The organism is Tenacibaculum halocynthiae, from assembly GCF_964512825.1.
GTDB lineage: Bacteria > Bacteroidota > Bacteroidia > Flavobacteriales > Flavobacteriaceae > Polaribacter > Polaribacter halocynthiae.
The window spans coordinates 57,672-115,342 of the sequence record NZ_CAZELG010000042.1 but is presented as its reverse complement, the minus strand read 5'-3'; the positions used below and the strand labels follow the sequence as shown (position 1 = coordinate 115,342).

Here is a 57,671-nt window from a genome sequence, read left to right as displayed (position 1 = left end):
TTTACTCTGGACAAATACATGTTGTTCTCATCAACGAGATGGAGAAACTAATATTGAAGCAGGTAAGCGTCGTTTACAAGAAGAAATGGGGTTTGTTTGTGATTTAGAAGAGGTTTTTAGTTTTATATATAAAGCCCCTTTTGATAATGGTTTAACTGAGCATGAATTAGATCATGTACTTGTTGGTAAGTTTAATGATGTTCCATTAATCAATAAAGCAGAGGTGGAAGCTTATAAATGGATGCCATTGCAAGAGGTGAAAAATGATATTGATAAGAAACCAGAAATTTATACTGAATGGTTTAAGATAATTTTTAAAGAATCTTACGAAAAAATTTATAAATTTATATAAATTATGCCAAAAGTTACTGTACATAGAAAAGCTCATTTTAATGCTGCCCATAGATTATATAACAAAGAATGGTCAGATGAAAAGAATGTTGAAATTTTCGGAAAATGTAACAACCCTAATTATCATGGACATAATTATGAGTTAATTGTATCTTTATCTGGTGAGATTGATAAAGAAACTGGGTATGTTTATGACTTAGGAAAATTAAAAGAATTAATTAAAACAGAAATAGAGGATGTTTTTGATCATAAAAACTTAAATTTAGATGTTAAAGAATTTATGAATATAAACCCTTCAGCTGAAAATATAGCTGTTGTAATTTATAATAAGTTGCGATTGAAAATAGAAAATGAATTTGATTTAAAAATTACATTATACGAAACCCCTAGAAATTACGTAACCTATAGCGGTGAATAAAATTATATGATAGACCAATTACTTAGATTTAAACCTATATTAAAACAAAAAATATGGGGAGGAGAGAAATTAAAAACTGTTTTAAATAAGATAACGGAAGAAGATTCTGTTGGAGAAAGTTGGGAGATTTCAGATGTAAGAGGAGATGAATCGGTAGTAAGTAATGGTGAGTTTATAGGTAAAACTTTAAAAGAACTTTTAAAAAACTATAAAAGTAGTTTAGTTGGAGAAAGTGTTTATAAAGATTTTAAAGATGATTTTCCTTTATTGATTAAATATATTGATGCCAAAGAAGTATTGAGTGTACAATTGCATCCAAATGATAATATGGCTAAACAAAGGCATGATTCTTTTGGTAAAACAGAAATGTGGTATGTAATGCAAGCGGATGAGAAATCTAATATTATTGTTGGTTTTCAAAAAGATTCAAACGAAGAGGAATATCTTCATCATTTAAAAAATAAATCATTACTAGAAATTTTAAATATAGATGAAGTTTCTAAAGGAGATGTATATTTTATTCCACCAGGTAGAGTCCATGCGATTGGTGGTGGAGTTTTAATTGCAGAGATACAACAAACATCAGATATAACGTATAGAATTTTTGATTGGGATAGAAAAGATAAAGATGGTAGTTATAGAGAGTTGCATACAGATAAAGCTTTAGAAGTTATAAATTACAAATCACAAGTTTCTTATAAAACTGATTATGTGAAAAAACAAAATGAAACAACTAAAGTTGTTTCATGTGTTTATTTTACCACTAATGTATTACCTGTAAAAGGTAAATTATCTATAAATCACTACGAAAAAGATAGCTTTGTTATTTATATGTGTGTAGCTGGTAATGTAACCTTTACTTATAAAAATCAAATTGAAAAACTAACAATGGGACAAACAATTATGATTCCTGCTTGTTTAAAAGATTTTGTTATTAGTTCACCAGAAGAATCAGAATTATTAGAGGTTTTTATGCCAAAACATTAATTTTTTTTCCTTTTATTATGATGTAGCTTTTTCATTATTTTCCATTTAAACTCGTGTTCAGCAACTTCAAGTGTTAGTGCTTTTTTATACGATAAGAATGATGATAGTTTATCAAAGAATAAATTTTTTAAAACGGTTTTCTTTTTATTTATTGATTTTATTTTTAATAATATTTTTTTAGCATCTTCTTCGGAAATGCTTTCAAAATCACCGTTTTTAGAAATTCTCTTTTTTATTTTGTAGCGCTCTTCTTTATGAAGTTGTCTCATTTTTTTACTATAGTCATTATATATAGGCCAAAATTTTTGAGCTTCATTTTCAGTTAAGTTAAGTTTTTCTGTTATGTAAGCTATTTTATAAGCTTGTATCTTACTTTGTTTTTTTCTTTTAAATTGAGCTTGCGAATAGAAGCTAGAAAAAAGAAAAAATATAGCGATAAGTAGTGTTTGTTTTTTCATTTTTATTCTATTTCATTAAAAATTGTACTGTTTTCAATAGTATTTAAATATTCTTCTATGTTATCGTTATTTAATTCAATAGAAGTAATTATGTCTTCTTCAAGGTTCAAATTCGTTGAGTTAATAGCTAATGACAAATCTTCTTCTGTAGTATTTATATAACCATTTTCATACCAATCTTCAATATCAGCTGTAGTTATATTATTAAAATCGATAATTTCATTATCAGTATTAAAAGTAAAATAAGTATAACTTAAAAAAACAAGAACACAAGCAGCTACTGCTGTAGGTATAAGTTGTATCGTTTTTTTATACAATGAAATTACTTTACTCTTTGGTTGTTTTTCAATGTCAGTTATTTTATTTATGATTGAATCCTCTAGATTATCAAAGTAATTTTCAGGTGTTTTAAAAGGAATCTTTTTACTTAAATATAAATTACTTTCAATGGATACTTTTTCTTCAAATTTTTCAAAATAATTTTCAGGAACAGTAAAGCCATTAACCTTATTGGTTTGGTCAGTTATGTATTTTATGCTATCCTTTATATTATTGTTCATATTTATTTGACTTGCTTTTTTGAAAAAGGTTTAATTACTGCTTTTAATATACATCTCAATTTTTTTAACAGCATGATGATATGATGCTTTAAGACCTCCAACACTTAAGTTCAAAATTTCTGAAATTTGATTGTATTTCATGTTGTCAAAATACTTCATATTAAAAACTAATTGTTGTTGTTGAGGGAGAGTAGCTATAGCTTTTTGAAGAATTATTTGAATTTCATCTCCATTAAACCAATAATCACCATTTAAGTTAGAAGTTAATTCTTGTTGATAATCATTTATATCAACACTTTTACTTTTTGCTTTTTTGTTTATAAAGGTAATAGCTTCATTAGTAGCTATTCTGTACATCCAAGAAAATAGTTTACTATCTCCTTTGAATGAATCAATGTTTTTAAATACTTTGATAAAAGTATTTTGTAAAACATCATCAGCATCAGCATGTATTAAAACAATCTTTCTGATATGCCAATACAACCGTTCTTTGTATTCGGATATTAGAATTTTAAACGCTATTTCTTTTGTAGAAGCGTCTTGCAGTTGATTAATAAATGTTATTTCGTCTGTCAACCAATTTAGTTTAGCTGTTAGACCATAAATTTATTAAAAGGTTTAATTTAAATACGAAATTTTATTTTCTTTTTTTGAAGAAACCAAACAAGCGTTTTTCTTTAATGGTTTCAGAAACTCCTTTCGGAAGCATTTCTTGCCAACCTTCTTCGTCTTCTTTTATCATTTTTAAAACTTTACGAGAAAAGATACTTAGAATTTCAGGGTTAAACCCTTTAATGTCTACTAGTTTACCATTTGATTTGAAGAACTTATAAAGTTCTTTTACACGTGGGTGAACTTTTAAGTTTTCACTTGTTATATATTCACCTGATTCTTCTTCTTTATAAGGATACATATAAACTTTTAAATCTCTATAAAAAAGTTTACCAAATGCTTCAAGAATTCCACCACTTAAACTTCGGTAGTACTTCTCGTCAAAAATTTGAATAAGGTTGTTTACTCCCATAGCTAAAGCCATACGTTCTTTGGTAAATTCACTAAAATATTCAACCAACTTGAAATATTCTTGATAATCGGTAATCATTACGTTTTGACCAAGTGAACATAATAATTCAGCTCTGTCTAAAAAGTCACGCTCATTAATTTTCCCTTCAGCTTTAAGGTTACTTAAGGTAATTTCAAAAATTATTTGAGTTTTCTCAGGATCTACTTTCTTTTCGGCTAAAAATAATTCTTTAGACTTTTGGAACATATCCATATTTACTTTAGTTACAGGTCTAAAGCTACCACGTAGAGCAAGTATGTTACGTTTGTATAATACTTGAGCAGGTAATAAATTGTTACCATCAGAGTCAAACATTACGGCGTTAGTCATACCGTTTTTAACTAATTGTAAACTCATTAATCGATTATCAACATACATAAACCTTGGTCCAGAAAAGTTGATCATATCAATTTCTAAACGATCTTTATCTATATTGTCATAAAAAGATTTAAGTAGTTCTTTAGGGTTGTCATTTAAGTAAAAAGCTCCATAAACTAAGTTTACACCTAAAACACCTAGAGTTTCTTGTTGTAATCTTGCATCAGTTTCTTTAAAACGTAAATGCAAAACGATTTCGTTATAGTCTTCTAAAGGATCAAGTTGAAAACGGATACCAACCCAGCCATGTCCTTTAAATTTTTTAGAAAAGTTTATAGTAGCTACGGTATTTGCATAACTAAAAAAAAGTTTATCTGGATGTTTTTGACGATCTAAACGTTCTTCAATTAAATCCATCTCATGCCTAAGCATTTTTTTTAATCTAGCTTCCGTAACATATCGATTATCTTTTTCAATACCATAAATAGCATCAGAGAAATCTTTATCATAAGCACTCATTGCTTTTGCAATTGTACCAGAAGCACCACCAGCTCTGAAAAAATTACGAACAGTTTCTTGTCCTGCTCCAATTTCGGCAAAAGTACCATAAATATGAGCATTTAAATTGATTTTTAAAGCTTTAGTTTTGGTAGTTTGAACCGTGTTTATTTTTTGATCTCCCTTTAACGTAATTGCCATTTTGTTATTTTTTGTTACGTGAAGCAAATGTACTGAAAATTGAAACTATCAGTCAATTTTTATCGTATTTTTGTGTTAACCATGAGTAAAAAAAAACAAATAAAAGTAACTTTTTTAGGAACAGGCACTTCAACAGGTGTTCCAATGATTACAAGTAACCACCCTGTAGCGTTTTCAAAAGATTTTAGAGATAAAAGGTTGAGGTCATCAATAATGATTTCTTGGGATAATGTTAACTATGTTATTGATTGTGGACCAGATTTCCGACAACAAATGATTCGTGAAAATGTTCAATCAATAAATGGAATATTATTTACTCATGAACATTCTGATCATATTGCTGGATTTGATGATATAAGACCTTTTGGATTTCGAATGGGAAAAGTACCTATATATGTAACAGATAGAGTGCTTAAAGCATTGCAAAAAAGGTACGATTATGTTTTTGTTACTGAAAATAAATATCCAAGTGCACCAACGGTTGAGGTAATTCCTGTTTCTCATAAAAAAGTATTTGAATTAAATGAGGTTACGGTTACACCTGTAGAAGTTTTACATGGAAGTTTACCTATTTTAGGGTATCGTTTTGATAATATAGCTTATATCACAGATATTAAAACTATTTCTATTGAAGAAAAAATAAAACTACAAAACTTAGATGTTTTAATAGTAACTGGATTAAGAAAAGAACCACATGCAACACATTTCAATATAGAAGAGGCATTAGCTTTTATTAAAGAATTGAAACCTAAAAAAGCATATTTAACTCATATAAGCGAGCTGTTAGGGTTTCATGAAGAAGTAGAGAAAGAATTACCTAATAATGTGTTCTTAGCATATGATGGATTAAATGTTAGTGAATAGATAGATTTTAATGATAAAGGAATAAAATTTAATTAGTACAAAAACAACATTTAGTTTGTAAACATTTATACCTTTAAGAACTGTAAAAAGATAGTTACCAATGAAAATTATAATATCACCTGCTAAATCGTTAGACTTTGAAACAAAAGCAACAACAAGCTTATATTCAGAGCCTAGATTTTTAGATAAATCAGAAAAATTAAATAAAAAACTAAGAACATTATCAAAGAAAAAAATATCAGAATTAATGAAAATATCTGATGATTTGGCAATGTTAAATTATGAAAGAAACCAAGAATGGGAGCTTCCTTTTACATTAGAAAATGCTAAACAGGCTATTTATGCTTTTACAGGTGAAGTTTTTAGAGGGGTAGATGTTGTTACTTTACCAGAAATAAAAGTGCCTATTTTACAAGATAAACTAAGAGTTTTGTCTGGATTATATGGTTTACTAAAACCTCTTGATTTAATTCAGCCGTATAGGTTAGAAATGGGAACTAGATTAAAAGTAGGAAGAGCAGATAATTTATATAAATTTTGGGATGACCAATTAGCAAATTCACTAAATGAAGAATTAGATAATGATGAGTTATTAATAAATTTGGCAAGTTCTGAATATTTTAAAGCAGTGCCTAAAAAAGTATTGAAAGTACCTATGATAACTCCAGTTTTTAAAGATTTTAAAAATGGTCAATATAAAACTATCATGACATACGCAAAAAAAGCTAGAGGACTAATGGTGCGCTATATAATAGAGAATGATGTTGAAACATTAGAAGAGTTGAAAGGGTTTAATGTAGATGGATATGGTTTTTCTGAAGAAATGTCTACAAAAACAGATTTAGTTTTTACAAGGTAGAAAAAAGCACTCTTTCTAAGAGTGCTTTTTTATTTTTAACAATCAGCTAAACCAACAGTAATAGCCAAACCTCCTTCAGAAGTTTCTTTGTAATTTCTATTCATGTCTTTAGCGGTTTCCCACATGGTGTCTATAACTTTATCTAAAGGAACTAAAGAGTCTTCAGGATTAGTTTCTAAAGCTAATTCAGCGGCATTTATTGCTTTTATAGCTCCCATAGCATTACGTTCAATACAAGGAATTTGAACTAAACCACCAATAGGATCACAAGTTAAACCAAGGTGATGTTCCATAGCTATTTCTGCGGCTACTAAACATTGAGATGGAGTACCTCCTAAAAGCTCAGTAAGGGCTCCAGCAGCCATTGCAGATGAAACTCCAATTTCAGCCTGACAGCCTCCCATTGCTGCAGATATAGTAGCGTTTTTCTTAAATACACTTCCAATTTCACCAGCAACTAGTAAGAATTTTTTGATGTGTTCAAAGTCAGCATTATGATTTTCTATAACTAAGTAATACATTAAAACTGAAGGTATAACTCCAGCGCTTCCATTTGTTGGAGCAGTAACAACTCTTCCTAGAGAGGCATTTACTTCATTAACAGCCAATGCACAACAACTAACCCATTTTAAAATTTCTCTAAACTTAACTTCTGTACTTCTTATAGCAGTAATCCATTCATTTTTATTTGTATAAGCAGCCTCCTTAATTAACTTTTTATGAGTTTCAAACGCTCTTCTTTTTACATTTAAACCTCCAGGTAATGTACCCTTAGTGTGGCAACCAATATACATACACTCAAGCATTGTGTTCCAAATACGTAATAATTCAGAGTCAATTTCTTCTTCAGTTTTTAAAACTAATTCGTTTTGTAAAACAATTTCAGAGATTTTTTTGTTTTTTGAATTACAATAATCTTCTAGCTCAGAGGCTCTGTTTATAGGGAAAGGGAAGTTTTGTTTGTTAATCTCAGTAGTGGTTGAAGTTTTAACTTCTTCTTGAATAACAAAGCCACCACCTATAGAATAATAAGTCTCACTAGATATTTCATTTTTTTCTTTAGAAAAAGCTCTGAAAGTTAAACCATTAGAGTGAAAAGGTAAAAAGTCTTTGTTGAAAATGACTTGGTTAATTGAGAAATTTAAAACTTTTTCAGCGTTGAAATTAAGGGTGTTAGTTTGCTTTATTTCAGAGATAATATGTTCTATATTATCAATAGGGATATATTCAGGATCAGTTCCACTTAAACCTAATAGAACAGCTAAATCAGTAGCATGTCCTTTTCCTGTTAAAGATAAAGACCCGTAAAGATCAACTTTTATAGAGGAAACGGTTTCTATAAGTTCGTCTTTTTTTAGTTTTTGAATCCATTGTTGAGCAGCTCTCCATGGACCTAAGGTGTGCGAGCTTGAAGGCCCTACACCAATTTTTAACATATCAAAAACGCTAATAAATTGTGACATAGTAATTAGTTGTTTGTAACGGGCTAAAATAAAAAAATCCTGCATTAATACTAACGCAGGATCTATTTTTTAAAAAAGAAAAAATATTACATTCCGTAAACAGATTCTTTGTCAAATTTCTTTGTTAGCATGTAGTATACTACAGCACGGTATTTATTTCTTTCAGATTTTCCAATTCGTTCCATAACTTCATTGATTGCTTCGTCTAATTTTGGACCATCAGCTAAACCTAATTTTTTTATCAAAAAGTTCTTTTTTACTGTTTCTAATTCTTTTGCATCAGAACCAGATACAGTTTCTGCATCTTTTTTATAAATAGAAGGACCTAATCCTTTTGTAACTGCTTTTAATAAATCAGTATTTGAACGAATGTCTCTGTCGTCCATAAATTTTTTATACAATTCTACTTTTTCGTCAAATTTACTCATGATTTTTTGTTTGAAAATTAAATTTTTATTCTGTTTGAATTTTTAATCCATTCAAATATAGAAAAATAATTTATTGTTTCAAATTAGTTTAGGGTATTATGTTTAGCAGTTATAATTGTTAATTATTTTGTTAACAATAAAAGTAAACAAACGTTTTTAGGCATTGTTGTTGTTGTAAATTTATATATAATTCAAATCAAAAGCCTATGCCTGTATCAAAATTTGAATCCATGTTAAAAACAAATAGCGTTTATTTTTTCGATGCTACAGAGTTTGAGTATATTATAGAACATTATTTAAACATTGGTAAACACTCATTGGCAAAAAAAGCAGTGAAGTTAGGTTTAGAACAGCACCCTAGTTCAATCCAATTAAAACTAATGCAAGTAGAATTGTTGATTTTTGATGGAGAACTACCGTCAGCAATTCAACTATTAGGAGAGATTGAAGCTGTTGAGCCTCACAATGATGAAGTATTTATACAAAAAGCCACGATTTTATCTAAAAAAAATAAACACAAAGAAGCAATAGAGGTTTTAAAAGAGTCTTTAGAATATGTTGAAGGCCCTGAAGATATTTGGTCTATGATGGGGATGGAGTATCTATATTTAGATGATTATGAAAATGCTCGTTTAAATTTTGCTAAGTGTATTGATGTTGACTATGAAGATTATTCATCACTTTATAATATTGTTTATTGTTTTGAAATGGAACAAAATAGTGAAGAAGCAATAAAGTTTTTAAATAGTTATATAGATAAAAACCCATACAGTGAAGTTGCTTGGCATCAATTAGGAAGGCAATATTTTGAAATTAAGATGTATAATAAAGCTTTAGAGTCTTTTGATTATGCTGTTATTATTGATGAAGCTTTTATAGGTGGGTATTTAGAAAAAGCTAAAACGCTTGAAAAGCTTGAGAAATATGAAGATGCAATCGATAATTATTTAATAACATTAGAGTTAGATGATCCAACTGCATACGCATATATAAGAATTGGTGAATGTTATGAGAAATTAGGGAACGTTTCTACAGCAATTCATTTTTATAAAAAGGCTGTTCATGAAGACCCTTTATTAGATAGAGGATGGATGATGTTAACTAATGCATGTTATACTAATAAAAATTATCCTAAATCTTTATATTATGTAAATAAAGCAATTCAAATAGATGAAGAAAATGCACTTTATTGGAGGAAATATGGAGATATAAATTTGAAACTAAATTTTTATGAAGAAGCAGTAAAAGCTTTTTACAAATGTATAGATTTAGGTGATAAAGAAATTGAAATATATGTAGCTCTAGCAGATATTTTATTGTTTTTAGGTGATTTTAATGATGCATTGGTTGTGTTGATTAAAGCTAAAAAAATATATAAAGAATTTGCTGAAATAGAATATCGTTTATGTGGTTTGTTTATGATTCTAGATAAAGAAGAGTACAGTTTAACACATTTAAAAAACGCGTTAGCTATAGATTATGAATATAATTTTATAATCAAAGAATTGTACCCGACAGTTTTTCAAAACATAAAGGTAAAAGAAATAATAAATAATTTTAAAAGAGTAGTTAAGTAGTTTCATTCTTTTAAATAGTAAAGTTTAATATTCCCTTTTTCGTAAATAGATAAAGGGTTTTTTTGTGCCTTTTTTTATTTCAATTAGAATATGAAGATAAAATACTTTATTTAATAGTTTAAAAAATAAACTAAAGCTAAAAAGGGACTATTAAAAATGATCAGTAACTATTATAATTTATTTTAACAGATTAATAAGAAGAAAAATTAATTTTTCTTTTTTAAATTTATACTTAAATATTTAATATAAAATAGTGTGTTTTTAACAACTAAAACCGAAAACGGTTTCGTTTTTTTTTGTTGAACCGCTCTAAAAAACAACTAGATTTGATACTATAATTTTATGGCAAAAAGAATAAAAAAAATAGCAGTAATGACTTCTGGAGGAGATTCTCCAGGAATGAACGCAGCAATAAGGTCAGTAGTTAGGGCTTGTGCTTATTACAGAACGGAATGTGTAGGAGTTTATAGAGGTTATCAAGGAATGATTGAAGGAGACTTTACATTAATGACAGCTAGAAGCGTGAATAATATAATTCATAAAGGAGGAACTATTTTGAAATCAGCTCGGTCAAAAGAATTTATGACTGTTGACGGTAGGAAAAAGGCTCATGAAAACTTATTAGAGCATAATATTGATGCATTAGTGGTGATAGGTGGAGATGGTTCCTTTACAGGAGGAGTTGTTTTTAATAAGGAGTATAATTTCCCTGTAATTGGTATACCAGGAACAATTGATAACGATATTCATGGAACATCACACACGTTGGGATATGATACAGCTTTAAATACAGCAATGGATGCTATTGATAAAATAAGAGATACAGCATCATCTCATGATCGATTATTTTTTGTAGAGGTAATGGGAAGAGATGCTGGGTTTATTGCTTTAAATGCTGGAGTTGGAGCTGGAGCAGAAGAAATATTAATTCCAGAAGAAGATTTAGGACTAGATAGAATGCTTGAGTCTCTTAAGAAGAGTAAAAGATCTGGAAAGTCATCAAGCATTGTGGTTGTAGCTGAAGGAGATAAATCTGGTAAAAACGTATATGAATTAGCTAATTATGTTGAAGAGAACTTACCAGAATATGAAGTAAGAGTTTCTGTGCTTGGTCATATGCAACGAGGAGGGTCTCCAACTTGTTTTGATAGAGTTTTAGCAAGTAGGTTAGGAGTAAAGGCAGTGGAGCTCTTAATAGATGGTAATTCAAACTTAATGGTTGGTTTAAAAAACAATGAAGTAATAGCAACTGATTTAGAAAAAGCAATAAAAGGGATACAAAATATAGATATGGAACTCCTGCGAGTTTCTGATATTATGACGACTTAAATAAATATTATGATAAAAATAGGGATTAACGGATTCGGTAGAATAGGTAGATTAGCATTTAGATCTGCAGTAAAACGGACAAATGTACAAGTAGTGGCTATAAATGATTTAATTGAAGATGTAAATTATTTAGCATACATGCTTAAACATGATTCAGTTCATGGAGATTTTGACGGTACTGTAGAGGTTGTTGACAATAAATTAATTGTTAATGGAAATCATATTAGAACAACTGCTGAACGTAATCCTGAAAATTTAAAATGGAATGAAGTCGATGCAGAATATGTTATTGAAAGTACAGGTTTCTTTACATTAAAAGAAAAAGCAAAAATGCACATTACAGGAGGTGCTAAAAAAGTAGTTATTTCTGCACCATCTCCAGATGCTCCAATGTTTGTAATGGGGGTGAATAATAAAGAATTAAAAAAAACTGATACTATTTTTTCAAATGCATCATGTACTACAAATTGTTTGTCTCCAGTAGCTAAGGTATTAAATGATAATTTTGGAATAGAAGAAGGGTTAATGACTACGGTACATGCTTCAACTGCTACACAAAGAACAGTTGATGGACCTTCTTTAAAAGATTGGAGAGGTGGAAGAGCTGCAATGCATAATATAATACCTTCGTCTACAGGTGCTGCAAAAGCAGTAGGGAAGGTGATACCAGAACTGTCAGGGAAACTTACAGGAATGGCTTTTAGAGTTCCTACAATGGATGTTTCAGTGGTAGATTTAACTGTTAGGTTAAAAAAAGAAGCAAGTTATAATGATATTAAAAAAACAATGTTAAAGGCATCTGAAAATGAAATGAAAGGTGTTTTAGGGTACACAGAAGAAATGGTGGTTTCTCAAGATTTTGTAGGTGATACTAGAACTTCTATTTTTGACGCAAATGCAGGGATAGCTTTATCAGATAATTTTGTAAAAATAATCTCTTGGTATGATAATGAGATAGGATATTCAACTAAAATAGTTGATTTAGTAGAGTATTCTGCATCTTTATAAAGTATTATTAAATCTTTTATTAAAAACTGATAGGAATTTAACTCCTATCAGTTTTTTTATTTTTATAAGCTTTATATTTGTAATAGTTAAAAGCAAAAGAATTTTAAAAAAACTTTTCACTTTGTTTTTAAGTGAATAGATAAATAAAGTAGAATGATAAAAATTGGAATTAATGGATTCGGAAGAATAGGAAGGTTAGCGTTCCGTTCTGCCGTTCAAAGAGATAATATTCAAGTAGTGGCAATAAATGATTTATTAGATATAGATTATTTAGCATATTTGTTAAAATATGATTCAGTTCATGGTCGTTTTAATGGAACTGTTGAGGTTAAAGACGGTAATTTAATAGTTAATAATAAAGTTATTCGTGTAACAGCTGATAGAAACCCTGAAAATTTAAAATGGGATGAAGTAGAGGCTGATTATGTAATTGAATCAACAGGTTTTTTTACAGATAAAGATAAAGCAATGTTGCATATTAAAGGAGGAGCAAAAAAGGTTATTATATCAGCGCCATCCAAAGATGCTAATATGTATGTTATGGGAGTAAATCATGCTGATTTAACCAATGATGAAATTGTTTTTTCAAATGCCTCATGCACTACAAATTGTTTAGCTCCTTTAACAAAAGTAATTAATGATAATTTTGGGTTAAAAGAAGGTTTAATGACTACCGTTCATGCTGCAACTTCAACTCAGAATGTTGTTGATGGACCTAATAAAAAATGGCGTAGAGGTAGGTCAGTTGTTAATAATATAATACCAACAACTACTGGAGCAGCAAAAGCAGTAACTAAAGTAATACCAGAATTAAAGGGAAAGTTAACAGGAATGGCAGTAAGAGTTCCTGTAGCTGATGTATCTTTAGTAGATTTAACTTTTAGAACAGAAAAAGCAACCTCATTAAAAGATATTTTAAAAGCTTTAAAAGAAGCTTCTGAAGGAGATTTTAAAGGAATTATCGGTTATACCGAAGATGAAGTAGTTTCTCAAGATTTTGTTTCTGAACCTAGAACTTCTGTTATTGATGCTGATGCATGCTTAGAGTTAAATGAAAACTTTTTTAAAGTGATATCATGGTATGATAATGAATTTGGATACGCTACTAAAATAGTAGATTTATTAGAGTATTCTGCATTACTATAAGTTTTAAAGAAAGTATTAAAATAAAAAAAAACTCCCTTATTTGAAGGGAGTTTTTTTATTTTAACTGTAATTATTTTATAGCAATCATACTGATTTCTACATTTACAAATTTAGGTAAATTAGCTACTTCTACTGTTTCTCTTGCAGGTGCAGTTTCTTCATTGAAATAAGTAGCATACACTTCGTTAATTTTAGAGAAATTGTTCATGTCTGAAATAAAAATTGATGTTTTTACAACATTTTCAAAAGTCATTTCAGCAGCAGTTAACACTTCTCTCATATTTTCCATTACTTGTTTAGTTTCTAGTTCAATAGAATCTAAAACTAGTTCGCCAGTTTCTGGATTGAAAGCTATTTGACCTGATGTATATAAGGTGTTTCCACTTAATACTGCTTGATTGTATGGGCCAATAGGAGCTGGGGCTTTACTTGTTGTTATTATTTTTTTCATGAAATTATATGTGTGTTTGTTTAGTTTTAAAATAATACCCTATCTGGTGGTTTGTTTTTGTCCCATTTTAAGTCTCTTAATACAGATGACTTAACACCAATAAAAAAGTTGTAAGAAGCAAATTGACCGAAAGGAGTCCAAGAAAAATTAAAATTCCAACTATCTAAATCTCTAGCAAATCTTAATGTGGTATTAGTAAAGGCATTTCTTTTTATGTCATAACCAGAATTGATTCCTACTTTCCATTTAGGAGATAATTCCACATTACCGCTAAACATTAATGAATTATTCCCAATACCACTAACTATACCATTATTACTGTAATTAACGGCATATACTATATTAAGATTCCAAGGAATGTTTGCTTTATATAAGTTAGCTTTTTTTGTAGTATTTTCAGAATTTAAATTGTTTTGAGTATTGCTAGGGTTAGAACTGAAATCATTTGTAGCGGGAAGGTTTTCTCCAAAAACATCAGGAGTGTTTTGAGCACCATTTCCAGATTTATTTTCACCTTTTTTTTCTTCTTTTTTGTCAAAATCTCTACTAGAAATAGAATAGTTTGCACTAATTCCAACATTTGTAATTCTAAATATATCAGAATTAAATTTGTCAATTAAATTCCCCTTGCTGTCTACTTGATATGGGTTTAGAGTAGCGTTAAGGTTTACTGCTAATTTATCTTTAAAAAGACGAGTACCTGCACTAGCTTGTACTGGGCTCCAGCGTAAACTATCGGCGGCAATATTATAGCTACTACTAAAATTCAAGTTATTTAAAATAGTAATTTTTTGGTCTTCTTCATCACTGTCAGGATCTTTGGGGGCTACTTTAGCTTCTAATACATTGTTTAAAGAAATACCTATTGAATTTGATACACCGCTTGCTGGAGTTCCATAAATCCCTCCCTCAAAAGGAGAGTAAGTTAATAAGTCGTTAGGGTTGCTACTTTGTTGTACTTGTAAGTTATGATTTCTAGCAAAATCTGGTCGGTAACCATAAGAAATTGAAGGTCTAAACGTATGTCTAATAGCTTTTAATCTTCCTTTTTTAAAGTTAAAAGTACCATATACATTAGTAGAAAGTGAAACTCCAAAATTATAATCATTAAAACGATTAAATCCACTTATAGTATCATTAACAACTGCACCTTGATTACCATTTGAGTTACGTATATTAGGGTCAAAACGTTTATTAATTTTTCTAAAATACCAAACATCTTTATAATTTACACTTGGTGATAAAGTAAAATATTTAAAAGCTTTTATATTAGTATTTGCACTTGTGTTATGTTGAATTCCGGCATTTGCTTTTTTAAACATCATAGGTTTAAAAAACTCTGCATCTGTAGTGTTAATTCTATATTCTCCACTCATACTATAACCAATTCCCATTTTTTGAATTGGGTTATCTTTTAAACCACCTTTACCAGTAAAAGGATAAATTCTATCCATGTTTACTTGTAGTGAAGGAAGTGTCATAGTAATAGAATTATTGTTGGTGTTTTGAGAATGTGTAGCTGTAACATTCATATTAAAAGGAGTACCAACAAAGTTTTTAAAATATGATATAGAAGAACTTAAAGTGTTTGTTAATCGTTGAGAGTTATTTAACTCGTTAATAGATTGATTGTAATATTGACTACTACCAACATTAACAGAAGCTGAAAATCGAGAATTTGGACTCGATTTTGAATCTTGACTATGGTTCCATCTAATATTGAAATTAGATCGTTTACTATAGCCAGTTAAACCTCTAACTCCTTCAATAATATTTTCAAATCTAACACTGAAATTACCACTGAATTTGTAGCGTACGTAATAATCAGAGTCACTGCTAAGTCCCCAACTACCATTAGTATATATATCACCTAAAAGAGTTAAGTCAAAATAATCACTTAAAGCAAAATAATATCCTCCATTAGATAAAAAGAACCCTTGGTTAGAACGTTCACCATAAGATGGAATAATAAATCCTGAAGAACGTTTATCTGCTAAAGGGAAATATGCAAAAGGTAAAAATAAAGGAGTTGGAACGTCTGCTATTACTAAATGACTTCCTCCAACTATAATTTTTTTACCAGGTACTAGCTTTGCTTTATTTGTAGCAATATAAAAATCAGGATTTTTCTTTTTAGAAGTTGTAAAGCGAAGTTTACGCATAAAAACCGTTGAATCATTAACCCGTTTGGTTTTTTCACCATAAGTAATTATACCACTTTGAACAGTTTTAACTCCATAAACTAATGCCTTTTTTGTTTTAAAATTAAAAAGGATAGAGTCTTGTTCACTTTCTTGATCTCCTTGTTTAAAAACAGGTCTTTGATGGTAGCCTAAACTATCTTTTATACCTTTAGCGTACAAAGTGTTTTTCTTGTAATCTAAAATAATAATACCAGCTTTTAAATCTATATCGGTGTATGTAACTCTAGCTTTATTGTATAAAGTTACAGTTCTGTTTTTTGCATTTTGTATTGTGTAATCTTCAGCGTCATGGGTAATAATACCATCAATAACCTCTTTGGGTTTTATTGAATCAGTAACGGTTGAGTCTTTGATTTTTTTTAATTTACTTTCTTTTTTGACATTAAAAAGAGTGTCTTTAGAAATTTTTAACTCCTTTTTTTGTTGAGGTTTCTGAGAGCTAATCCCTTTTTTACCAAATTCTTGAGCGTTACTTAATTGAAAACAAAAAAGGTAGAAAGCTAAAAGTATGTAAGTTAGATTTGTTTTCAATATATTAAATACTATTTTTGTGTTTAATTAAATATATGGCTTACTATTTGCGTTAACAAATTTTAAATGTCAAAATTACTTAAAATTTATTGATGAAAATCTTAAAATTCACCAAAAATAATATCAAAAATTTAACTTTTATATTTTTTATAGGAATTACTTTTTTTACGTGCGTTACATCGGTAAACGCTCAAAAGAAGTATGTTGTTGTTCTTGATGCTGGGCATGGAGGGAAAGATCCAGGTAATCTAGGTAACGGATATAGAGAAAAAAATATAGCACTACGTGTTGCGTTAGATGTAGGTAAAGAATTACTAACATCTAGAGATATAAAAGTTGTTTTTACCCGAAAAAAAGACGTTTTTGTAGAGTTACATAACAGGGCGAAAATAGCAAATAACAAAAAAGCAGATTTATTTGTTTCTATTCATTGTGATTCATATTCTAAAGATAGAGCACATGGAGCAGGAACTTTTGTTTTAGGATTAAGAGGTAATAGCGGAAATTTAGAAATAGCAAAAAGAGAAAATGCTTCTATTTTATACGAAGATAATTACGAACAAAATTATGACTATAATCCAAACTCTCCTGAATCACTAATCGGTTTATCAGTGTTACAAGAAAAAAACTTAGATAATAGTTTAGCGATAGCTGGTCATATTCAATCTAATTTTTCTAATTTAAAAAGGTTTGACAGGAAAGTAAAACAAGATAACTTTTTAGTATTAAGAGAAACGATTATGCCTAGTGTTTTGGTAGAACTTGGTTTTTTAACTAATAAAGCTGAAGGCCGTTTTTTAAATACTAGAAGAGGTCAAATAAAAATGGCAAAAGCCATTGCTGATGCAATAAAGAAGTACGTTAATCAATTAAAAATTAATACAGTTGGGGGTAGTCTACCTGTAATTGTTGAAAAAACTAAAAAAGAAATTGTAGCTAAAAAGAAGCCAGCACCAAAAGAAATAGTTACTAAAAAAATAGTTACACCAAAAAAGAAAGTTAAAAAAGATAAAAAGAAAACTCAAAATATTGTTGTAAAAAAGCAAAAGATAAATAAATCTTTAATAGAGTTTAAAGTTCAAATTGCAGCTTCTAAAAGAAGTCTAACAAAAAATAATTTTAATTTAAAAGGATTGAGAAACGTAAAATCATTATTTATTGATGGGTATTATAAATATTATTATGGTAATACTGTTGTTTTTCAAGAGATTAAAAAGTTTTTGTCTGAAGCAAGAAAGGCAGGACATAAAGATGCTTTTGTTGTAGCCTTCAAAGGAGGAAAAAAGATTTCAATAAAAGAAGCATTAAAAACAAAGTAAATTAAATACTAACTGCCCAATAACTCCAAAATAATTGTTATTTTCGCTTGTAATAATTTTTTTAGATGTCTAAGGAGTTAAAAACAGGAATTGTAGCAGTTGTAATCATAGCATTATTTGTATGGGGGTATAATTTTTTAAAAGGACAAGATCTTTTTAGCCCAAATGCAAGACATTTTTATGTTGAATATGATAATATAAATGGACTAAATCAAGCTAGTTTAGTAACCATAAATGGATTAAAAGTAGGTAAAGTTGCAGAAATAAACTTTAGCTCTAATCCTGAAAGAAAAGGAAAAATAGTTGTTAAAATTTTTCTTGAAAATAAATTTAAATTTTCTAAAAATAGTATCGCCAAGATTTATTCAGCTGGTTTAATGGGGGGGCAAAATTTAGCTATTGTACCATTTTATGATGGCGAAGAAGCAAAAACTGGAGATTTTCTAAAAGGAAAAGTAGAGTCAGACCTTATAGCTTCTTTAAGTGAAAAGTTAAGCCCTAAAATAGAAAGTACATTGGTTGGTGTTGATACCTTGGTAAATGCTTTAAATCAAGTTCTTAATACTAAGTCAAGAGAAAGTTTAAATAGAAGTATTTTAGGACTTGAAGGAACTATTTCTGATGTTCGAAAAACTTTAGCTTCAGTAAATCACTTAGTAACTAGTAATAGATCAAATTTAGATTCTACTCTAAATAATGCTAAAAAAATAACAGATAATTTTTCTAAAGTGTCTGAAGAATTAGCTAAAGCTAATCTTTCACAAACGGTAAAGAAGCTTGAAACGGTATTAGCCAGTGCTAATGTTATTTTATCAAATGTTAAAAGTGGTAAAGGAACTCTTGGTAAATTAATGACAGATGAAAAAATGTATACTAACTTAACAAACGCTTCTAAAGAAATGGAAGAGTTGTTACGTGAGTTAAAATTAAATCCAAAACGATTTGTACATTTTTCATTATTTGGAAAAAAAGCTAAGCCATTTAATAAAGAAAAAAATAAGAAAAATATAAGTAATACTAAATAAATATTATCTTTTTAATGAGTTGGATTAAAATAATTTCGTTTAATGAAGCGCAAGGAAAATTAAAAAGGTTATATTCAAAAGTAACAGGACCTAATAATAATGTAGACAACATTATGTTAATTCATGGCTTAAGACCACATACAATGGTAGGTCATATGTCATTGTATAAAAACGTACTACATAATAGTAATAATACACTTCCTAAATGGTATTTAGAAACACTAGGAGTTTATGTTAGTATATTAAATAAGTGTGATTACTGTATTGAGCATCATTTTTTAGGATTGAAAAAGTTATTAAAGGACGACGAAAAATCTGACTCTATAAGAAAACAACTTGAGTTAAATAATTATGAGTCTATTCTAGATCATAAGTATATTGAAGGATTAAAATATGCTGAGAAATTGACTTTAGAACCTAATAAGTTAATAGAAGAACATATAGAAAAACTGAGAAAGAAAGGATTAACTGATGGAGAAATTCTTGAAATAAATCAAGTGGTTAGCTATTTTAATTATGCTAATAGAACGGTTTTAGGACTAGGAGTTTCTACAAAAGGAGATGTTTTAGGTTTATCACCTAACAGCTCTGAAGACGATAATTGGAATCATCAATAAAACTAACAAATAATACATGGAAAATTACGTACCAAACATCTTTTTTGCAATTATTTTAATAGCAGGTATAGGATATTTTGTAATGAATGTTCGAAAGCTGATCAGAAATATTAAATTAGGTAAAGATATTGACAGAACTGATAGAAAACCAGAGCGATGGAAAAATATGGCTAAAATAGCTTTAGGTCAATATAAAATGGTTCGCCGACCTGTATCAGGAATTTTACACGTAGTAGTTTATGTAGGGTTTATTCTGATTAACATTGAAATGCTTGAAATAGTTATCGATGGATTATTTGGAACGCATCGTGTTTTTCAACCAATATTGGGTGATACTGTATATGGTTTTTTAATTGGGAATTTTGAGGTTTTAGCACTTTTAGTTTTTGTTGCTGTTATTGTTTTTTGGTTCCGTAGAAATATTGAAAAGGTAAAGCGTTTCTGGAGTAAGGAAATGAAAGGATGGCCAAAGAATGATGGGAATATCATTCTATATTTTGAAATGGTTTTAATGTCATTATTTTTAATAATGAACGCAACTGATGTTGCTTTTCAAGAAGCAGGAACTGGAAATGTTATTTCACAATTTATAGCACCTTGGTTTAATGGTTTTTCACATGAAGAATTACACACTATAGAAAAAGTTTCATGGTGGTTGCATATTGTAGGGATTTTAATATTCTTAAACTACTTGTACTATTCAAAGCACTTGCACATATTATTAGCATTTCCAAATACATTTTTTGCTAATTTAAAACCTAAAGGACAGTTTACAAATGTAGAATCTGTTACTAAAGAGGTTAAAATGATGATGGATCCTGATGCAGACCCTTATGCAATGCCTGAAGAAGGAGAAGAAGAAGGTGAGCCTGAAAAGTTTGGAGCATCAGATGTTACTGATTTAAATTGGGTACAATTAATGAATGCTTATACTTGTACCGAATGTGGTAGATGTACTTCGTCTTGTCCAGCTAACTTAACAGGAAAAGAATTATCTCCTCGTAAAATAATGATGGATACTCGTGATCGATTAGAAGAGGTTGGAAAAAACATAGATGCGAATGGAGGTACATTCAAAGATGATGGAAAACAATTATTAAACGATTATATTTCCCCTGAAGAATTATGGGCTTGTACAAGTTGTAATGCATGTGTACAAGAATGTCCTATAGGAATTGATCCATTGTCAATTATTATGGAAATGCGTCGTTATTTAGTTATGGAAGAGTCAGCGGCTCCTCAAGAGTTGAATATGATGATGACCAATATTGAGAATAATGGAGCACCTTGGCAGTATAGTCAAATGGATAGACTTAATTGGAAAGATGAGTAAAGTTTTAACTTAATTAAAAACTTTATAATAATGAAAAGGAGCATTTAAAATTAATAATAAAAACTAATAATTTACAATATGAACGTACCAACAATGGCAGATATGATGGCTAAAGGGAAACAACCAGAAGTGTTGTTTTGGGTAGGAGCAGCTGGAAGTTACGATGATAGAGCAAAGAAAATAACAAAAGCTTTTGTAAAAATATTACACCAAGCTAATGTTGATTTTGCAGTATTAGGTACAGAAGAAAGTTCAACTGGTGACGCAGCTAAACGAGCTGGAAATGAGTTTTTGTTTCAAATGCAAGCAATGACTAATATAGAAGTGTTGAATGCTTATGAAGTTAAAACTATTGTAACATGTGATCCTCATTCATTTAATACCTTAAAAAATGAATATACAAGCTTAGGAGGCAATTATGAGGTTTTTCATCATACTCAATATATAAGTAAATTAATAAAAGATGGTCGCTTATCAATAGAAGATGAGATTTTAAAAAATAAACGTTTAACATATCATGATCCTTGTTATTTAGGAAGAGCAAATGATGTTTATGAAAGCCCTCGTGAATTAATTCGTCGTTTAGGAGTTAAAATGACTGAAATGAAGCGTCATAAATCTACAGCATTATGTTGTGGTGCAGGTGGAGCACAAATGTTTAAAGAGCCAGAAAAAGGTGATAAAGACATTAATATTCTAAGAACAGAAGACGCATTAGAAACTAAACCACAAATAATAGCTACTGGATGTCCTTATTGTAACACAATGATGACTGATGGAGTTAAGTTTAAGGAAAAAGAAAACCAAATAGAGGTTAAAGACATTGCAGAGTTAATTGCTGAAGCAAATAAATTATAAAAATATATAACCGTTAATATAAAAAAGGCTGTCTTATAAATGAAGACAGCCTTTTTTCTTGGGGGACTTTTAGAAATTTAATAGCTATAAACTTTTGAATCTTGTAATATTAAAAAATCAGATAAGTTTGATTTAATAAAATTTTTAAGTTTATTAGAAAATTCATAAGTAGGAACAATATCAAACTTCTTGAGTTTTGTGATATAACAAAAAGTAAGTGCAATATCTTTATCTTTTAATAAGGTGTTACTTCTTGATCTAAAAACTTTAATTAGCATGTCATCTATGCTCCCTTTTTTAATAATACTATCTTGATTAATTGTAATGTTTGCCATATAATAAAATTTGGTTAATACTTATGTTAAAAAAATACATATCTAATTTACTGATAATTAAGTATTTGTGAAATAGGTGTATGCCCCTTAATTCATTTAAGGGGTTTCCCGTAGATTTTTAAGGGGAATCCATTAAGTGTCTGTTAATCTAGTGTTTACCTTTTTTTGTTTTTTTATAAATCAGTAAAACTTAAAACAAAATATTCTTGAAAAGAATATTTTGTGAGTATTCTTAAGTTACAAACTTATGTATGTTTTTGAAATACTATTTAAATAGATTTGGTAGCTTGAAAATTTATAGAGTTTAACTTTCCTATTAAAAATAACTCTTTTTTTTGTTAAAGAATAAGTTCTACGATACTAATATTTAGTGTGAGAATAATTGTAAATAAATTGATTTTTAAATAATTAGCACAATATTTTTTTGCTAATTACTTTATTTTAAGTATATTCATAATATTAAAGTTATATATTTTATGTTTAGAATAATTGATTTATAGGGGGACGTTCGGTTTGTTTTATTATTAACCAAATGCTTATAAATAATTTATGAAACTAGCAATTATAACTGCTTATCCACCAAGTAAGGTAACTTTAAATGAATATGGTTACTATTTGGTGAAAAATTTTAGAGTAAAAAAAGAAATAACGGAGCTTATTTTGCTAACAGATGTTACCAAAGAAGCTAAGATTATTGATTTTAAAGAAAAAGGATGTAAGATATCTGTAGTAGAATGTTGGAAGTTTAATAAAATTTCTAATTTTTTAACTATATCTAAAGCTATTGAAAAAACTAAACCAGATGCTATACTGCTTAATTTGCAGTTCATGAAATTTGGTGATAAAAAAATACCTGCTGCATTAGGCTTAACGCTACCCTATATTTTTAAATTAAAAAAAATACCTACTATAGTATTATTACATAATATTTTAGAAAAGGTTGACTTGAATAAAGCCGGTTTTACTGGTAATAAAACACTTGCTTCTATATATAATTATATTGGTACAGTTTTAACAAAGCTCATTTTAAAAGCTAATGTCGTTACGGTAACTATTAATAAATACGTTGGAATAATAGAAGATAAATATAAAGCTACTAATATTAAGTGTATACCACATGGAACTTTTGAAGAACTAACTGAGCCTTCTTATAGCATTCCTAAAGGACCAAAAAAAATAATGACCTTCGGAAAATTTGGCACATATAAAAAGGTAGAGGTATTAATTGAAGCTGTTGAGAAATTAAGAGCAACAGAAGAAATAGATTTAGAAATTATTATAGCTGGTACTGATAACCCAAATGTTCCCGGATATTTAAAAAAGGTAAAAGAAACATTTAAGCATGTACCTAAGCTTGTTTTTACAGGTTATGTTGAAGAAAGTGCTGTTCCTAAGTTATTTGAAGAAAGTAGTGTTGTTGTTTTTCCTTATACTTCTACAACTGGCAGTTCAGGGGTATTGCATCAAGCGGGTAGTTATGGACGAGCAGTTGTGATGCCAAACATTGATGATTTAGCAACGTTATCTGAACAAGAAGGATATAAAGCTGAATATTTTGAAACTGAAGATGCAAGTAGTTTAGCTACGGCTTTAAATAAAATAATTAAAGATGATACTTACAGAATGTCATTAGGAAAAGCCAATTATGAAGCAGCTACCAAATACCCAATGTCTAAAATAGCACAAATGTATTTAGATACGTTTAATACTATTATTAGTGAAGTAGATTTAAAATAAAAACTTGATTAGTAAAAATAACTTATTTCTTATATAATAAGTTATAAAAATAAATATAACCCGTCCCTATAAAAAAAGAAACATGAAAATACTTATTATTGATGACCAAGAATTAGTTTTATTACCAATTGAAAAGAGATTAAAAAAATTAGGCTATGAAGTGAAAACGGAAACAAATGGATTTAATGGAATTAAATTATTTGATTCGTTTAGTCCAGATCTTGTAATATTAGATATTAATATGCCTATAATTTCTGGATTTGACATTCTTAAACATATTAAAAAAAATAAAAAATCAACATCAAAAATAATGATATTATCGGGAAGTACTGATAATAATGATGTAGTTAAAGGTTTTGATTTAGGAATCCATGATTACATGAAAAAACCAATTAGTTTAAATGAAATCTGCGTAAGAACTAAACGTTTAATTGGAGTACCGGAATTACAAGAAAGCAATACAAATTTTAATGAAAATATAATTATTCAGAAAAGAGTAGTTGGTGTTGTAATTCCCTGTTATAATGAAGAAGATAGATTATTAAAAGATGAATTTTTAAAGGTTTTAGATAATTATTCAGGGTATTATTTATGTTTTGTAAATGACGGAAGTTCTGATAGAACTTTAGAGGTTTTAGAAGAGTTGAAAGTAGGAAGAGAAGATTATATAACAATATATAATTGTGAAAAGAATGGTGGGAAAGCTGAAGCAGTAAGACAGGGAATGCTGTACTTACAACGTTATAAAGCTTTAGATTATGTTGGTTTTTTAGATGCAGATTTATCTACTGATTTTAATGATTTTGAAGATTTAGTGGTAACAATTGAAAATTCAGATTATAAGATAGTAAGTGGTTCTAGAATTCAAAGAATGGGAGCAAATATTGCTAAAGATTCTGCTAGAGGTCTTATAAGTTTAATGATAAACTATATTATAAGAAAAATCTTATCTATGGATATTAAAGATACTCAATGTGGTGCTAAAATATTTAGAAAAGATGTGGTAAGATTACTGTTTAGTGAAAAGTTTTTAACTAAATGGTTGTTTGATGTAGAGTTATTTATTCGATTAAGAAAAACTTTTAGTTTAGAGAAAGCTAAAAAAATGATATGTGAACAACCTTTAAAACGATGGATCCATGTTGATGGTTCAAAATTATCAATGAAAGATTCATTTAAGATTATTTTTCAATTAGGACAAATAATATGGAAATATAGAAAAAGGGAAGAAAAAATAGAATATCAACCAAGTTTTAAAGCAAAAATGACTTCATTAGAATAGAGTAATTCTATTTAAGATATAAAACTTTCTTAAAAGTGTATTGTACTCTTATGTATATGTTTTTATGGTATAAACTTTGTTATTAGTGTAAGCTAATAATCAAAATAATATACAAAATGAAATACTTTTACACCCTTCTGTGTTTATTTCTTCTTTCATGTAACGATGTAGATTTCTCGTTAGATGAAAGTGATTTTTCATCAGTTACTTTTAAAGTAAATAGTAATGATACTAATCATCAGGCAAAAATAAGAACAGTATTTATTGAGTCAGGTTTTTTTAAATTTGATGATACGTATGATGTTAGAAGTTTACCTTTTAAAAAATCATACAATGGAGAAATTAATTTTGCTGCTAGTTTAGGTATAGAATATCAAGATAAAACTACCAAAAACTTTGGAAATTACTCAATTGATATACAAATGTTCAGAGATAATATTTTAATTCAAGAAAGAGCTTTTATAATAGATTCTCCAGGAAAAAAGGTTAGTTTCGATGTTATGATAAATAAATAAAAATAGAATAAAAAGGAATGATAAAAAGGAAGATGTAGTCTTCCTTTTTTTAGGTGTAAATATTTATCTTTGAAAATTATATTGGATAAATGAAAAACTACATAAAAGCAGCACGCCTGCGAACTTTGCCATTATCAGTATCAGGAATTATTGTTGGAGCTTCAATAGGATATGAAATGTTTTTTTTGAATAACACTTCATGTGTAAAGAGTTCTTTTTGGTTGACTAGCATTTTCTGGTTAGCAATTTTAACTACCATAGGTTTTCAAGTATTGTCTAATTTTGCTAATGATTATGGAGATGGTATTAAAGGAACTGATAACGATAGAAAAGGTGAAGCAAGAATGGTGTCATCTGGAGTAATTACACCTAAACAAATGAAAAGAGCAATGATTATTACTGCGATTATAACGTTAGTGATCGCTTTATTACTTATTTATGAGGCTTTTGGAAAAGAAAACTTTTTATACTCTGTAATTTTCTTTGCACTTGGAGTTTCATCTATAGTAGCAGCAATAAAATATACAGTAGGTAAATCTGCTTATGGGTATAGCGGATTTGGAGATGTTTTCGTTTTTATTTTCTTCGGTTTATTATCAGTAGTAGGTACTTATTTTTTATATGTAAAAGAGTTAAACTTCGTCATTTTTTTACCAGCTTTTACTGTTGGTTTATTAAGCACTGCAGTGTTGAATTTAAACAATATGCGAGATAGAGTAAATGATGCAAAATCAAATAAAAATACACTAGTTGTTAAATTAGGAGCTGAATCAGCAAAATATTATCACTATAGTTTATTAGTTAGTTCTTTCTTATTTACTTTCTTATACACAGTAATACAATATCAATCACCATTTCAATTTTTATTTATAGTAGCGTATATTCCATTAATAAAACATTTGATTTTTGTGATGAAAAATAAAGAGGAAGTGTTATTAGATGGAGAATTGAAAAAAGTAGCTTTAAGCACATTTTTATTTGCCATCCTTTTTGGATTAGGACAAGTTTTGTAAATTTAAACAAAAACGAGTTTTGTGAAAACATTTTTAAAATTAATAGTCTTATTTATTTTTATTGTTGGTTGTAAGGATAACGAAAAAATTAGCTATGGTTATTCGGAAATTGCTTTTGATGAAGATTATTCTGTACAAGGAAATCTTTTAAAAGTAGAAAGAGTTTCTTCTGAAACTCCTTCAGAGGAGCGGAAATTAATTAAAAATGGTTCTATTGAATTTGAAGTAGTTTATTTGAAAAAAACGAGAGCTAAAATTCTTCAAGCTGTAAAAAAGTATAAAGGATATGTTTCAACGGATAATGAATATAATTCATCTGATAGAAAAAGTACAGTGATAAATATAAGGGTTCCGGCCACTAATTTTGATGCTTTATTAAAAGATATTTCTGAAGGAATTGAGAGTTTTGATCAAAAAAATATTAGAATTAAAGATGTTACAGAACAATTTTTAGATGTAGAAGCTCGATTAAAAAACAAAAAAGAGTTAGAGAAAAGATATTTAGAAATTCTTAAAAAGGCTAAAAGCGTAAAAGAAATTTTAGAAGTAGAAAAAGAAATAGGTAAATTAAGAGAAGATATTGAAGTTGCTGAAGGAAAACTAAAATATTTACAAAACCAAGTATCATTCTCTACATTAAATATCACTTTTTATAAAACAATTTCTAGTCAAACTAATTTTGGTAAAAATATTTCTGAAGCTTTTAAAAATGGTTTTAAAAATTTAAAAACATTTTTAATTTTTATAATTAATATTTGGCCATTCATATTATTAATATCTCTAGTTTTTTATTTGTTTAAAAGATGGAGAAATAAAAGAAAAAAATAAAAAAATGAATATTACTTTTTACGGACATGCTTGTTTTGGTATAGAAATAAATGGAACCAATTTACTTGTTGATCCATTCATAACAGGAAACTCTCAAGCAACTCATATAGATATTGAAACAATAAAAGCTGATTATATTTTACTAACACACGCACATCAAGATCATGTATTAGATGTTGAGTTGATAGCGGAAAAAACGGATGCTACTATTGTTTCTAATTATGAAATAGTAATGTATTATAATGCAAAGAATTTAAAAGGGCATCCTGTAAACCATGGAGGTACATTTAAAACTGATAAATTTTCTGCTAAATATGTAAATGCAATACATACTTCATCTTTTGCTGATGGAACTTATGGAGGTCAACCAGGAGGTTTTGTAATTAGTTCAGGGAATAAATCTTTATACATTGCAGGAGACACAGCAGTAACAATGGATATGAAATTAATACCGATGACTACAAAATTAACAGCTTCTATTTTTCCAATAGGTGATAATTTTACAATGGGAGTTGAAGATGCAATTATAGCATGTGATTTAGTAGAATGTAATAAAGTTATTGGATGTCATTTTAATACATTTCCTCCAATAGAAATAAATACAGAAGATGCTAAAAAACAATTTTCAATTAAAGACAAAGAATTAACCTTGTTAGCAATAGGTGAATCTATAACAATATAAATTTATAAATAGTACTATCATGAAAACAGTAAAAATTATTTTAGGAATTATCATAACATTGTCTATTGCTTTTTTTGCTACAGGGTTAATAATTAAAGAATTAAATTATGAATCTAAAGTAACTATTAATAAACCAGTAGAAGAAGTTTTTGCTATTTTTAATAATGATGAAAATTTATCAAAATGGATTCCTGAAATTAAATCTATTAAAGAAATCAATAAAGTTGATGGAATGGTAGGTAGTACCTACGCAGTTACGGTGATAAGTCAAGGGCAAGAAATGACTCTAGAAGAAAAGGTGTTAGCATATGAACCGAATAAAAAAGTAAAGCTAATGTTCAATGGAGGAGGAATGCTTAAAACAGACGACTATATATTTGAAAGTAATGGGGGTAATACTATAATTAAGCTAAAGGCAAACTGTAAAAGTACAGGGTTTATTTTAGGATGTATGTTACCATTTGTGAAAGGGAAGTTACAGGAACAAGACCAACAATATCTTACTAATTTTAAAGAGTTTGTAGAAAAAAACTAATGATAAAAGCAAACTATAAACAGTACCTGTTAAATTTTAAACAAGCAAGTGGAACTTCACGAGGTGTTTTAAGAACTAAAGAAACGTGGTTTATAATTCTTGAAGAAGAGGGAAAGAAAGGCTATGGAGAGTGTGGTTTGTTTAGAGGATTGAGTATAGATGATACTCTTGATTATGAACAAAAATTAAAGTGGGCATGTGCAAACATTAATTTAGGGGTAGAAAAACTCTTAAATAACTTAATTGAATACCCGTCTATTCAATTTGGACTTGAACAAGCATTTCTATCATTAAATAGTTCTAACCCTTTTGAATTATTTCCATCAAATTTCACTGAAGGGAAAAGTGAAATTTCTATTAACGGTTTAATTTGGATGGGAGACAAAACATTTATGCAACAACAAATTAAAGATAAGTTGCAACAAGGGTTTACTACTATAAAAATGAAAATAGGGGCAATAGATTTTGAAACAGAAATAGCATTGTTAAAATCGATAAGAAAAGAGTTTTCTCCTAATGAAATAGAGCTACGTGTTGATGCTAATGGGGCGTTTAAACCTGAAAATGCATTAGATAAATTGCAAAGATTATCTGAATTAAAAATGCATTCTATTGAACAACCTATTAAACAAGGACAATGGCAAGAAATGGCTAGTTTATGTGAAAAAACGCCTTTGCCAATTGCTTTAGATGAAGATTTAATTGGCGTTTTTTCAAAAGAAAAAAAGCAAAAATGTATTGAAACTATACAACCACAATACATTATTTTAAAACCAAGTTTGGTAGGTGGTATAAAAGGTAGTAATGAATGGATTAAGATAGCAGAAAAATACAACGCCGGTAACTGGATAACAAGTGCGTTAGAAAGTAATATAGGGTTGAATGCTATAGCTCAATGGACGTTTACATTAAATAATCCATTACCCCAAGGATTAGGAACTGGAAGTTTATTTACGAACAATTTTGAGAGTCCTTTAGAAGTGAAAAATGGAAATTTACAATATGTTACTAACAAAAAATGGAATTTTAAAATATAGAATATGAATTTTATACAGCAGGCATATAAAGGAGAAAATAAATGGTATTTGTATATACTTGTTATTTTTATTGTTTTTTTTGGTTGGCAATTTTTAGGTGTAATGCCTTTAGCGTTAACAGCAATTCTCCATTCAGCTGATGTTGCTGAATTTACCCAAGCAGCTAATGATAATTTTATGACATTAGATATAAATAAAAACTTGTTTTTATTTATGATGATAGTAATGTTTGCTTTGGGATTACTTTTTTTGTTTATAGGAATCAAGTTTGTTCATAAAAGACCTGTAAAAACAATAGTAACAAGTAGAAACAAAATTGATTGGAAACGTTTTTGGTTTGGTTTTTTTACTTGGGGAATTATTTCATCATTAGTAATTGGAGTTGGTATTTTATTAGAACCAGAGAGTTATGTATGGAATTTTAATGCCGTACCTTTTTTTACTTTAGTAGCTATATCCTTTTTGTTTTTACCAATACAAACTAGTTTTGAAGAACTTCTTTTTAGAGGTTATTTTATGCAGGCTTTAGGAATTTTAGTAAAAAATAGATGGCTTCCTTTACTTATAACATCAGTAGCCTTTGGTTTATTGCATGGGGCTAACCCTGAAGTTGAAAAATTAGGGGCTGTTTCTATGGTGTTTTATATTGGAACTGGGTTGTTTTTTGGAATAACAACATTAATGGACGAAGGAACTGAGTTGGCTTTAGGGCTACATGCCATTAATAATATCGTAGCAGCATTTTTTGTAACGACAGATTGGACAGTTTTTCAAACAAATGCATTATTTATAGATACCTCTGAGCCTTCAGTTGGATTGGAGATGTTTCTTCCAGTATTTGTTTTGTATCCTTTAATGTTAATATTCTTTTCTAAAAAATATGGATGGAATAACTGGAAAGATAAACTTGTAGGAAAGATAAGTGCTCCAGCAGGTGATGAAGTATTAGAAGACATAGGCAAAGTAAATTAATATGAATATTGATTTTCAGTTAAATAGTCGAAGTTTTACAGATGTGGAGGAATTATTAGAGTATTCTAAAAGTTTATCTGTTGATAGTTATCATTTTTTCTCTAATTGGTTTAATGATGAAGATTTTATTGTAGTACAAACTTCTGGATCAACAGGTACTCCTAAATCTATACAATTAAAGAAAGAGCATATGCGTAATTCAGCTATAGCTACTGGAACTTTTTTTAATTTAAAAGAAAAAACTACAGCGCTTTTATGCATGTCTACTAACTATATAGCAGGAAAAATGATGTTGGTAAGAGCATTAACTTTAGGTTGGCATATTAATGTGGTTGAGCCAAAATCTAATCCACTTGATGGTATTGATAAAGTTTATGATTTTTCTGCAATGGTACCTTTACAGTTACAGGCATCTTTGAATGAAATATATAGAGTGAAGAAATTAATAGTTGGTGGTGGTGTAGTTTCAACTGATTTAGTAGAAAAAATACAAGGAATCTCTACAGAGGTTTTTGCTACTTATGGTATGACTGAAACTATCACGCATATTGCTGTTAAAAAGTTAAATAATTTTTCTTCATCGAAAAATAGACCTGAGCAATCTTTTTATAAAACATTACCTAATGTATTTGTACAAAAAGATGAAAGGCAATGTTTAGTAATTAAAGCACCCAAAGTATCAGAAGAAATAATAATAACGAATGATGTTATAAAATTAATATCTGAAACTGAATTTGAATGGTTAGGACGGTATGATAATGTTATTAATTCTGGAGGAATAAAATTACATCCTGAAGTAATAGAAGAAAAACTTTCGAATATTTTATCACAGCGTTTTTTTGTAGCTGGAGTTTCAGATACTGTTTTAGGAGAAAAGTTAATTTTAATTGTTGAGGGGAAGAAATGTAGGTTAGATTTAGATAAAAACATTTTATTATCTAAATATGAGTACCCAAAAGAAGTGTATTTTATTTCTGAATTTATAGAAACAGAAACAAAAAAAATCCAACGTAAAAAAACATTGGATTTACTATTTTAAGGATAAGTTTTTTACTTTTTTATGAAAGGATAATCAGTATAGCCTCTTGTGTCTCCACCGCCAAATAATGTGTGATTATCAATTATTTCGTTCATTTTTAAATTCATTTCAACTCTTTTTGGGTAATCAGGATTGGTTAAAAAACTTCTACCAAAACCAACTAAATCAACTAAGTTTTCTTGTAATAACTCATCAGCTTCTTCTGGAGTTTTATTTCCAGTAGCTATAATAGTTTTACTAAATGTATTTCTTAATTCTTTTCTAAAGTTGATTGGAATTAGAGGAGCATCATCCCAATCAGCTTCACATAAATGAATATAAGTTATACCTATTTCTTCTAGCTTTTTAACAGCTAACATTATTGTTTCTAAAATCTCCGGATCATTCATATCTTTAAAACTTATAAAAGGTGATAAGCGAACACCAGTTTTATCAGTTCCAATTTCATTTACCACTGCGTGAGTTATTTCACTTAAAATACGAATCCTATTTTCTTTACTTCCCCCATATTTATCTTTTCTAATGTTAGAGTTACTTCTTAAAAATTGGTCTATTAAATACCCATTAGCTCCATGGATTTCAACACCGTCAAATCCAGCGTCTATAGCATTTTTAGCAGCTATTTTAAACTCTTCAATAACTTGTTTAATATCATTTGGGTTCATTTCTTTTGGTTCTTCAACAGGAATAAAAGTTGCGTCACCATTAGGAGCACCATCAAAAATGTAGACATTGGTTTCTTTGGCTATTTTTGAAGATGGGCCAATAGGTTGTAATCCATTTACTCTTGAACTTGATACTCTACCTACGTGCCATAATTGTAAAAATATTTTACTTCCTTTTTTGTGTACTTCTTCAGTAATTAATTTCCATCCTTTAATTTGTTCAGGGGTATAAATCCCTGGAGTTTTAGCATATCCCTTTGCTTGTAAGGAAATTTGAGTAGCTTCAGTAATAATAATACCAGCAGAAGTTCGCTGTCCATAATAAGTAGCCATTAATTTATTAGGAATGTCACCAGGTTGGGCAGCTCTTGAACGAGTCATAGGTGCCATTAAAAAACGATTTTTTAATGAGATTCCATTCATATTATATGGTGTAAATAAAGTAGTTTTCATTTTTGTATTAGGATTTGTTAGTACAAAGTTATGTCGTGTAATTAGTGGTATTGATGTATAAATTCATTATATATTTGTATAAATATGTGAATAGCTTATGGCAACAAGATTTAATCTAGAAAAATCATTAGATGTACTAGAGTTTACTTCAATTAATGAGTGGGGACACCCTAAGCATAAACATAATTTTTTTGAGCTTACCTTTATTTTAAAGGGAAAAGGGAAACATGTACTAAATGAAAGTATAATTAATTATAAAGAAGGAGATTTGTTTTTTTTAACACCTAAAGATGAGCACGAGTTTTTAATTTCTGAAACGACTAAATTTGGAATTATAAAGTTTACTGAGCAACTATTTATTGAAAAAACAGAATTCTTTTCTAATACTAGTTGGAAGAATCGAGTTGAGAGTGTAATTTTTCATACCAATACAATTACTGGAAATATTGTAAAAAATGATGTTGATAGAAAACAATTGTTTGCTTTATATGAACTAATTAAAACAGAAATAAAAAATACGTCTGTTTATAGTAGAAATGTATTACTTGAATTATTTGGTGCTTTACTTATTATTGTTTCAAGGAATATAAAGGCAAGCTTTGATTTATCTGATAACATAATCCTTTCAAAGAAAGAAAGAATAGAAAATATATTAAGTTACATACGTCAAAACATACTTGATAAAGAAAAAATTAAAATAAAAACAATAGCAAAAGAGTTTAATATGTCTCCTAATTATGTAAGTGTATTTATAAAAAAAGAAGCTGGTATTTCCATTCAGAACTATGTAACGAATTCGAAGATGAAAATAGCTGAGCGTTTATTAAAACAAACAAACTTAAATATGTCAGAAATAGCAGAAAAAATAGGGTTTGTTGATTCGAGTCATTTTAATAAAACTTTTAAAAAATATTTTGGTAAAAACCCTAGTGAGTATAATTAATTAAAGTTTTAAAAAACTTCAAAACGATATTCATTTTCATAGGTTTTATTTACAGAAAGTTCTTGAATTCCCTCTTTAGTTGAATAAACTTGATCTGTATTTTCATTATCCGCAATACCCATCCATGGTTCAAAACAAATGAAAGGAGTGTTTGTTTTTTTTGTCCAGAAGGCTAAATATCTCCAATTAGGAATATGTAAATGTATTCCATGATTATGTTTTTTAGACTTTAAAGAAACCTTTTTTGATTCAATTCCTTCAAACATTAAAGCATCATTTTTGAATAAATCATAAGATAGATCTATTTGTTTTTCAAGATTTATTGTTTTAGAAATATTATTTCTGAATCCAGTTTGTGGGTTTAAAAACAATTGAGTAGGTTTCTCTGCTTTTTCAAATTCAAGGTAATAATCGTTAAAAGAAGTTCCTTTAACAAGAGGACAATTAAAAGCTGGATGTGCGCCAATAGAAAAAAATATTGTTGTATCGTCAACATTAATGACTTTGTAATTAACTAACACTTGATTTTTTTTCAATTCATAACTAACTTGTAGGGTGAATTTAAATGGGTAGTTAATTAGTGTTTCTTTTGAATAAGTAAGTTCAAAAGTAATTTTAGAAGTAGTTTTATTAACAATAGAAAACTCTAAGTCTCTAGCAAATCCATGTTGAGGTAATTCATAAAATTCACCATTTATTTTATAGGCATTATCTTTTAATTTACCAACAATTGGAAATAAAATAGGAGCATGACGTTTCCAAAAAGTTGCATCACCATTCCATAAATAATTTAACTTAGTTTCTTTAGAGTATATTTTAGTTAGCTCTGCACCTAATTTTTTAAATTGAATAGTTAGATATTCGTTTTCTAATGTAATCATTATTTTAATAAACAGATTTTAATTAAAGGTATAAAATAAAAACATAAACACCTTAGTAATGTTTGGTGTTTATGTTTTTAACACATATTAATATTGAATTGTGCATACTTTATAAAGTAAAGATAGTGGTATAAATAAGTTGATTAAGTTTTTATTCCAATTTAAACTTCCCTATATGATTAGCAATATCTCCACCAATGTATATGTAACCATTATGTTCTTCAATTGAACTGGCTTCAGCTACAAATTTACCTGTAGTATCATAATATGTTTTTAATATATCTCCTTTTTTACTTACGTGCATAATCATTCCAAAAGAAGCTACTTTAGGTTGTAACCAAAGAGGAAGGCCATAAACAATTTTCTTAAGTAGTGGGCTAGGCTGTATCTTATCTAACATATCATCTCTTTTAGTAGAAAAACCAAGCCAAAAACTACCATCTTTCCTTCTTGAAATTCCGTTTGGAAATCCAGGTAAATTTTCTAAAAAGATATCTGTTTTCCCTTTATTATCACCTTTCAGCCAGTATCTAATTATACGATATTTAGTTAAGTCTACCATTAAAACAAACTCATCATTTTCAGATACAGCAACCCCATTACCAAAATAAGAGCCATCAATTAAAGTCGTAACATTTTTTGTAATTGGATTAAAACTATAAAGACCACCATCTGGCTTAACTTCCATTAAGATTTTCCAAATATTTTTTCTGCTAAAGGATATTTTTGATGATGTATTTGAAAAATAAATGATTCCATCGCTTGCAATATCTACATCATTAGGGATTAAAAATTTATTACCTTTTTCATCTTCTTTGGCTAAAGTTGTTATTTGGCCTTTTTTATCAATACTTATTAGTCCTCTTTTTAAATCGCAGGCTATGAGGTTTTCATTTTTATCAAAATGTAATCCAGCTACCCAAGATTGAGTATTACAAAAAACGGATATTTTTCCTGTAGTGTCAATTTTTAAAATTCTCCCATCTGTGAAATCTGTTTCTGTAATATGAACACCACAATATAGATTTCCTTGGCTATCTATTGCTATGTCTTCAGGTCCGTACCAACCATTTAAATTTACTTTTTTTGTTGTTTTTAGTAATTCGTTTTTTGAGAAAACACCGTTAAATTTAGGGTTTACTGGTGGCTTCCAAGCAGAAGGTTTTAGAGAACAAGCTTTAAATAAAATACTAGTTATAAAAAAAACTATTGCGGTGGTAATTGATACTTTAATTATAGAAGTAAATTTCATTGTATTTTTGTTTTAGATTTATTAAAACAAAGAAACAATAGGTATAAAGTACCTGCATTGATATTTGTTAAGAAATAGTAATTTCCTTTCTAACTCTACTAAGAGATTCAGGCGCAATTCCAAGAAAACTTGCTATTTGATGTTGCGGTACTCTTTGGACAATTTTTTTATTATACTTTTTTATAAAATCTAAGTATTTCTCTTTAGCGGTTTTTGTTTGCATAGTAGAAGTTCTCTCAAGAGCACACAAATAATTTTTTTCAGCTAAAATTCTACCTAACTTTTCAAAATTTGCTGATTTGGTATATAATTCCGACAAAGAATAATATGATAATTCATAAACGCAACTATCTTCAATAGTTTCTAAAATTTCTAAAGAAGGAGTTTGATTTATAAAGCTAGAAAATATAGATATGAATTGGTTATCACATGAAAAATAAGAATTGATTTCTTTGCCATCTAGAAAATAATAAGACCTTAGTAATCCAGAATCAATAAAATATAAGTTTTTAGCAATACTTCCTTCTTTAATGATTAATGTTTTAGCTTTTACGTCTCTCTTTTTTAAAAGAGATTTAAAAACCCCCCACTCATTATCTGTTAAACCAATAAGTTCTTCTAGTATTTTATGTAATTCATTCATTTTTGTATAAAATCTAGTTTGTTAATAACAATACAATTTTCTTTATAAAGAATAGCTACTATTAAAACTATTACTTTAATAGTAGCTATCCTATTCTGGTTCCGTTTTTAATATTTCGTTCAGGAGCTATAAGAGTTACTTCCTTATTCTCACCAATTCCACCTAAAACTAAACATTCACTCATCATAGTAGCTATTTGTTTTTTAGGAAAATTAATAACAGCAATTACTTGATTACCAATTAATTCTTCAGGGGTATATAGTTTTGTTATTTGAGCTGACGTTTTCTTGATCCCATATTCACCAAAATCTATTTGCATTTTGTAAGCAGGATTTTTAACTTCTTTAAATATTTCTGCAGTTATAATAGTACCAATTCGCATTTCAACTTTTGTGAAATCACTCCATGTTAATTCGTTATTTTGAATGTTATTCATTGTTTGTGTTTTAAGCTATTTTATTAGTACAGGTATTTATATATTTAATAATCTTTTAGCAGCGCTAAACGGTGATGTTTTTCCATTTTCTAATTTTGAAATTTCAGTACTTAGTAATTTTGAAACTTCTGGGTTGTTGTAAAAATTTGCTTTTAATTGTTGGTTAATGGTTTCTAATAACCAATATTTATTTTGAATATTTCTTTTTGATTTAAAAAAAGAAGTGCTTTTAGCCTCAGAAATATAATCATTGATCATTTTATAAATATTATCAATTCCTTGATGTTTAAGAGCACTTGCTACTAAAACTTTAGGAACCCATCCATTTTCTTTAGGAGGGTATAAATGAAGTGCTCTAGTAAACTCAACTTTGGCAATTTTAGCATTTTTAGCATTATCTCCATCGGCCTTGTTAATAACAATTGCATCTGCCATTTCAATAATACCACGTTTTATTCCTTGAAGTTCATCACCAGCACCAGCTAATTTTAAAAGTAAAAAGAAATCTACCATAGAATGTACAGCAGTTTCTGATTGTCCAACACCAACAGTTTCTATAATTATACTATCAAAACCAGCAGCTTCACATAAAATAATACTTTCTCGAGTTTTTTGAGCCACACCACCCAATGAAGTTCCAGAAGGAGAAGGGCGTATAAAAGCGTTTTTATCGGTAACTAACTCTTCCATTCTAGTTTTATCTCCTAAAATACTACCTTTATTTATAGAACTGCTTGGATCTACAGCTAATACAGCAACCTTTTTACCTAAGGAAGTTAAATGTTTTCCAAATGACTCAATAAAAGTACTTTTCCCTACACCTGGAACCCCAGTAATACCAATCCTAACAGAGTTATTGGCATGAGGTAAACAAGCATCTAAAATTTCATTGGCTTTTTTTTGGTGCTTTGGATTAGTGCTTTCAATCAAGGTAATGGCTCTACTTAAAAAAGTAATATCACCAGCTAAAATGTTTTTTATAAATTCATTAGCAGAAGTTTGTTTTCTTCTGTTTAATTTAATTTTTTGAGCAGATTTTTTACTGGTAGTTTCAGGTTGAGAAACTCCATCTTTTTCAGAGAGTGCCGATTTGTTTTTTTTAATCATTAAAGTAAAAACGAATTATTAATGTAAATTTAAAAATAAATTTTTAGCTAAAATGCAACACTCCTAAAAAAGAATCGTCTTTAGGGCAAGAAATTAAAAATGAAACCAACTAAACAGCTACATCAATCTATTATTGAGGCTTGTAAGCAAAATAATGCAAAGGCACAAATGCAGTTGTATGATTTGTATTATGAAGCTATGTATACAGTAGCGTTGAGGTATGTAAAAGATTCTTTTGAAGCAGAAGATATAATGCAAGATGCCTTTATTAAAGCTTTTAGAAAAATATATTTATATAAAGAAGAAGTCGCTTTTGGAGCTTGGTTAAAAAGAATTGTAATTAATCAAAGTATTGATTGGTTAAAAAAAAGGAAGCTAACTCTAGTTTCTATAAATGAAGAAGTAACTTCGATAGAAGAAAATGATGATTGGAACGTAGGGATGAATATATCGTATAATGATATTGTTAGTAGTATAGATAAATTAAAAGAAAAATATAGAGTTGTGTTAAGTTTATATTTATTAGAAGGATATGATCATAAAGAAATTTCTCAGATTTTAGAAATATCAGAAGTTACTTCTAGAACACATTTAATGAGAGGAAAGAAAAAGGTGCAAGAACAATTAAAAAACGTGTATTATGGATAAAGATATTAGAGATATATTAAAAAATAATACAAATAATAATGTTGAAATATCATCTAAACATCGTGTACGATTTCAACAAAAATTATTGAGTGAATTACACGAAAAACCAAGTAAGATAAAAAAATATAAGTGGTTATATGTTGCAGCATCAATAGTTTTGTTAGTAGGAGTAGGAATCAAATTTTCTACAACAAACATTGAAGGAGAATCTTTACCAAAAATAACAAATTCAGTAGAGTTAAATAATGATTCACAAATTAGTTTAGGAAGCATCTCTCCTGAATTAAAAACAATAGAATCATATTACATAAATACAATTAATTACGAATTAAGTCAATTAGAATTAACAAAAGAAAATAAAGAATTATTTGATGGTTATTTAACCCAATTAGGGTTGTTAACTAAAGAATATAAGTCGTTAACCCAAGAGCTCAACAAAAAAGGAATTAACGATGATACTATCAATGCATTGATTGGAAACCTGCAAATGCGTTTACAGCTGTTAAAACGTATGCAAAAACAATTACATGAATTTAAAAATCCAAATCAAAATGACACTCAAACCATTTAAAATAAGTGTATTTTTATTACTGATAACAAGTTCCTTGTTGGCTCAGAAAGTAGAAAAAAAGTTTAATGAAAAATTTTATACTAATAAAAATGTAGAAATAGATATTAATGCTTCAAATGCTGAAATAGAGGTAACTACATGGAATAAAAATGAAGTTGCTGTAGAGGCTACAATTGAAATAGAAGGTATAGATAAAAAAGAAGCAGAAAAGTATTTGAAAAGATGGAACTTTGAAGCTTTAGGTAATAAAAGTACTGTTAAGATAAAAGCAAATAGTAATAGCTTTCACTCAATAGGGAATGATAATATATTTTTTTATAACTCATCTGGGAATACTAATTTTCCTAAAGGAACAGTATACAACTTAAGCAATAATAATGATCATAATTTATTTGTGCTTCCTGAAATAGAACTGGAAGATTTTAACATTGACATTGATGATGCTATGAAGGGGCTAGAGAATATTGAATTTGATTTTGATAAATATTCAAAAGATGGAGATACTTATTTTTTTCAATGGAAAGACGGAGTGAATAATGTTACTATAAAATCAAAAAAGGAATGGGAAAAGTTTAAAAAAACAAAAGAATATAAAAAGTTTAAGAAACAGCAAGAAAAAAGAAAAAAAACATTAAAAAAACGTTCAAAAGCATTAAAAAAGAAACGCTTAGAAAAAAGAGAAGCGTTAGCAAAAGCAAGGAAAGAGCTTAGAAAGATTAATAGGGTTGAAGTGAAAAAAGCATTAGAATTAGCTAGGAAACAGCTTAAAAACACTCAATTAAGTTACTCATACATTACTAATAGTAAAGGAAATGATTTAATGATTAATGGAAAGAAAGTTAAAATAGTAAAAAAAATAAAAGTAAAGGTTCCTAAGAATGCCACATTTAATTTAAATACTCGCCATTGCAAGGTTAAATTACCTAAAACAAAGGTAAACGGAAAAGTAAGTTATGGTAACTTCAAAGCAGATGCTTTAAACGGAGGTAAATTGAATATTTCGTTTTCACCAGTTAAAATTAATTCATTAAATACAAGTACACTATTTTTAAATAATGTAACCGATGCTAAAATAGCATCGGTTACTAACACAGTTGTAAATTCAAAATCTTCTGATATTACAATAGTTGATGTGTATAAAAATGTTAAGTTAGTTCATAAATTTGGAGATTTAAAGATAGATAAAATTCATCCAGATTATGGTCAGTTTAAAATGTTTTTAAGTTCAGCAAATGCTTCTGTAAACCTTTCAGGAATCAATCAACAATTTAATTTTGAAATAAAAGAAAACCCTTCATTGTATTCCATAAGAAAGCCGATTACTGTCACGCTTAAAGAAATGGGAAGTAAAAATATTAACGGAACTTTTTTAATAGAATCTAAAAATAAAAAAATTTACATAGAGGGTAAATATTCTCAGTTAGCAATTACTGAATAACTTTTGTTTATTCTTAACATTTTTTTTAAAACTTCACTAAAATTCCATTTCGCCATTCTTCATAAAGTGCCTATCTTTAGCATTTGTAAATAGTCACTTTTTCTATGGAATTATATAAAGAAAATCAACTTAAAGTATACAACTCATTATCAAAAAGCAAAGAGCTTTTTAAACCTGTAATTGAAGGAAGGGTAGGGATGTATGTTTGTGGTCCCACCGTTTACAGTAATGCTCATTTAGGAAACGTAAGAACTTTTATGTTCTTTGATGTAGTATATCGTTATATGTTACATTTAGGATATAAAGTACGTTATGTACGTAATATTACTGATGCAGGTCATTTAGAAAATGATGCTGATGAAGGAGAAGATAGAATTGCTAAAAAAGCACGTTTAGAAGAGATAGAACCAATGGAAGTGGTTCAACGTTATACAGTTGACTTCCATGATGTGTTAAAAAATTATAATTTTTTACCTCCAAGTATTGAACCAACAGCTACTGGTCATATAGTTGAACAAATTGAAATGATTAAAGAAATCATGGATAAAGGATTTGCTTATGAGGTAAATGGATCTGTATATTTTGATGTGTTGAAATACAACAAAACAGGTAATTATGGAATCTTATCTGGAAGGAAAATTGAAGATGCAATACATAATACTAGAACTTTAGATGGACAGTCTGATAAAAGAAATCCTCAAGATTTTGCTCTGTGGAAAAAAGCAGATGAACGTCATATTATGCGTTGGCCATCTCCTTGGAGTGATGGATTTCCTGGTTGGCATTTAGAATGTTCTGTTATGAGTAAAAAATATTTAGGAGAACAATTTGATATTCACGGAGGTGGAATGGATTTAAAGTTTCCGCATCATGAATGTGAAATTGCGCAATCTCAAACATGTAGTGGTAAAGCACCTGTTAACTATTGGATGCATACAAATATGTTGTTGTTAAATAGCCAAAAAATGGCTAAGTCTACAGGGAATTATATTTTGCCTAATGAAATTTTAACAGGAGAAAACGATGTTTTAAGTAAAGCATTTATGCCAAGTGTTGTTCGTTTTTTTAATTTACAAGCTAATTACCGTAGTATATTAGATTTTTCAAGTGATGCATTAGAAGCTTCTGAAAAAGGTCATGGAAAGCTAATGGATGCTGTTAATTATTTAGATAAAATTGAAGCAGGAAGTGAGTCAACTTTTAATGTTCAAGACTGGAAAAAAGAATGTTATGCTGCCATGAATGATGATTTTAATACTCCAATTTTAATTTCTCACTTATTTGAAGCAGTTAAAATAATCAATTTAATTCGTGAGCAAAAGGCTAGTTTAACTGAGGAAGATTTATTAGAGTTAAAGAAAACCATGAATGCGTTTGTTTTTGACGTATTAGGTTTAATGAATGAGGTAACTCAAGGAAGTTCTGATAAAGTTAATGGAGTTGTAGAATTGCTAATTAAATTACGTAAAGAAGCAAGAGAAAATAAAGACTGGGCACTGTCTGATCAAATTAGAGATGAATTATTAGAATTAGGTATTCAGTTGAAAGATGGTAGAGAAGGAACTAGTTTTTCAATAAATTAGAAGCTATGGTTTTTCAATCTGAAAGGCTCATCGTTAAAGCGATACAAAAGATTCATAAAAAAGAATTTGTTGAGTTATTAACAGCTGAAGAAATAATAAAAGCTATTCCTCAAAATAAACCCTCAGAAGATAATATTGAAAACAAATTTCAATTAGCACTTTCTTTTAATGGAGATATAGTAGGAAATAGTTTAAGTCTTTTAGGTGTTTTTGAAAAAAATAAAGAAGATTTAATTGGGTTGATAGGTTTTCTAACAAATGAAGAAAAAAATAGAGAATTAGGATATCGTTTTAGAAAAGATTTTTGGGGTAGAGGATATGCTACTGAAATAGCTAAAAAAATGATAGAATATTCTTTCAATGTTTTAAAATTTGAAAAGATTACTGCTGATGTATGGGTTGAAAATATAGCATCAAATAAAATTTTAGCTAAGTTTTTTAAGCCAGTAAAAGAGTTTTATAATGAATATGATAATTGTACTGATAGAAGGTATGAATTATTAAAAAATGATTGGAATTAATTTGAAAAAAATACTAACATATCCGTTTGTTTTATTAGTACGTTTTTATCAAACAGCAATATCACCATTTACACCTGCTACCTGTAGATATTCACCTACATGTTCACATTATACAATAGAGGCACTTCAAAAGCACGGGTTGTTTTACGGTGGATGGTTGGCTTTAAAAAGAATATTTAGTTGTCATCCTTGGGGTGGAAGTGGGTATGATCCAGTGCCAGAAAAAAAAAATAAATAATCGTTATTGCAAGAGAAATAAAAAAGTAATTTTATTCAACTTGTAGTAATATAAAAATTAAATTTAAAATACATGAGTTTTTTATCTATCGTATGGGATTGGAATCCTGAGATTATTAAAATAGGAGGTTTTGGTATTAGATGGTATAGTTTAATGTTCGTAGCTGCTTTTATTTTAGGATTGCATTTAATGAAGAAAATTTATATAAATGATAAGGTTCCTGTTGAAAAACTAGATCCTTTATTTATGTATGTTTTTGTATCGATGTTAATAGGTATGCGTTTAGGAGAAGTATTTTTCTATAATTGGGGTTATTACCAAAATAATTTATTAGAAATATTTTTACCTTTTAAAAAACAAGATGGAGCTACTGCTTTATTTGGTTTTTTAAAAGATTGGAAATTTACTGGTTTTACAGGATTTGCTAGTCATGGTGCAGCAGTAGGAATTCCTTTAGCTTTATACTTTTATGCGAAAAAGCATCTGCAAAAACCGTGGTTATTTATTTTAGATAGATTAGGTATTATGGTTGCCTTAGCAGGTTTTTTTATTCGCTTAGGAAACTTTTTTAACTCAGAAATTTATGGGAAAGCTACAGGTTCAAGTTTTGGTGTAATATTTAAAAGAGCTGGAGAATCAGAACCACGCTATCCAACTCAATTGTATGAAGCGTTTAGTTATTTAGCCTTGTTTTTTGCGTTATGGTATTTTTATTGGAAAACTGATAAAAAGAAGCAAACTGGGTTTTTATTCGGGTTGTTCATGGTTGTTTTGTGGTCTTTACGATTTTTCATAGAGTTCTTAAAAGAAGCACAAATTGAAGGAAGAGAAGATTGGGTGTTTAATACATTAAATACAGGTCAAGTGCTAAGTATTCCTTTAGTAATGATAGGGATTTGGTTAATGTTTAGAAAAACAAAAATACCTCAAGAGGATTAAAAAATATAAACAGCATAAAAAAAAGACTTAGTTTTAACTAAGTCTTTTTTTTATGCTGTAACTAAAAGTTTTTATGAAGAAAATTTTTGAGCTACCTTTTGAGTAATTCCAACAATAACTTCACTTGCTTTTACAATACTTTCAGCAGGAACATATTCATATCTTCCGTGAAAATTATGTCCACCAGCAAAAATATTAGGGCAAGGTAATCCTTTATATGATAATTGAGAACCATCTGTACCACCTCTAATAGCTTTAATTAAAGGAGTAATTCCCATGTCATTCATCACTTCTTCAGCAATATCAACTATATGCATAACAGGAGTAACCTTCTCTTTCATATTATAGTATTGATCCTTCATTTCAATTTCAATTAAGTCTTTACCCAGTTTTTGATTCATAACATCAACTAAATCAAGCATTGCTTGTTTTCGGTTTTTAAATAAATCCATGTCATGATCTCTTATAATATAGTGTAAAGTAGTTTTTTCTACTTCACCTTCCATATTATGTAAATGAAAAAAACCTTCATACCCAGTAGTTTTTTCAGGAACTTCATTTTCAGGTAAAGCATTAATAAACTCACTAGCAATTGTCATTGAGTTGATCATTTTTCCTTTGGCATAACCAGGGTGAACAATTTTACCGTTAATTGTAATTTTGGCCCCAGCTGCATTGAAGTTTTCGTATTCTAATTCACCAATTTGACTACCATCCATAGTGTATGCCCACTCAGCCCCGAATTTTTCAACATCAAATAGGTGAGCACCCTTACCAACTTCTTCATCAGGTGTAAAACAAATACGTATTTTACCGTGTTTTAATTCAGGGTTTTGAATTAAATATTCCATGGCAGAAACGATTTCAGTAACTCCAGCTTTATCATCGGCACCAAGTAAAGTAGTACCGTCAGTTGTAATTATAGTTTGACCTTTATATTGTAATAAATCTTCAAAGTAATTAGGAGATAAAACAATGTTTTCTTTTTCATTTAAAAGAATATCTTTTCCGTCATAATTTTCATGAATTTGTGGTTTTACATTTGCTCCAGTAAAATCAGGACTTGTATCTATATGTGCAACAAAACCAATAGTTGGTACATCATAGTCTAAATTACTAGGTAATGTTGCCATTAAATAACAATTACTATCTAATTCAACATCAATCATACCAATTTCTTTTAATTCTTTTTCAAGAACTTTAGCAAGGTCCCATTGTTTTTCAGTACTAGGGAAAGCAGGGTTGTTAGGATCACTTTCGGTATCAATTGTTACGTACTTTATAAATCGATCAATTATATGTTGTTTGTTCATTGTTTTAATTTTAAAATCCAAAAATACTTATTTCAACTGTATTTCGTTAATTAAATTTATGGCTTTGCAAATACGTTCATCAACTAAATCATCACCATAAACTTCTGTTTTTACATGTAAAAAATTATCACTATTTACTTTCGTGAAAACATTTAAAATATGATAGGGATATTTTCCTTTTTTTCCTTTAGCTAAACTATAATAGGAGTCTTTATTAAATAACTTGAAATCTTTTGTTTTTACTTCTTGTAATTTCATTTTAGTATTATCAGCTGAAACCTTTTGCTTAAATGTAGCATCAATAAATGTAGGGGAATGAATTATAGAAGCATCTAATAAAGTAGTTTTGGTAAGACTTAATGTGGTGTCAGCTGCATAAATAGAAGTTTGCCCGTTATCATAATATAGATTAACCTTCCATTTTTTTGGTAGTTTTATAGCAAATAAATTTCTAAAATCATCAAATTTTTTTAAACCAGAATAATTTGAGCCTACTGAGCAGTTAAAATCTTTTTTTAATTCAGAAGAATCACAAGATATAAATAGTGAAAAAAGGAAAAGAGCAATAAGTTTTTTCATAATACTGAATTTGTCAATATTTTTAGATAGTTTTTAGTTGTTTTTAAAATAAGCAATAAGCAAATCTACTACATAACTGTAAGATTTAATCCCATTAGCTTGATTGTTTGCTTTTAAATATGAATTATAGCCTTTCTTTAAATAAGGTTCAATAGGGTTCTCAAATTGTTTCCAATGTAAATAACTGTTTTTATAATCTTTAAAAACACCTTTATTTACTGTTTTTTTAAGAGTATTGGCAAGCTTTTTATCTCGTTTGTGTAGCTCGTTTATACAGTAACGAAAAGCCATTCTATAACCAGCATATTTAAAATAAATATCATTATTGTTTATGCAAGCTAAAAAACCTACAAAGTTAGCATCGTTTTCAGCAGACCATCCAATTTGATGTGCCATCTCATGGCAAGTAGTAGAGGCATATCCTGTTTTAGGAATTTGATTGTTTACTTGAGCTTCCCCTGTTATTGGATTAATGTATCCAGAAGTGCCATTATATGATTGTAATAAACTTACTAATGAACTTTTTACAGACGATGTTTTATAGGAAAGTTGTGGATAAATCTTAGCTAATTCATCAAAACCATCAGGAGCTAATTGGTATATTTTTTTTGAAGAATACGGTACAATAACTTCTAGCGTGTCATTTTGAGTAATTTGAAAATGAACTTTTGTTAATTGAGTAGCTATTTTTTCTGTAGCATTATAAAGCTGACTAGTAGTGTATTCAGATTGTTGTAATCCTAAATTCTTAGCTAAAGGTTCTCTAAAATAATTCAAGCCCCAAAAAGTATAAAAGCAAAAATAAATTACTGAAAAAAACGAAAAAAGTTTTAGTAATTGAGGAATGAAAGTTGTAAATTTAGTTTTGATTAATTTATAAAGTCCTTTTATAAAAAGAAGTATTAAAAGAAGTCCTATAATATCACCAAAAGAAAAAGGAATCCATCCTAAAATTGCACGAAGTGTTTTTGATATTATTTTATAAATCCCATTGCTATAATACTGCTCAATCCAAATTGGTTTTTGGCTTAAAAATTGCACTAATAGTACTTGGATAGGTAATAATATTGCTAATAAAATGTTTGTTTTAGAGTATTTCATTGCCATCAAAAATAATAAAGATAGAACGTTATCAACAAGTTAATAACAATTTTGTTTACAAAAAATGTGTAAAAAGAAAGTTGAGGTTAGCTCCTACAAATATCATCATAAAAAATTACATTTGTCGTCATGGAGAAAATGCAATCAGTTAGAGGTACAAAAATAGATAAAGCACGTATTGTTAGTTTAGAAAAAGGGAAGCTTCCACCACAAGCTTTAGACCTTGAAGAAGCTGTTTTGGGTGCTATGATGATTGATAAAAAAGGAATTGATACCGTAATTGATATTTTACATCCTGAAGCGTTTTACGACAAACGTCATCAAGAAATTTACACTGCTATATATGCACTTTTCCAAAATTCTGAACCTATTGATTTATTATCTGTATCGAATCAGCTAAGGAAAAATGCAAAATTAGAACTAGTAGGTGGCGACTTTTATATTATAGGTTTAACACAAAAAGTAGCTTCATCTGCACATATTGAATTTCACTCAAGAATTATTCTTGAAAAATATATTCAACGTAAGTTGATTACTATTTCTTCTGAAATCATTGAAAATGCATATGATGAAACTGTTGATGTTTTTGATTTATTAGATGATGCTGAAGGGAAATTATTTGAGGTAACACAAGGTAACCTTAAGAAAGGGGCAGAAAAAGCAGATTCATTAGTACAACAATCTATAACAAAGATCCAGGAAATTTCTACCAAAGAAGGAATGAGTGGTTTGGCAACAGGTTTTACAAAATTAGATGCATTAACTTCTGGTTGGCAACCTTCCGATTTAATTATTATTGCAGCTCGTCCTGGTATGGGAAAAACTGCCTTCGTAATATCGATGGCCAAAAATATGGCTATTGATTTTAATCATGCAGTAGCTGTGTTTTCATTAGAGATGTCATCTGTACAATTAATAACCCGTATGATTTCTTCGGAAACAGGGTTAACATCTGAGAAATTACGTAAAGGAAATCTAGAGCCTCATGAATGGGAACAATTAAATGTTAAGGTTAAAAAACTATCTGATGCTCCAATTTTTATTGATGATACTCCAGCATTATCAATTTTTGATTTACGTGCAAAAGCACGACGTTTAGTATCGCAACATGATGTTAAAATATTAGTTATTGATTATTTACAGTTAATGACAGCTGGTGGGTCAGGTGGTAATCGTGAACAGGAAATTTCTACTATTTCACGAAACTTAAAAGCTCTTGGTAAAGAATTAAATATACCGGTTATTGCTTTATCACAATTATCACGTTCGGTAGAAACTCGTGGAGGTAGTAAACGACCATTATTATCCGATCTTCGTGAATCTGGTGCAATTGAGCAGGATGCGGATATTGTATCGTTTATTTTTAGACCTGAGTATTATGGAATGACTGAGTGGGATGATGATGATCATTCTCCATGTGAAGGACAAGGAGAATTTATTGTTGCAAAACATCGTAATGGTGGATTAGATAATATTCGTTTGAAATTTACTGGTCACTTAGCAAAGTTCTCAGATTTAGAAGAAGGATTTAGTAGTGAATTCCAATCAAGTATGAATTCAAGTTTTAATGATGAAGTTGCATCAAACAATTTTACTTCCCCTGAAGATGCTTTTGGCCCTTCTGATAATGGTGGAATGGATGACGTTCCTTTTTAAAATAATAAACAAATTATAAAGTTATATAAATACACAGTTACATAAATGTAATTGTGTATTTTAGTTTTTGAAATGAAGAAAACGATATACACATTAATTTTTATATTCTTATCAAATACTATTTGGGCATCATTTATTTATGTACCAATGAGCCACGATAATCAAAAAAATCATTTAAAAGCATACGGAATTGTTTATTATGCGCTGCAAAACGGTTTAAAAGCAAAATGGTTATTAAATTATGATGGAGGTGCTTTTTTAATTGAAAACAACGAAGCTATAGAGAAGGAGTGTAAAATTCGAGGGGTTTCATATAAGATAATAAGTGATGCAAAATCACAACTAATTTTAGAAGGAATTTCCTCACCCTCAAAAAATCAAGAGGCGGTAACATTAGAAAAGGCTCCAAAAATAGCAGTATATTCTCCAAAAAATAAAATGCCTTGGGATGATGCGGTTACAATGGTTTTAACCTATGCTGAAATTCCTTTTGATGTTGTATATGATGATGATGTATTAGGAGATAAATTATTATTGTATGAATGGTTACATCTTCATCATGAGGATTTTACAGGGCAATATGGACGTTTTTATGGAGCTTTCAGAACAGCGCCTTGGTATATTCAACAAAAGAAAGATGCTGAAGCCTTAGCTAAAAAATTAGGCTATAATAAGGTATCTGAAGAAAAAGCAGCAGTAGCTAAAAAAATAAGAGATTATGTAATTGGTGGAGGTTTTATGTTTGCTATGTGTTCTGCTACCGATAGTTTTGATATCGCTTTAGCTGCAGATGGAGTTGATATTTGCGAAGGAATGTTTGATGGAGATCCTTCGGAACCAAGTTATCAATCAAAAATAGATTTTACTAAAACTTTTGCATTTAAAGATTTTGAATTAATTAGAAACCCAACTACTTACGAGTTTTCTTCAATTGATATGACTAGAAAACGTAGAATTAATAAAGAGACTGATTATTTTACATTGAAAGAATTTTCTGCAAAGTGGGATCAAGTACCAACAATGCTTACTCAAAGCCATACGCAATTAGTAAAAGGTTTTATGGGGCAAACTACTTCATTTGACAGAAAGTTGATAAAATCTACAGTGATGGTGTTGGGAGATAGTAAAACCAACGGAGAAGCACGATATATTCATGGTACGAAAGGAAAGGGGATGTTTACTTTTTATGGAGGTCACGATCCAGAAGATTACCAACATAGAGTTGGAGACCCAAAAACTGAATTAGATTTGCACCCAACATCACCTGGGTATCGCTTAATTTTAAATAATGTGTTGTTTCCTGCCGCTAAAAAGAAGAAACAAAAAACCTAAGTAATTTGTTACTGTGTTTTATAGGATAGTAAATTATAATATAGATTAATGCGATTTTTATATTTCTAAAACTAAAATAAATTAAGCCTTAATTAGAAAAAAATATCATACAGTACAGCAATGAAAAAAGGTTAAAGTATACTATACTTTAACCTTTTTTTTAGTTTTTTTATGTAAGAAATTACTTGATGTCTTTCAGCATTTCAGATACAGATCGTTCTAATTGTTGATCACGACCGTTATCAATAATACCTGGCATATTTTTTACTTTAATCATAGGCATCGTTTGATTGTTTTCCATCCATCTTCCCGACTTATCTTTAGCACTTACAGGAACAACTCCCCAGTAGCTTCCGTTTGGTAAACCTTCCCATCCTGCAAAGCTACAAGTACCAGGAACTGGCATACCTACAGTTTTTCCAATTTTAAGATCTGTATATCCAGCAGCATAACAATGTCCGTCAGAATACATGCTTTCATTAAAAATAGATAGTGTTGGTTTAGTCCAACGAGAAGTAGGTTCACCTCCAACTACTTTAGCTTCTGTTTCATAAGAAATAAAAGGAACACCTGTAAAGAACATAGCTAAATCTGCTACTAGATCACCACCACCATTAAAACGTGTATCGATAATAATTCCTTTACGTTCTGAAAATTTCCCCATGATGTCTTTATAAATACTTCTATAAGGACCATCGCTCATTCCTGGAATATGAACATAACCTAATTTACCATTACTTAATTTGTCTACCTCTTTTTCATTGATGTTAACCCATCTTTTATATAGTAAACGACCTTCTTGACCTAAAGAGATAGGTTTAACAGTTATTGATTGTTCTTTTTTTGTTTTTGGATCTTTAATATCAAGTAATACAAATTTCCCTGCTTTTCTATTTAAATATTTGGCAACATCTTCATTTTTATTAATGGTAACACCGTCAATTTTTTCTATTATCATACCAGCTTTGACATTGAAAGATGATTTATCAAGTGGTCCATCTTTGATAATTTCATCAATTAAAATACCATTATCTTTATGATTGTAATTCATAAAAATACCTAATGAAGCAGTTGCATCTGCATTTCTAATACTTGTTCTGTAACCAGCCCCAGCATGAGATACGTTTAATTCACCTAACATTTCAGAAAGCATTTCAGAGAATTCAAAAGAATTACCAATAGAAGGTAAGTATTTTTTATATTCTCTTTTCATTTTATTCCAATCAGTTCCATGAAAATCAGGATGGTAAAAAATAGCATTGGTTCTTATCCATACGTGATTAAACATTGCTTCTCTTTCAGCATCGGTATTCAGCATCATTTCACCTTTAATTTTTACTGACTTTTTACTCTTTTTAGCTGGACTAATTTTAGAAATTCTACCACCACTTAAAAGGTATAAGTTTTTCATTTGCTTATCCCATTGTAAAGAACCGAAATTGGCATTTAATCGCATTACCATCTTTGTTTCTTTGGTTCGTAAATTTGTACTCCAAAGATTCATTTTACCTTCAAAACGTGCTAAATAATATAAAACATCACCTTTTTTAGATAAAACAGCATCACCAAGACTAGAAGAATGTATGGTTAATCTTTTAGTTCTATCTTTCATACTATCCCAGTCAAAAGTAAGTGGCTTTACTTCTTTTTTGTCTTTAGCTTTCTTTTTATCTTTTTTCTTGTCTTTTTTATCTTTCTTGTCAGTAGCTTTTTTCTTCTCTTTCTTTTTTTGTTCAGCTTTAATAGCTTTAATGGCCTTCATTAATTTAAACTCTTCATCGCTAAGATTAAATTCGTCCCAAGCTTCTTGAGTAAAAAACATACTGTGAACATCAGTTTGTGATCGTCCACTTGTAGCATAAGACTTTAATCCGTTTCTATTACTAAACCATAACATTTGTTTTCCACCATTAACCCATTTCGGATAATAATCTCTATAACCACTTTCAGTTAGGTTTATACGTTTAGTTCCGTCAGCAGCCATTAATAGCACTTCGCTATTACTTAATGTTTTGCTCCATCCAACTAATAGCCATTTACTATCAGGACTCCAAGTAAAATATTTATCTCCATCACTCATGTGAAATAAATCTTTAGGAGTTAATAAAGTTACTTGCTTTTTAGTTTTTAAGTCCATTACCTTTAATGTACGCCTTCCTTCAACAAATGCTATTTTAGAACTGTCAGGTGAGAACTCAGGTAAATAATTATCTAATTTGTTTTCTATAATTGGAGATTCTTTAACTAGAGTAGAAGCAAAAAAGAAAGGTTCTTCTTTTCTAACTTTTTCTGTTTTATAAATACTCCATTTTCCATTTCTTTCACTACTATATACAACTGATTTTCCATCAGCAGACCAAGTTACAAAGCGTTCTCTTTCTGGAGTGTTAGTTAATCTTTTAGTAAAAGATTCGTTTACAGAAGTAACAAAAACCTCACCTCTAGATATAAAAGCTATTTCTTTTCCATTTGGAGATATTGCCATTTCGTTAACACCACCATTGATTGATATGAATTTATCACTATTATCTTTATTTTGAGTTCTAATAATAACTGATACTTTAGAAGGTTTTTTACCTTCTTTCATTGTATATAACTCACCATCGTATCCAAAACTTAAAATTCCACTACCAATACTTAAAAAACGTACTGGATGTAATTTGAAGTTTGTTAATTGTTGATCTTGATTCGAATTGTTAATATTCATTTTATGAACATTAAAAGAGCCACTTTTCTCGCTTAAATAATACATACTCTTTTCATCTTCAGAGAAAAAAGGATGTCTGTCTTCTCCAGCAAAAGAAGTAATCATTTTATGAGTATTATTTTTGGTATCATACTTCCATATATCTCTAGTAATAGAAGATTTATGATGCTTACGCCATTCATTTTCACCACCTTTTTTATCGTGGTATAACATGGTGTTACCGTTTTTAGAAACCTGAACATATTCAGCAGGTACGGTGAACAGTTGGCTAACTCGTCCAGCAATTGTTGGTACACTATATAATTCTGGTTGAGAGCCTGTAGGATATTGTCTATGATTTACTAGATCCTGACGTTGCGCTCCGAAAATAACATCTTTATTATTTGCAGAAAAAGTAAAAGGAACTTCATCACCAGAGTGAAAAGTTAACCTTTTTGCTTCACCACCTCTGGCATCCATAATAAAAATGTCGAAATTTCCATATCTATTAGAAGAAAATGCAATTTTTTTACTGTCTTTACTCCAAATAGCCTTGTAATCGTGTGCTTTATGAAAAGTTAATTGAATTGCATTACCACCGGTTGAAGGAACTTTATATAAATCGCCTTTATAAGTAAAAACAATCTCTTTTCCATCTGGGGATATTGAAGAGTGTCTTAACCAATTTGGGGCCTCTTGTGAGAAGAGTTGTAGTGTTAAAAATGTAAATAGTAGTGAAAGGTGTTTCATTTGAATAATTTTTCATGCAATCTACTAAATTGTAACACCTAATTATGTTAATTTAAGTTAAAATGAGAGGGATGTTTATTTTTCTGAATTTTTAATGAAAAACATTATATATTTTTAAATTCAATTTTCTTATTAATAAATAAAAAAAGTAATTGGCAATTCTTTTTTAAACAATTACTTTTGTCAGCATAAAACAAAACGATAATGCCAACAACACAACAACTTCAAGATTTTACACAACAAGTTAGAAGAGATATAGTTCGCATGGTTCATGCGGTTAGTTCTGGGCATCCAGGTGGTTCATTAGGATGTGCTGAGTTCTTTACTTGTTTGTATCAAGAAATCATGGATTATTCTACTGATTTTAAAATGGATGGTGAAAATGAAGATTTATTCTTTTTGTCAAACGGACACATATCACCTGTTTACTATAGTGTGTTAGCACGTAGTGGTTTTTTTCCTGTTGCTGAGTTAGCAACATTTAGAAAATTAGATACACGTTTACAAGGGCATCCTACAACTCATGATCATTTACCGGGTATTCGTATTGCTTCAGGTTCATTAGGACAAGGAATGAGTGTCGCTATTGGAGCAGCTCAAGCTAAAAAGTTAAACGGAGATGATAAAATTGTATATACATTACATGGTGATGGTGAATTACAAGAAGGTCAAATTTGGGAAGCTGCAATGTATGCATCAGCTAAAAAGGTAGATAATTTAATTTCTACAGTTGATGTAAATGAAAAGCAAATTGACGGAACAACTGACCAAGTATTAGCTATGGGAAGTTTGAAAGCTAAGTTCGAAGCTTTTGGTTGGGATGTACTTGAGGTTAAAGAAGGAAATAATGTAGAAGCTATTTTAAGTGGAATGGCTGATGCAAAATCAAGAACAGGTAAAGGAAAACCAGTTTGTGTGTTATTATATACTGAAATGGGGAATGGGATTGATTTTATGATGAATACACATGCATGGCATGGTAAAGCACCTAATGACGAGCAGTTAGAGGCTTCATTAGCACAGAACCCTGAAACTTTAGGAGACTACTAAGAATAAATAATATAGTATTATATAGAAACGTCATTACTGAGTTAGTAATGACGTTTTTTTGTGAAAATCTTTGCAGAAATAAGTAAGCAATAACGTAAATTTACGTCATAAACCATATTTAAAATTAATAGCGATATAATATGAAGATAGGAATTGTGTGTTATCCAACTTTTGGAGGTAGTGGAGTAGTGGCAACAGAGTTAGGAATGGCACTTGCTGATAAAGGCCATGAAGTACATTTTATTACATACAATCAACCAGTTCGCTTAGATTTTTTTTCACATAGATTGCATTTTCATGAAGTAATGTTAGAAGAATATCCATTATTTCAATACCAGCCTTATGAATTAGCTTTATCAAGTAAAATGGTTGAAGTAGTAGAGAAAAATCAATTAGAAGTATTGCATGTACACTATGCTATACCACATGCATATGCTGCTTATATGGCTAAAAAAATGTTGTTAGATAAAGGTATAAATGTTAAAGTAGTAACAACATTACATGGTACAGATATCACTTTAGTAGGAAGTCATCCTACTTATAAAACAGCTGTTGAGTTTAGTATTAATAAATCTGATGAAGTAACAACAGTTTCTCAAAGTTTAAAAGATGATACATTACGACTATTTAATATAGATAAAGATATAAAGGTTGTTTATAATTTTATTGATGGAGAAAAATACGATAAAGCTCATCAAACAGAATGTCAAAGAAGTGCTTTAGCGAATGAAAATGAGCGTATTTTAACTCATATTAGTAATTTTAGACCAGTAAAACGTACTGATGATGTTATTAAAATTTTTAATAAAGTACAAAAAGAAATTCCATCTAAACTATTAATGGTTGGAGACGGACCAGAACGTATAAAAGCTGAGAATTTAGTAAATGAATTAGGGCTCCAAGATAAAGTATTGTTTTTAGGGAATAGCAATGAAGTAGCCAAAATTTTGTGTTATTCAGATGTGTTTTTACTACCTTCAGAAACTGAAAGTTTTGGATTGGCAGCTTTGGAAGCAATGGCAGCAAGTACGGTTGTAGTATCTACTAATTCTGGAGGGCTTCCTGAAGTTAATATTCATAATAAAACTGGTTTTTTAAGTGATGTTGGAGATGTTGCTGATATGGCTAAAAACGCTATCTACGTTTTAAAAGAAGATGAAGTATTAAATGAATTTAAAATAAATGCAAAGAAGCACATTGAATTGTTTTCATTAGAGCATGTATTACCACAATATGAAAGCATTTATAAAAAGTGTTATATAGGAGTTTAAAAAAAGAAATTTTCAAATGGAATTTAATACAATTTGGAATACATATAATAGTCACTTATTAAATTTTGTAAAGTCAAAAATTGAAGATAAGATTCATGCAGAAGATATTTTGCAAGAAATAGGACTTAAATTGTATGCAGTATTAAATAAAGGAGAAAAGATAAATAATTATAAATCGTGGCTTTTTCAGGTAGCAAGGAATTTGATAATTGATTATTATAGAAAAGAAAAAGTAAAAAAGAATAGAGAAAGTACATATTCTGAAATAAATGATGAGGGAATTTGTGTTTGTGACTTGTCAAGTTTTGTCATTCAAAATTACTTACCTAAAAAGTATGGAATTCCTTTGTATAAGAGTGATATAGAAAAAAAATCGCAAAAAGTAATTGCTAATGAATTAAATATATCATTACCAGCAGCTAAATCAAGAATACAAAGAGCAAGGGTTAAGTTAAAAGAATTAATAGAAGAATGTGTAACAATAACGTACAATAAAAACGGTACAATTGTAGACTATCAATTAAAGAATACTTGCGAAATACCTAAAGAACTTCAAGAGGAAATTAAAAGAATAAATTTAACGTTATAAGTTGAGTTTTTCTTACTAAATAGATTAATTTTTACTTTAATAAAAAACCTCCTAATTTTTAAGTTAGGAGGTTTTCGGGGGAGAATTGAAATAAACTATTTCTTTATAATAACTAAAGTTTCTGTTTTTTTGCTTGTTTGAACTCTAATAAAATAAGTTCCAGAAGTTTTAATTTGATCTCCTAATATTATTTGCTTAGGATTGTTTTGATAATTTTTATGTATTAACTCTTTTCCTAAAATAGTATAAACGCTTAATGTAAAGTCATTATCACCAATTGATGAAACGTTTATAGTTATATTTTCTTCAAAAGGATTTGGATATGATGTTATTGGACTAAAAGGTGATTTAACTTTATTAGCTTTACTAACAGTTGGTCGCTTAGTGGTTAAACCTTTACCAGCTTCGCTATTGTAAGCGTAGTCTTTAAAAGTAATTGACTTACCATCATTCGAAACCGTTGCATGTAGCCATCCATAATGTGTATTTCCACTAATTTTAAAGCTAAAACCTATGTATCCAGATTTTCCATTCCAATTGGTATAAGAAGAAGAAGCTACAATAAATGAGCTAGATTGTGATTTAAAAGTACTTGAAACTCCAACAATTGTTCCTTCTGAAAGAATTGAAGCATTATTGGTATTTCCTTCACAAATTACTTCTTTATTATAGTTTACTAGATTAATAGCATTTGAAGAAAACCAAGGGCCAAAATATCTTTGATCTCCTTTTTCAATTTGGAAAGGAGCCCAGCTATTACTAGAATTTACTGTAACGTCTGCCATATCTACGTATACAACAGTTCCATCATTAGGAGGAGTTGATGTTTCTTCAGTAGTTATGTTTATTGTATTACTAGTAGCTTCGTTTCCAGCTGCATCTTTCGCTTTTATAGAAAAATTATAAGCGGTAGCAGCAGTTAAAGATGTAACTTCAAATGATGTAGTATTTGTTGTTGCTACATTGTTACCATCTTGATACACTTCATATTCAGTAACAGCTACGTTATCGGTTGAAGCAGCCCAGGTTAAAGTTAACGATGATTGAGTTATATTTGAAGCTACTACATTACTAGGTGCAGAAGGAGCTTGAGTGTCTGTACCAGTTCCATCATTGGTTATATTTACGGTAAAATCTTGAACTGATCCGTCACCAATGTTTCCACAAGAACTTGAAGGTGCTCCA

57 protein-coding genes (2 of these 57 cut by a window edge) are annotated in these 57,671 nt (G+C 29.0%); 37 read left to right on the top strand and 20 right to left on the bottom strand.

Annotated elements, in window-relative coordinates:
• The 3 genes in view from idi to ACKTTQ_RS16350 are tightly spaced (at most 6 nt apart) and all read left to right on the top strand, a layout consistent with a single transcriptional unit that may run on beyond the window.
• Nucleotides 1-352 carry the 3' portion of an isopentenyl-diphosphate Delta-isomerase gene (gene idi, locus ACKTTQ_RS16360; protein WP_093870738.1) on the top strand. Its footprint begins 170 nt before the window's first position, so 352 of the gene's 522 nt are visible here — the last part of the coding sequence; its start codon lies off the left edge, out of view; it ends in the stop codon at nucleotides 350-352.
• Nucleotides 353-355: 3 nt separating this feature from the next.
• Nucleotides 356-769, top strand: a complete 414-nt coding sequence (locus ACKTTQ_RS16355) for a 6-pyruvoyl trahydropterin synthase family protein (RefSeq protein WP_093870739.1) — start codon at nucleotides 356-358, stop codon at nucleotides 767-769.
• Nucleotides 770-775: 6 nt separating this feature from the next.
• Nucleotides 776-1,756 (top strand): type I phosphomannose isomerase catalytic subunit, encoded by a 981-nt coding sequence (locus ACKTTQ_RS16350; RefSeq protein ID WP_093870740.1) that lies wholly within the window; start codon nucleotides 776-778, stop codon nucleotides 1,754-1,756.
• Here the strand turns inward: ACKTTQ_RS16350 and ACKTTQ_RS16345 are convergent.
• From ACKTTQ_RS16345 to ACKTTQ_RS16330, 4 genes are all read right to left on the bottom strand, one after another.
• Nucleotides 1,753-2,214 carry a hypothetical protein gene (locus ACKTTQ_RS16345; protein WP_408049813.1) on the bottom strand — a complete coding sequence of 154 codons (462 nt, stop codon included), beginning with the start codon at nucleotides 2,212-2,214 and terminating at the stop codon, nucleotides 1,753-1,755. The genes ACKTTQ_RS16350 and ACKTTQ_RS16345 overlap by 4 nt on opposite strands.
• A gap of 2 nt (nucleotides 2,215-2,216) precedes the next feature.
• On the bottom strand, nucleotides 2,217-2,774 hold the full coding sequence (locus ACKTTQ_RS16340; RefSeq protein ID WP_408049812.1) for a hypothetical protein: 558 nt from the start codon (nucleotides 2,772-2,774) through the stop codon (nucleotides 2,217-2,219).
• Nucleotides 2,775-2,804: 30 nt separating this feature from the next.
• The gene (locus ACKTTQ_RS16335) at nucleotides 2,805-3,350 is read right to left on the bottom strand and encodes an RNA polymerase sigma factor (protein WP_408049811.1); all 546 of its coding nucleotides are present in this window, start codon (nucleotides 3,348-3,350) and stop codon (nucleotides 2,805-2,807) included.
• Between the two features lie 61 nt (nucleotides 3,351-3,411).
• Nucleotides 3,412-4,854, bottom strand: coding sequence for a nicotinate-nucleotide adenylyltransferase (locus ACKTTQ_RS16330; RefSeq protein ID WP_093870744.1), 1,443 nt, complete (start codon nucleotides 4,852-4,854; stop codon nucleotides 3,412-3,414).
• A gap of 81 nt (nucleotides 4,855-4,935) precedes the next feature.
• Between ACKTTQ_RS16330 and ACKTTQ_RS16325 the strand changes: the two genes are divergently transcribed.
• Together ACKTTQ_RS16325 and yaaA are read left to right on the top strand one after the other, a co-directional pair.
• The gene (locus ACKTTQ_RS16325) at nucleotides 4,936-5,718 is read left to right on the top strand and encodes an MBL fold metallo-hydrolase (RefSeq protein WP_093870745.1); all 783 of its coding nucleotides are present in this window, start codon (nucleotides 4,936-4,938) and stop codon (nucleotides 5,716-5,718) included.
• A 100-nt stretch (nucleotides 5,719-5,818) separates the two neighbouring features.
• Entirely contained in the window at nucleotides 5,819-6,577 is a 759-nt protein-coding gene (gene yaaA / locus ACKTTQ_RS16320) for a peroxide stress protein YaaA (RefSeq protein WP_408049810.1), read from the top strand.
• A gap of 35 nt (nucleotides 6,578-6,612) precedes the next feature.
• On the opposite strand, the gene ACKTTQ_RS16315 is transcribed toward yaaA, so the two are convergent.
• Together ACKTTQ_RS16315 and ACKTTQ_RS16310 are read right to left on the bottom strand one after the other, a co-directional pair.
• Nucleotides 6,613-8,040, bottom strand: a complete 1,428-nt coding sequence (locus ACKTTQ_RS16315) for an L-serine ammonia-lyase (RefSeq protein ID WP_408049809.1) — start codon at nucleotides 8,038-8,040, stop codon at nucleotides 6,613-6,615.
• Between the two features lie 86 nt (nucleotides 8,041-8,126).
• Entirely contained in the window at nucleotides 8,127-8,468 is a 342-nt protein-coding gene (locus tag ACKTTQ_RS16310) for a DUF2853 family protein (protein WP_093870748.1), read from the bottom strand.
• A gap of 206 nt (nucleotides 8,469-8,674) precedes the next feature.
• On the opposite strand from ACKTTQ_RS16310, the gene ACKTTQ_RS16305 reads away from it, so the two are divergent.
• From ACKTTQ_RS16305 to gap (ACKTTQ_RS16290), 4 genes are all read left to right on the top strand, one after another.
• Nucleotides 8,675-10,045, top strand: a complete 1,371-nt coding sequence (locus ACKTTQ_RS16305; protein ID WP_093870749.1) for a tetratricopeptide repeat protein — start codon at nucleotides 8,675-8,677, stop codon at nucleotides 10,043-10,045.
• Nucleotides 10,046-10,387: 342 nt separating this feature from the next.
• Nucleotides 10,388-11,374, top strand: a complete 987-nt coding sequence (pfkA, locus tag ACKTTQ_RS16300) for a 6-phosphofructokinase (RefSeq protein WP_093870750.1) — start codon at nucleotides 10,388-10,390, stop codon at nucleotides 11,372-11,374.
• A 9-nt stretch (nucleotides 11,375-11,383) separates the two neighbouring features.
• Nucleotides 11,384-12,382: a type I glyceraldehyde-3-phosphate dehydrogenase gene (gap, locus tag ACKTTQ_RS16295; RefSeq protein ID WP_113786005.1), complete on the top strand. Its 999-nt coding sequence runs from the start codon at nucleotides 11,384-11,386 to the stop codon at nucleotides 12,380-12,382.
• Nucleotides 12,383-12,535: 153 nt separating this feature from the next.
• A complete protein-coding gene (gene gap, locus ACKTTQ_RS16290) occupies nucleotides 12,536-13,528 on the top strand; it encodes a type I glyceraldehyde-3-phosphate dehydrogenase (protein ID WP_093870752.1) in 993 nt (330 codons plus the stop codon).
• A gap of 70 nt (nucleotides 13,529-13,598) precedes the next feature.
• Here gap (ACKTTQ_RS16290) and ACKTTQ_RS16285 read toward each other — a convergent pair whose 3' ends face one another.
• Together ACKTTQ_RS16285 and ACKTTQ_RS16280 are read right to left on the bottom strand one after the other, a co-directional pair.
• Entirely contained in the window at nucleotides 13,599-13,979 is a 381-nt protein-coding gene (locus ACKTTQ_RS16285) for a Rid family detoxifying hydrolase (RefSeq protein WP_093870753.1), read from the bottom strand.
• Nucleotides 13,980-14,005: 26 nt separating this feature from the next.
• A complete protein-coding gene (locus ACKTTQ_RS16280; protein WP_299136055.1) occupies nucleotides 14,006-16,714 on the bottom strand; it encodes a putative LPS assembly protein LptD in 2,709 nt (902 codons plus the stop codon).
• Between the two features lie 92 nt (nucleotides 16,715-16,806).
• Between ACKTTQ_RS16280 and ACKTTQ_RS16275 the strand changes: the two genes are divergently transcribed.
• From ACKTTQ_RS16275 to ACKTTQ_RS16255, 5 genes are all read left to right on the top strand, one after another.
• Nucleotides 16,807-18,033, top strand: a complete 1,227-nt coding sequence (locus tag ACKTTQ_RS16275) for an N-acetylmuramoyl-L-alanine amidase family protein (protein WP_093870754.1) — start codon at nucleotides 16,807-16,809, stop codon at nucleotides 18,031-18,033.
• 65 nt (nucleotides 18,034-18,098) lie between these two features.
• Nucleotides 18,099-19,058 carry an MlaD family protein gene (locus ACKTTQ_RS16270; protein ID WP_093870755.1) on the top strand — a complete coding sequence of 320 codons (960 nt, stop codon included), beginning with the start codon at nucleotides 18,099-18,101 and terminating at the stop codon, nucleotides 19,056-19,058.
• 14 nt (nucleotides 19,059-19,072) lie between these two features.
• Complete coding sequence (locus ACKTTQ_RS16265; RefSeq protein WP_299136059.1) at nucleotides 19,073-19,675, top strand: carboxymuconolactone decarboxylase family protein; 603 nt, start codon at nucleotides 19,073-19,075, stop codon at nucleotides 19,673-19,675.
• Nucleotides 19,676-19,691: 16 nt separating this feature from the next.
• A complete protein-coding gene (locus ACKTTQ_RS16260; protein WP_093870757.1) occupies nucleotides 19,692-21,008 on the top strand; it encodes a 4Fe-4S dicluster domain-containing protein in 1,317 nt (438 codons plus the stop codon).
• A 78-nt stretch (nucleotides 21,009-21,086) separates the two neighbouring features.
• Nucleotides 21,087-21,866, top strand: coding sequence for a (Fe-S)-binding protein (locus ACKTTQ_RS16255; protein WP_408049808.1), 780 nt, complete (start codon nucleotides 21,087-21,089; stop codon nucleotides 21,864-21,866).
• A gap of 77 nt (nucleotides 21,867-21,943) precedes the next feature.
• On the opposite strand, the gene ACKTTQ_RS16250 is transcribed toward ACKTTQ_RS16255, so the two are convergent.
• Nucleotides 21,944-22,201: a hypothetical protein gene (locus tag ACKTTQ_RS16250; RefSeq protein ID WP_093870759.1), complete on the bottom strand. Its 258-nt coding sequence runs from the start codon at nucleotides 22,199-22,201 to the stop codon at nucleotides 21,944-21,946.
• 549 nt (nucleotides 22,202-22,750) lie between these two features.
• Here ACKTTQ_RS16250 and ACKTTQ_RS16245 point away from each other — a divergent pair.
• The 10 genes from ACKTTQ_RS16245 to ACKTTQ_RS16200 all read left to right on the top strand — a co-directional run bounded on the left by ACKTTQ_RS16245 (nucleotide 22,751) and on the right by ACKTTQ_RS16200 (nucleotide 31,841).
• Entirely contained in the window at nucleotides 22,751-23,938 is a 1,188-nt protein-coding gene (locus ACKTTQ_RS16245; protein WP_093870760.1) for a glycosyltransferase, read from the top strand.
• An 82-nt stretch (nucleotides 23,939-24,020) separates the two neighbouring features.
• Nucleotides 24,021-25,220: a response regulator gene (locus ACKTTQ_RS16240; RefSeq protein ID WP_113786000.1), complete on the top strand. Its 1,200-nt coding sequence runs from the start codon at nucleotides 24,021-24,023 to the stop codon at nucleotides 25,218-25,220.
• Between the two features lie 116 nt (nucleotides 25,221-25,336).
• Entirely contained in the window at nucleotides 25,337-25,735 is a 399-nt protein-coding gene (locus ACKTTQ_RS16235; RefSeq protein WP_408049807.1) for a hypothetical protein, read from the top strand.
• Between the two features lie 89 nt (nucleotides 25,736-25,824).
• A complete protein-coding gene (gene menA / locus ACKTTQ_RS16230; protein WP_113785998.1) occupies nucleotides 25,825-26,748 on the top strand; it encodes a 1,4-dihydroxy-2-naphthoate octaprenyltransferase in 924 nt (307 codons plus the stop codon).
• Nucleotides 26,749-26,769: 21 nt separating this feature from the next.
• The gene (locus tag ACKTTQ_RS16225) at nucleotides 26,770-27,576 is read left to right on the top strand and encodes a DUF4349 domain-containing protein (RefSeq protein ID WP_408049806.1); all 807 of its coding nucleotides are present in this window, start codon (nucleotides 26,770-26,772) and stop codon (nucleotides 27,574-27,576) included.
• A 4-nt stretch (nucleotides 27,577-27,580) separates the two neighbouring features.
• Nucleotides 27,581-28,258: a metal-dependent hydrolase gene (locus ACKTTQ_RS16220; protein WP_093870765.1), complete on the top strand. Its 678-nt coding sequence runs from the start codon at nucleotides 27,581-27,583 to the stop codon at nucleotides 28,256-28,258.
• Between the two features lie 19 nt (nucleotides 28,259-28,277).
• Nucleotides 28,278-28,793: an SRPBCC family protein gene (locus ACKTTQ_RS16215; RefSeq protein WP_093870766.1), complete on the top strand. Its 516-nt coding sequence runs from the start codon at nucleotides 28,278-28,280 to the stop codon at nucleotides 28,791-28,793.
• The gene (locus ACKTTQ_RS16210; RefSeq protein WP_408049805.1) at nucleotides 28,793-29,830 is read left to right on the top strand and encodes an o-succinylbenzoate synthase; all 1,038 of its coding nucleotides are present in this window, start codon (nucleotides 28,793-28,795) and stop codon (nucleotides 29,828-29,830) included. The genes ACKTTQ_RS16215 and ACKTTQ_RS16210 overlap by 1 nt, the downstream gene beginning before the upstream one ends.
• 3 nt (nucleotides 29,831-29,833) lie before the next feature.
• Nucleotides 29,834-30,802, top strand: a complete 969-nt coding sequence (locus ACKTTQ_RS16205) for a CPBP family intramembrane glutamic endopeptidase (protein ID WP_093870768.1) — start codon at nucleotides 29,834-29,836, stop codon at nucleotides 30,800-30,802.
• A gap of 1 nt (nucleotide 30,803) precedes the next feature.
• Nucleotides 30,804-31,841: an AMP-binding protein gene (locus ACKTTQ_RS16200; RefSeq protein WP_408049804.1), complete on the top strand. Its 1,038-nt coding sequence runs from the start codon at nucleotides 30,804-30,806 to the stop codon at nucleotides 31,839-31,841.
• A gap of 11 nt (nucleotides 31,842-31,852) precedes the next feature.
• Here the strand turns inward: ACKTTQ_RS16200 and ACKTTQ_RS16195 are convergent, their stop codons facing one another.
• Complete coding sequence (locus tag ACKTTQ_RS16195; protein WP_408049803.1) at nucleotides 31,853-32,959, bottom strand: alkene reductase; 1,107 nt, start codon at nucleotides 32,957-32,959, stop codon at nucleotides 31,853-31,855.
• A 97-nt stretch (nucleotides 32,960-33,056) separates the two neighbouring features.
• On the opposite strand from ACKTTQ_RS16195, the gene ACKTTQ_RS16190 reads away from it, so the two are divergent.
• Complete coding sequence (locus ACKTTQ_RS16190; protein ID WP_093870771.1) at nucleotides 33,057-33,902, top strand: AraC family transcriptional regulator; 846 nt, start codon at nucleotides 33,057-33,059, stop codon at nucleotides 33,900-33,902.
• Between the two features lie 8 nt (nucleotides 33,903-33,910).
• Here the strand turns inward: ACKTTQ_RS16190 and ACKTTQ_RS16185 are convergent, their stop codons facing one another.
• The 5 genes from ACKTTQ_RS16185 to meaB all read right to left on the bottom strand — a co-directional run bounded on the left by ACKTTQ_RS16185 (nucleotide 33,911) and on the right by meaB (nucleotide 38,221).
• Nucleotides 33,911-34,783, bottom strand: a complete 873-nt coding sequence (locus tag ACKTTQ_RS16185) for an aldose 1-epimerase family protein (RefSeq protein WP_408049802.1) — start codon at nucleotides 34,781-34,783, stop codon at nucleotides 33,911-33,913.
• A gap of 151 nt (nucleotides 34,784-34,934) precedes the next feature.
• Nucleotides 34,935-36,035 (bottom strand): SMP-30/gluconolactonase/LRE family protein, encoded by a 1,101-nt coding sequence (locus ACKTTQ_RS16180; RefSeq protein WP_408049801.1) that lies wholly within the window; start codon nucleotides 36,033-36,035, stop codon nucleotides 34,935-34,937.
• Between the two features lie 67 nt (nucleotides 36,036-36,102).
• A complete protein-coding gene (locus ACKTTQ_RS16175) occupies nucleotides 36,103-36,678 on the bottom strand; it encodes a Crp/Fnr family transcriptional regulator (RefSeq protein ID WP_093870774.1) in 576 nt (191 codons plus the stop codon).
• An 85-nt stretch (nucleotides 36,679-36,763) separates the two neighbouring features.
• Complete coding sequence (locus ACKTTQ_RS16170; RefSeq protein WP_093870775.1) at nucleotides 36,764-37,114, bottom strand: tRNA-binding protein; 351 nt, start codon at nucleotides 37,112-37,114, stop codon at nucleotides 36,764-36,766.
• A 36-nt stretch (nucleotides 37,115-37,150) separates the two neighbouring features.
• Entirely contained in the window at nucleotides 37,151-38,221 is a 1,071-nt protein-coding gene (gene meaB / locus ACKTTQ_RS16165; RefSeq protein WP_299136089.1) for a methylmalonyl Co-A mutase-associated GTPase MeaB, read from the bottom strand.
• 99 nt (nucleotides 38,222-38,320) lie between these two features.
• Here meaB and ACKTTQ_RS16160 point away from each other — a divergent pair, with 99 nt between their 5' ends.
• The 7 genes from ACKTTQ_RS16160 (at nucleotide 38,321) to lgt (ending at nucleotide 44,159) form a co-directional block, all read left to right on the top strand.
• Nucleotides 38,321-38,869 (top strand): RNA polymerase sigma factor, encoded by a 549-nt coding sequence (locus ACKTTQ_RS16160; protein WP_093870776.1) that lies wholly within the window; start codon nucleotides 38,321-38,323, stop codon nucleotides 38,867-38,869.
• On the top strand, nucleotides 38,862-39,440 hold the full coding sequence (locus ACKTTQ_RS16155) for a hypothetical protein (protein WP_299136091.1): 579 nt from the start codon (nucleotides 38,862-38,864) through the stop codon (nucleotides 39,438-39,440). The genes ACKTTQ_RS16160 and ACKTTQ_RS16155 overlap by 8 nt, the downstream gene beginning before the upstream one ends.
• The gene (locus ACKTTQ_RS16150) at nucleotides 39,421-40,878 is read left to right on the top strand and encodes a hypothetical protein (RefSeq protein ID WP_147239374.1); all 1,458 of its coding nucleotides are present in this window, start codon (nucleotides 39,421-39,423) and stop codon (nucleotides 40,876-40,878) included. Before ACKTTQ_RS16155 ends, ACKTTQ_RS16150 begins: the two co-directional genes overlap by 20 nt.
• 104 nt (nucleotides 40,879-40,982) lie before the next feature.
• Nucleotides 40,983-42,461 carry a cysteine--tRNA ligase gene (gene cysS / locus ACKTTQ_RS16145; RefSeq protein ID WP_093870779.1) on the top strand — a complete coding sequence of 493 codons (1,479 nt, stop codon included), beginning with the start codon at nucleotides 40,983-40,985 and terminating at the stop codon, nucleotides 42,459-42,461.
• A 5-nt stretch (nucleotides 42,462-42,466) separates the two neighbouring features.
• Nucleotides 42,467-42,982 (top strand): GNAT family N-acetyltransferase, encoded by a 516-nt coding sequence (locus ACKTTQ_RS16140; protein ID WP_093870780.1) that lies wholly within the window; start codon nucleotides 42,467-42,469, stop codon nucleotides 42,980-42,982.
• Nucleotides 42,969-43,220: a membrane protein insertion efficiency factor YidD gene (gene yidD / locus ACKTTQ_RS16135; protein ID WP_176974397.1), complete on the top strand. Its 252-nt coding sequence runs from the start codon at nucleotides 42,969-42,971 to the stop codon at nucleotides 43,218-43,220. Before ACKTTQ_RS16140 ends, yidD begins: the two co-directional genes overlap by 14 nt.
• Before the next feature lie 72 nt (nucleotides 43,221-43,292).
• Nucleotides 43,293-44,159, top strand: coding sequence for a prolipoprotein diacylglyceryl transferase (lgt, locus tag ACKTTQ_RS16130; RefSeq protein WP_093870781.1), 867 nt, complete (start codon nucleotides 43,293-43,295; stop codon nucleotides 44,157-44,159).
• Between the two features lie 71 nt (nucleotides 44,160-44,230).
• Here the strand turns inward: lgt and pepT are convergent, their stop codons facing one another.
• The 3 genes from pepT to ACKTTQ_RS16115 are packed head-to-tail and all read right to left on the bottom strand — an operon-like array spanning nucleotide 44,231 to nucleotide 47,152.
• Nucleotides 44,231-45,472 (bottom strand): peptidase T, encoded by a 1,242-nt coding sequence (gene pepT, locus ACKTTQ_RS16125; protein WP_299136096.1) that lies wholly within the window; start codon nucleotides 45,470-45,472, stop codon nucleotides 44,231-44,233.
• Between the two features lie 27 nt (nucleotides 45,473-45,499).
• Nucleotides 45,500-46,051 (bottom strand): hypothetical protein, encoded by a 552-nt coding sequence (locus tag ACKTTQ_RS16120; RefSeq protein WP_408049800.1) that lies wholly within the window; start codon nucleotides 46,049-46,051, stop codon nucleotides 45,500-45,502.
• Nucleotides 46,052-46,084: 33 nt separating this feature from the next.
• Complete coding sequence (locus tag ACKTTQ_RS16115; protein WP_408049799.1) at nucleotides 46,085-47,152, bottom strand: DUF3810 domain-containing protein; 1,068 nt, start codon at nucleotides 47,150-47,152, stop codon at nucleotides 46,085-46,087.
• A gap of 129 nt (nucleotides 47,153-47,281) precedes the next feature.
• Here ACKTTQ_RS16115 and dnaB point away from each other — a divergent pair, with 129 nt between their 5' ends.
• Both dnaB and ACKTTQ_RS16105 read left to right on the top strand, forming a co-directional pair.
• Complete coding sequence (dnaB, locus tag ACKTTQ_RS16110; protein ID WP_093870785.1) at nucleotides 47,282-48,808, top strand: replicative DNA helicase; 1,527 nt, start codon at nucleotides 47,282-47,284, stop codon at nucleotides 48,806-48,808.
• A 72-nt stretch (nucleotides 48,809-48,880) separates the two neighbouring features.
• Nucleotides 48,881-50,140 (top strand): asparagine synthetase B, encoded by a 1,260-nt coding sequence (locus tag ACKTTQ_RS16105; protein WP_408049798.1) that lies wholly within the window; start codon nucleotides 48,881-48,883, stop codon nucleotides 50,138-50,140.
• A 181-nt stretch (nucleotides 50,141-50,321) separates the two neighbouring features.
• On the opposite strand, the gene ACKTTQ_RS16100 is transcribed toward ACKTTQ_RS16105, so the two are convergent.
• Entirely contained in the window at nucleotides 50,322-53,576 is a 3,255-nt protein-coding gene (locus tag ACKTTQ_RS16100) for a S41 family peptidase (RefSeq protein WP_408049797.1), read from the bottom strand.
• 204 nt (nucleotides 53,577-53,780) lie between these two features.
• Between ACKTTQ_RS16100 and ACKTTQ_RS16095 the strand changes: the two genes are divergently transcribed.
• The 3 genes from ACKTTQ_RS16095 to ACKTTQ_RS16085 all read left to right on the top strand — a co-directional run bounded on the left by ACKTTQ_RS16095 (nucleotide 53,781) and on the right by ACKTTQ_RS16085 (nucleotide 56,486).
• Nucleotides 53,781-54,626, top strand: a complete 846-nt coding sequence (locus ACKTTQ_RS16095; RefSeq protein ID WP_093870788.1) for a transketolase — start codon at nucleotides 53,781-53,783, stop codon at nucleotides 54,624-54,626.
• Between the two features lie 140 nt (nucleotides 54,627-54,766).
• Nucleotides 54,767-55,897, top strand: a complete 1,131-nt coding sequence (gene bshA, locus ACKTTQ_RS16090) for an N-acetyl-alpha-D-glucosaminyl L-malate synthase BshA (protein WP_093870789.1) — start codon at nucleotides 54,767-54,769, stop codon at nucleotides 55,895-55,897.
• Nucleotides 55,898-55,913: 16 nt separating this feature from the next.
• The gene (locus ACKTTQ_RS16085; RefSeq protein WP_093870790.1) at nucleotides 55,914-56,486 is read left to right on the top strand and encodes a sigma-70 family RNA polymerase sigma factor; all 573 of its coding nucleotides are present in this window, start codon (nucleotides 55,914-55,916) and stop codon (nucleotides 56,484-56,486) included.
• A 95-nt stretch (nucleotides 56,487-56,581) separates the two neighbouring features.
• Here ACKTTQ_RS16085 and ACKTTQ_RS16080 read toward each other — a convergent pair whose 3' ends face one another.
• Nucleotides 56,582-57,671: the 3' portion of a M43 family zinc metalloprotease gene (locus ACKTTQ_RS16080; RefSeq protein ID WP_408049796.1), read on the bottom strand. It continues 4,136 nt past the right edge of the window; the window shows 1,090 of its 5,226 coding nt (coding positions 4,137-5,226); its start codon lies off the right edge, out of view; it ends in the stop codon at nucleotides 56,582-56,584.

Coding starts and splice junctions, on each gene's coding strand:
- ACKTTQ_RS16355 (WP_093870739.1), top strand. CDS start 356: ATGCCAAAAGTTACTGTACATAGAAAAGCTCATTTTAATGCTGCCCAT.
- ACKTTQ_RS16350 (WP_093870740.1), top strand. CDS start 776: ATGATAGACCAATTACTTAGATTTAAACCTATATTAAAACAAAAAATA.
- ACKTTQ_RS16345 (WP_408049813.1), bottom strand. CDS start 2,214: ATGAAAAAACAAACACTACTTATCGCTATATTTTTTCTTTTTTCTAGC.
- ACKTTQ_RS16340 (WP_408049812.1), bottom strand. CDS start 2,774: ATGAACAATAATATAAAGGATAGCATAAAATACATAACTGACCAAACC.
- ACKTTQ_RS16330 (WP_093870744.1), bottom strand. CDS start 4,854: ATGGCAATTACGTTAAAGGGAGATCAAAAAATAAACACGGTTCAAACT.
- ACKTTQ_RS16325 (WP_093870745.1), top strand. CDS start 4,936: ATGAGTAAAAAAAAACAAATAAAAGTAACTTTTTTAGGAACAGGCACT.
- yaaA (WP_408049810.1), top strand. CDS start 5,819: ATGAAAATTATAATATCACCTGCTAAATCGTTAGACTTTGAAACAAAA.
- ACKTTQ_RS16315 (WP_408049809.1), bottom strand. CDS start 8,040: ATGTCACAATTTATTAGCGTTTTTGATATGTTAAAAATTGGTGTAGGG.
- ACKTTQ_RS16310 (WP_093870748.1), bottom strand. CDS start 8,468: ATGAGTAAATTTGACGAAAAAGTAGAATTGTATAAAAAATTTATGGAC.
- ACKTTQ_RS16305 (WP_093870749.1), top strand. CDS start 8,675: ATGCCTGTATCAAAATTTGAATCCATGTTAAAAACAAATAGCGTTTAT.
- pfkA (WP_093870750.1), top strand. CDS start 10,388: ATGGCAAAAAGAATAAAAAAAATAGCAGTAATGACTTCTGGAGGAGAT.
- gap (WP_113786005.1), top strand. CDS start 11,384: ATGATAAAAATAGGGATTAACGGATTCGGTAGAATAGGTAGATTAGCA.
- gap (WP_093870752.1), top strand. CDS start 12,536: ATGATAAAAATTGGAATTAATGGATTCGGAAGAATAGGAAGGTTAGCG.
- ACKTTQ_RS16285 (WP_093870753.1), bottom strand. CDS start 13,979: ATGAAAAAAATAATAACAACAAGTAAAGCCCCAGCTCCTATTGGCCCA.
- ACKTTQ_RS16275 (WP_093870754.1), top strand. CDS start 16,807: ATGAAAATCTTAAAATTCACCAAAAATAATATCAAAAATTTAACTTTT.
- ACKTTQ_RS16270 (WP_093870755.1), top strand. CDS start 18,099: ATGTCTAAGGAGTTAAAAACAGGAATTGTAGCAGTTGTAATCATAGCA.
- ACKTTQ_RS16265 (WP_299136059.1), top strand. CDS start 19,073: ATGAGTTGGATTAAAATAATTTCGTTTAATGAAGCGCAAGGAAAATTA.
- ACKTTQ_RS16260 (WP_093870757.1), top strand. CDS start 19,692: ATGGAAAATTACGTACCAAACATCTTTTTTGCAATTATTTTAATAGCA.
- ACKTTQ_RS16255 (WP_408049808.1), top strand. CDS start 21,087: ATGAACGTACCAACAATGGCAGATATGATGGCTAAAGGGAAACAACCA.
- ACKTTQ_RS16250 (WP_093870759.1), bottom strand. CDS start 22,201: ATGGCAAACATTACAATTAATCAAGATAGTATTATTAAAAAAGGGAGC.
- ACKTTQ_RS16245 (WP_093870760.1), top strand. CDS start 22,751: ATGAAACTAGCAATTATAACTGCTTATCCACCAAGTAAGGTAACTTTA.
- ACKTTQ_RS16240 (WP_113786000.1), top strand. CDS start 24,021: ATGAAAATACTTATTATTGATGACCAAGAATTAGTTTTATTACCAATT.
- ACKTTQ_RS16235 (WP_408049807.1), top strand. CDS start 25,337: ATGAAATACTTTTACACCCTTCTGTGTTTATTTCTTCTTTCATGTAAC.
- menA (WP_113785998.1), top strand. CDS start 25,825: ATGAAAAACTACATAAAAGCAGCACGCCTGCGAACTTTGCCATTATCA.
- ACKTTQ_RS16220 (WP_093870765.1), top strand. CDS start 27,581: ATGAATATTACTTTTTACGGACATGCTTGTTTTGGTATAGAAATAAAT.
- ACKTTQ_RS16215 (WP_093870766.1), top strand. CDS start 28,278: ATGAAAACAGTAAAAATTATTTTAGGAATTATCATAACATTGTCTATT.
- ACKTTQ_RS16210 (WP_408049805.1), top strand. CDS start 28,793: ATGATAAAAGCAAACTATAAACAGTACCTGTTAAATTTTAAACAAGCA.
- ACKTTQ_RS16205 (WP_093870768.1), top strand. CDS start 29,834: ATGAATTTTATACAGCAGGCATATAAAGGAGAAAATAAATGGTATTTG.
- ACKTTQ_RS16200 (WP_408049804.1), top strand. CDS start 30,804: ATGAATATTGATTTTCAGTTAAATAGTCGAAGTTTTACAGATGTGGAG.
- ACKTTQ_RS16195 (WP_408049803.1), bottom strand. CDS start 32,959: ATGAAAACTACTTTATTTACACCATATAATATGAATGGAATCTCATTA.
- ACKTTQ_RS16190 (WP_093870771.1), top strand. CDS start 33,057: ATGGCAACAAGATTTAATCTAGAAAAATCATTAGATGTACTAGAGTTT.
- ACKTTQ_RS16185 (WP_408049802.1), bottom strand. CDS start 34,783: ATGATTACATTAGAAAACGAATATCTAACTATTCAATTTAAAAAATTA.
- ACKTTQ_RS16180 (WP_408049801.1), bottom strand. CDS start 36,035: ATGAAATTTACTTCTATAATTAAAGTATCAATTACCACCGCAATAGTT.
- ACKTTQ_RS16175 (WP_093870774.1), bottom strand. CDS start 36,678: ATGAATGAATTACATAAAATACTAGAAGAACTTATTGGTTTAACAGAT.
- ACKTTQ_RS16170 (WP_093870775.1), bottom strand. CDS start 37,114: ATGAATAACATTCAAAATAACGAATTAACATGGAGTGATTTCACAAAA.
- meaB (WP_299136089.1), bottom strand. CDS start 38,221: ATGATTAAAAAAAACAAATCGGCACTCTCTGAAAAAGATGGAGTTTCT.
- ACKTTQ_RS16160 (WP_093870776.1), top strand. CDS start 38,321: ATGAAACCAACTAAACAGCTACATCAATCTATTATTGAGGCTTGTAAG.
- ACKTTQ_RS16155 (WP_299136091.1), top strand. CDS start 38,862: ATGGATAAAGATATTAGAGATATATTAAAAAATAATACAAATAATAAT.
- ACKTTQ_RS16150 (WP_147239374.1), top strand. CDS start 39,421: ATGACACTCAAACCATTTAAAATAAGTGTATTTTTATTACTGATAACA.
- cysS (WP_093870779.1), top strand. CDS start 40,983: ATGGAATTATATAAAGAAAATCAACTTAAAGTATACAACTCATTATCA.
- ACKTTQ_RS16140 (WP_093870780.1), top strand. CDS start 42,467: ATGGTTTTTCAATCTGAAAGGCTCATCGTTAAAGCGATACAAAAGATT.
- yidD (WP_176974397.1), top strand. CDS start 42,969: ATGATTGGAATTAATTTGAAAAAAATACTAACATATCCGTTTGTTTTA.
- lgt (WP_093870781.1), top strand. CDS start 43,293: ATGAGTTTTTTATCTATCGTATGGGATTGGAATCCTGAGATTATTAAA.
- pepT (WP_299136096.1), bottom strand. CDS start 45,472: ATGAACAAACAACATATAATTGATCGATTTATAAAGTACGTAACAATT.
- ACKTTQ_RS16120 (WP_408049800.1), bottom strand. CDS start 46,051: ATGAAAAAACTTATTGCTCTTTTCCTTTTTTCACTATTTATATCTTGT.
- ACKTTQ_RS16115 (WP_408049799.1), bottom strand. CDS start 47,152: ATGAAATACTCTAAAACAAACATTTTATTAGCAATATTATTACCTATC.
- dnaB (WP_093870785.1), top strand. CDS start 47,282: ATGGAGAAAATGCAATCAGTTAGAGGTACAAAAATAGATAAAGCACGT.
- ACKTTQ_RS16105 (WP_408049798.1), top strand. CDS start 48,881: ATGAAGAAAACGATATACACATTAATTTTTATATTCTTATCAAATACT.
- ACKTTQ_RS16100 (WP_408049797.1), bottom strand. CDS start 53,576: ATGAAACACCTTTCACTACTATTTACATTTTTAACACTACAACTCTTC.
- ACKTTQ_RS16095 (WP_093870788.1), top strand. CDS start 53,781: ATGCCAACAACACAACAACTTCAAGATTTTACACAACAAGTTAGAAGA.
- bshA (WP_093870789.1), top strand. CDS start 54,767: ATGAAGATAGGAATTGTGTGTTATCCAACTTTTGGAGGTAGTGGAGTA.
- ACKTTQ_RS16085 (WP_093870790.1), top strand. CDS start 55,914: ATGGAATTTAATACAATTTGGAATACATATAATAGTCACTTATTAAAT.